The organism is Ruegeria sp. BJ5, from assembly GCF_056537865.1.
In genome coordinates this window covers 1345475-1403145 of sequence record NZ_JBQFSH010000001.1, presented here as the reverse complement: position 1 = coordinate 1403145, position 57671 = coordinate 1345475, and the positions used below count along the sequence as shown (strand labels likewise).

Here is a 57671-nt window from a genome sequence, read left to right as displayed (position 1 = left end):
CTTGCCTTGGCAGCATCAATCTGGCCGGAAAGAGCGTCATGGCGGCTGTTTAGCTCTTCGATTTTCCGTGTTGCCGCAGTTGATGGAATTTGCTTTCGGAAGTGGTTCGATACCGCTTTAAGGTCTTCAATTGCCGTCTCTATCAACGAGCAACCGAGGATGTCTCGAACAGCGCTACCCACCGATCTTCTGTTATTCTCTCCGATAAATACTTCGGCATGTTCTCCGTCGAATAAGAAATGTGAAGCCATTTCTCGCGGAATAACCGTGTTGATGAAAGTCTCTGGCGAGTCCAGTGTAATTTGACTGCCGTCGTCAATCCTCGCGACTACAAAGTCACGCCCCGATGATGCACTTATGTTGGCAAATCGCTTGGCGATATATCGACTTTCATTGTGCTCGAAGAGCACTTCGACAGAAGCAACTTTACGACCTGCCTTCTTTGCGTCGTAGTTTAAAATTTCCTCGCGCTTTTCAAACCTTGAAGTCGTCTCTCCGTAGAAACACCAAAGCAATGCGTTGAGTAGCGTAGTTTTTCCCACGCCGTTCTCTGCATAAATTAGTGTGACGTTTCTATTTGGGTCTTCAGAGAACCGGATGAACGTGTCACCGTAAAAGCATCTAAAATCAGTCAGTCGAATCTCTTCAAGAATCATTCGCACCATCTCCCGGTTTTGTATGGCGCTCGATGATCTCGCGAAGCTTGCGTTGCCGCTCTGTCTTCACGTTGCGCTTCTCAAAAAAGTAGTTGCGCTCTAGCTCGATGATCTCCCGGATGACGGGATCATGCTTGTCGTCCTGTATTTCTTGCTCGCTCACCATATCAATCCTTCCTGCCCACGATCTGTAGAATTGCAGAGCAGTCGAAAAATTGCAACCTTCGCGAGTCTCTTTAAGCGGTTGAAAGTTATGAATAATACCACTGTTCCGCCGCTGTGCCGCAGAATGTCTAGTTTGTTAAGTGTCAGGCAACTTGCTGCCTTGCCAAGGCAATGCGTTTTTCTTGCGCCTTCAAGAGCTCACCCAACAAAAGGAAGGAACTACGACGATTGAAGTGGCACTGCTTAAGAAACTCGTCCCGCAGGGCGGCAATCTAGGCTAGTCTAGTGGGACTCTTACTCGAAATTACCTAGTAAAACGTGGGGCAAATCATAGTCCCACTAGCATGTATACACTTGATATTCGCCGAGAATTTGATGCCGCCCCCGGGCACCACTTCAATTCTTTGAAACCTCTTGTATATTCACAACTCTAGATGGATTGATGTCGAGCCGAAAGCGGTCGATTCGCGACTTGCGCAGCGAACAACGCTCGCCGAACCCCAGATCAACATGCAGTATTTGGAGCCAAAATAGGTGGCTCTTCAACGTTTGGAATTTTTGCGCAGGTCGTTTTGCGCTTTGCCGTACAGATCCCAATTACTGTGGCACACTGTTCGAAATGAATAGTGCCCAATCTCTTGATCCAACGATTTTCAGAGATTTAGTGGCTGGGGTGGTAGGATTCGAACCTACGATACACGGTACCAAAAACCGCTGCCTTACCACTTGGCTACACCCCAACGGTGAGCGGCTATCTACGATTGTTGGTGACGGTGTTCAAGTGCTTTCCCGCAAAAAATCGAGGCCCGCGAAAATTTTTTTGCGGCGATCTATTTGGTCTCCAACAGCACCGCTCCGGTTCGGTTTCCGGCCTCGACCGCACGGTGTGCGGCGGCGCATTCTTCCATCGAATAGACCTTTTGGATCGGGCAGTTCAGCGCGCCGTCGGCCAGCGCGTGGTGGAGGTTCGCGATCGCTTCGTTGCGCAGATCGGCCGGCAGCAGATACACCAGAACCATTTCCAACGTCACCGATTTGAACATGAGCGGGTAAAACGGAAGCGTCGGCGTCATTTTCTGGGCCGAGCCATACGCATTGATTCTGCCGCTTTCGGCGATAACTGCAACATTGGTTTCGACGTTTTGGCCAAACTCCACATCGACGATGCGACCGACCGGACGCCCTTGATTGGCGTCCAGGATCTGTGCCGGCAAATCGGTCGCCGTGTAATCCAGTACCGCATCGGCTCCGGCCTTTGTCACACGTTCGAAGTTGCGTGGACTGGCTGTGGCCAGCACCTTTGCTCCGCCCCATTTGGCCAACTGGACGGCAAGGAATCCGACCGTCCCTGCACCACCGTGAACCAGCAGGGTTTTACCCGATACCGGGCCACCGGAAAACACGGTGTGGCTGGCGGTCAGGCCGGGAATCCCAAGGACGGTACCGGTTTGCAGCGCGACCGTGTCGGGCAGGTGAACAGCCTGTTCCGAGGGCAGGGTGATTTGGGTTGCGGCCGTCCCGAACGCACGGCCCCACTGGCCGTTCCAGATCCAGACCCTTTGACCCACCCGCGAGTCCGGAACGCCTGGCCCGACAGCCGAGATGACACCTGAACCGTCGCTGTGCGGCACGATTACCGGGAAAGGCGGCTTGGTGATCCCGGGCCGTGCCCCCGCACGTGCCTTCACGTCCGAAGGGTTCACTCCGGAATAGGCCAGCGCAACTGTCACTTCGCCCGGGCCCGGGGGTGTATCCGGCAGTTCTTGAATGGATAGAACATCAGCGGCGGGTCCAAATGTCTGATAGGTGACGGCTTTCATGGCGGCTCCGGTTTGTCGCGTCGTGACGTTCACCCTATCGTCGCGGGCCAGGAATGCTAGCCTGCCAAAAAACCATGGGAGATCAGAGTATGAAGGCGTTGCGCACACCGGACGAACGGTTCCAAAATCTGCCCGACTATGATTTCGCACCCAACTACCTTGAGGTGGATGATACTGAAGGCGGCGCGTTGCGGGTCCACTATCTTGATGAGGGGCCGCGCAAGGCAGTTCCTGTACTGATGATGCACGGCGAACCCAGTTGGTCTTTTCTGTATCGTCATATGATCCCGCCAGTCGCCGCCGCGGGTCATCGGGTCATCGCTCCGGACCTTGTGGGTTTCGGCAGATCCGACAAACCCGTCGAGCGCGGCGACTATACCTATGCGCGCCACGTCTTCTGGATGGGTGACGTTCTGCGTCAACTCGATCTGCGGGACATCACTCTGGTCTGTCAGGACTGGGGCGGATTGATCGGGTTGCGCCTGTGGGCCGAGATGCCGGACAGGTTCGCCCGGGTCGTTGTCGCCAACACGGCCTTACCAACCGGGGACCAGCCCTTGGGCGAGGCGTTTGCCGCCTGGCGACAGTTCAGCCAGGAGGTGCCGGATTTCCGCGCCGGCCGCATCGTCTACGGCGGAACGGTTTCAAAGCTGACCGAGGACGAGGTCGACGCCTATGACGCGCCGTTCCCTGACGATCGTTTCAAGGCGGGGGCGCGACAATTTCCGATGCTGGTGCCTGACCGCCCCGACGACCCCGAGTCTGAACCGAACCGACAGGCTTGGAACGTTATCCGCGGTCTGCAAACCCCTGTCCTGACGGCTTTTGGTGCTGAGGACAGGATTATGGCCGGGGTGGATGGGGTTTTTCAGAAACTTTGTCCCGGTGCGGCGGGACAGAACCATGTTGTGGTGCCGAAAGCCGGTCACTTCCTTCAGGAGGACGTGCCCCTGGAACTTGCGGAAACGGTTCTGGCCTTCATCCGCGAGACGGCCTGAGCAGCGGTCTCATTCTCGGATTTCGTCGGGCTCCACGCCCCAAAGATTGCTTTTGAGGGTCCAGCCGCGATAGCCACCGGCCGAAATGCGGCACCAATCCACCGTGCAGGTGCCCAAGCGGGCCACGACGCCTGTTTCGAAATGAGCGTTGACCGGGGATTTGGGGTCGGGGCTGGCATAGACCGGCAGCATGTCCGATTCAATCAGAACCGTGCGGACACCTGACAACAGTGCGTAGTGGACCCATCCGCCAGCCCCGTCGCGATCCTGAACCTTGCGCCAGTTGCCGTATTCGGCCGTCACCTGAAGTGGCATGCCGCGGCGCTTGAAAACCCAGTCAACACGATGAGTCAGCGAAGGGCCGCGGCGTACGTTCGCCTCGGCCGCCTTCATCGACACGTAGCGCGGCAAAGGCAGGTTCGTCACCTGCCCGCGTTTTTCCTGCGCGTGCGCGATTGCGCCTGTCAGGAACAGAAGCGTGATTAGAAATGCCAGAACTGGGCGTTTCGCCCTCAAGAAAGCACTCACTGCCTGCCCGCTGATTTGCCTGTCTGCCGTGTTTCAAAAAAGGTTGGGGCGATGCCCATGGGGTTCTTGTGCCCCGGCTGATCCTGCGCCACGATGCCATGACGCGCATCGGAATGCAAAGCGGTAGGAGGGCTGAAGTGCCAAGAGAACGTCTGAGTGTTGTTGTAACGCGACGGTTGCCCGAAGTGGTCGAGACACGTCTGAGCGAGTTGTTCGACGTCCGTTTGCGGGACACCGACACACCGATGACGCGCGACGAGTTGGTCGAGGCGGTCAAACAGGCCGATGTGCTGGTTCCGACGATCACGGACACGATCGACGCGGGTGTTTTGGGCCAAGCCGGAGAGCGGCTGAGGCTGATTGCGAATTATGGCGCCGGTGTCGACCATATCGATGTCGCGACGGCCCGTCAGCGCGGCATCCTGGTCTCGAACACGCCGGGTGTTCTGACCGACGATACCGCCGACATGACGATGGCGCTGATCCTTGCCGTAACCCGTCGGATTCCCGAGGGTCTGTCGGTTATGCAAAAGGGGGACTGGACCGGCTGGGCGCCGACGGCATTCCTTGGCGGGCGGATAGGAGGCCGGCGTCTGGGCATTCTGGGTATGGGGCGGATCGGACAGGCCGTCGCGCGCCGCGCCCGGGCCTTCGGAATGCAGGTCCACTACCACAACCGCCGCCGGTTGCGTCCCGAAATAGAACAGGATCTTGAGGCGACCTATTGGGAAAGCCTCGATCAGATGGTGGCGCGTATGGACGTGATCTCGATCAACTGCCCATCAACGCCGTCGTCATTTCATCTGATGAACGCGCGACGTCTAAAGCTGATGAAGCCGACGGCGGTCATCGTGAACACGTCGCGGGGCGAGGTGTTGGACGAAAACGCGTTGACGCGGATGATCCGGGCGGGCGAGATCGCCGGTGCCGGGCTGGACGTCTACGAGCACGGAACCGACGTGAATCCCCGACTTCGGCAGCTGCCGAATGTCGTGCTGCTGCCGCATATGGGGTCGGCGACGCTCGAGGGTCGCATCGAGATGGGCGAAAAGGTCATCATCAATATCAAGACGTTTGAAGACGGGCACCGGCCGCCTGATCAGGTCGTTCCCGCGATGTTGTAAGAAAACGCCAAGGCATACGTGCTCCTGCTGTTTGCAAGGCAGAGCTTTGCCGTCTTTGGCGGTCGTCCCCGCACATGGTTGCGGGGCAGCACGGTGCCGTGCACTGTCAGATTCAGTATTTGGATAAGGAGGTTTTTTATGTGCTCCAATTGGTTCCCTACTGTTGTGGCCTGCGCGCTGACCCTGGCGAGCCCAGTGATTGCCCAGCAAACCGCCGATGAGGTCGCGCCCGAGGGTGCATCCGACGGCCAAGTTCAGGCCTTGACCGACGAGGTGATCGCCGCGCTGAAGGCCAAGGCCGACGGCGTGCCTGTCAAAGCTGAAACCTGGATGGTTGCGGCGGCCAACCCGCTGGCCGTCGAGGCGGGTGCCAAGGTTCTGGCTGCCGGCGGAACGGCAGCGGATGCAATGGTCGCCGTTCAGGTTGTCTTGGGCCTGGTCGAACCGCAGTCCTCAGGATTGGGCGGGGGTGCCTTTCTGGTCTGGTACGACGCGGCCAGCGGACGCCTGACCACCTTGGATGGGCGAGAAACCGCGCCGAGAGAGGCAAGCCCGACCCTGTTTCTGGACGAAAGCGGCGAGCCGCTCAAATTTTTTGACGCGGTTGTTGGCGGGCTTTCGGTCGGGACACCCGGTACGCCTGCATTGTTGGAGGAAGCCCATCGGCGCTGGGGGCGCAGCCCCTGGCCCGGTCTGTTCGAGGATGGTATCCGCCTGGCTGACGAGGGGTTTGTCGTTTCGCCGCGGCTGGCGGGCTTGATTCAGGCCGACGCTGAACGTCTGGCACGCTTCCCTGACACGGCCAACTACTTCCTGCCGGACGGCGAGCCGCTGGCGCAGGGTCAGCGCGTCTCCAACCCAGACTATGCCGAGACTCTGCGCGTTCTGGCATCCGAAGGGGCTGCGGGCTTTTATGGAGGAGAGATCGCGGCGGACATCGTGCGGACTGTCCGAAACGCTCCGGGTAACCCGGGGGTTCTGTCCGGAGTTGATCTGGCGTTGTATCAAGTGATCGAGCGCGAGCCGATCTGTGCCGCCTATCGTAGCTATGAGGTCTGCGGGATGGGTCCGCCGTCCTCGGGTGCGCTGACGGTTGGACAGATCCTTGGCATTCTCGACAATTACGATTTGGCGGCGATGGGTCCCGAAAGCGCCGAAGCGTGGCGGCTGATCGGCGATGCCTCGCGCCTGGCCTTCGCGGATCGCGGTCGCTACATGGCCGACAGTGATTTCATTCCGATGCCGACGCAGGGCCTGATCGATCCGGCCTATCTGGCCGAGCGTGCCGCGTTGCTGAATGACGCTGGGGCGTTGACCGAGGTTGCGCCGGGAAATCCTGAGTTTGACCACGCGCTGAACTGGGCCGACGATGCTTCGATCGAACTGCCGTCGACGTCCCATATTTCGATCGTGGACGCCTATGGAAACGTGCTTTCGATGACCACGACAATCGAGAACGGTTTTGGTTCGCGTCTGATGACCAACGGCTTTCTGCTGAACAACGAACTGACCGACTTTTCCTTCCGGACCCACAGGGACGGGGTTCCGATTGCCAACCGGATCGAACCGGGCAAACGCCCCCGTTCCTCAATGAGTCCGACGATTGTCATGCAAGACGGGTCTCCGATTCTGGCGATCGGGTCTCCGGGTGGCAGCCGGATCATCGGTTATGTCGCAAAGTCTATCATTGCCTGGGCGGACTGGGGTATGGACGTCCAGCAGGCGGTCGCCCTTCCTCATCTGGTGAACCGTTTCGGGACCTATGATGTCGAGGTCGGCACAAGCGCCGAAGGCTTTGCGGACATGTTGGGCGAGCTGGGCTTTGAAGTGAACGCGCGGGATCTGACCTCGGGCCTTCATGCCATCGAAATCCGCGACGGTCTGCACGGCGGAGCCGATCCCCGTCGAGAAGGGATCGCACTGGGCGAGTGATCACGTCGGAGCGTATGGGTATTGCTCCTGTGGCGTGGGCCTTCTAGTCATTGTCTGGGCCTGCGCCACTGCGCCAAGGGAGGGTTGCCATGGTTGAAGCGACAGCATTGTTCCGCAATGCGGCGGGGATCGACACCGCCATCAGCATTCTGAAACAGCGGTTCGGGGACCGGTTGCAGACCGGCGCCTCGGTCCGCGAGCAGCACGGGCACACCACGACCTGGATTGAAAACCAAAGCCCGGACGCGGTGGTCTTTCCCAATTCGACCGAAGAGGTCTCGGACATCGTCAAGACCTGTGCAGCGCACAAGGTTCCCGTGATCCCTTTCGGCACCGGAACGTCGCTGGAAGGCCACGTGAACGCGCCGGCCGGCGGCGTTTGCATCGATCTTGGCCAGATGAACCGGGTCTTGGCCGTGAACGAAGGTGATCTGGATTGCGTCGTGCAGCCCGGGGTCACCCGCGAGGACTTGAACACCCATCTGCGCGACAAGGGGCTGTTCTTTCCGATTGATCCCGGAGCCAATGCCTCATTGGGCGGGATGGCGGCGACCCGAGCGTCGGGTACCAATGCGGTTCGCTATGGAACGATGAAGGACAATGTCCTGAGCCTCGAGGCGGTTATGCCCGATGGCAAAATCATCCGTACCGGTCACCGGGCCAAAAAATCCTCGGCCGGCTACGACTTAACCCGCTTGCTTATCGGTGCCGAGGGCACGCTGGGCATCATCACGGAACTGACTCTGAAACTGCACGGCATCCCCGAGGCGATTACCTCGGCCCGGTGTTCTTTCCCGACGGTTGATGCGGCCTGTCAGGCCGTGATGACGACCATTCAATTCGGCGTTCCGGTTGCCCGGATCGAACTGCTGGACGCGATGTCGGTCAAGGCGGCCAACGCGTATTCCGGGCTGAAGCTGCCGGAAACGCCGTTGCTTCTGCTTGAGTTTCACGGCTCGGAGGCCGGCGCAGCGGAACAGGCCGAAACCTTTGGCGAAATCTCCGAGGATTTTGGCGGCACGGGCTTTGTCGCTACGGCCAGCACCGAAGAAAGGTCCAAGCTCTGGCAGGCGCGGCACGACATGTATTGGGCGTCCCTCCAGCTTCGGCCCGGAGCGCGAGGAATCTCGACGGATGTCTGCGTCCCGATCTCGCGCTTGGCCGAATGCGTCACCATGGCTCAGGACAAGGCAGCCGAGTTGGACCTGCTGGCCCCGGTCGTCGGTCATGTCGGTGACGGAAACTTCCACACGCTGGTGCTGATCGACATGGACGATGCCGACGAAGTGGCGCGGGCCAGTCAGTTTGTCGGATGGCTCAATGATCTGGCGATCTCGATGGACGGGACCTGCACAGGTGAGCATGGAATCGGGCAGGGCAAGAAACCGTATCTGGTACGGGAACTTGGGGATGCGACCCGGTACATGGCGGCGATCAAGGCCGCGCTGGATCCTGACAACATCATGAACCCCGGCAAGATCGTCTGACCAGGCCGGGAAAGCGCGCGCAACTATCGGCTCTTGGTGCGTGCCTGTTCGCGGATTCGCGTCCCAACGTGTACGGCAGGTCGGTTTTGCACCGTTTTGCGTCGGATGGACTTGGCGCTGATTGGTCCCGTTCGGCATAAACCTTGCCAAACAGACTCAATCCGGAGAGCGGGCGTATGAAAACCCAAGTCAAAGCACTGGTCGTTGGCGGCGGCGCCGTCGGGACCTCGATAGCCTATCACCTGGCCAAGGCGGGCTGGGAGGATGTCATGCTGATCGAGAGGGACGAGTTGACCTCGGGCTCGACCTGGCACGCTGCGGGTCTGCTTCCGCTTTTCAACATGTCCTATGCGACGACCCATATCCACAAATACTCGGTGGATTTCTACAAGACGCTGGAAGAGGAAACCGGCCTGAACGCGGGGTTCGCGGTGGTTGGAAACCTGCGCATGGCGCAGACGCAGGACCGCATGGATGAGTTCATGCTCTATGCCTCGACTGCCGAGACCTGCGACGTCAAATATGAATGGTTGACGCCCGAGCAGATCAAGGAGCGCTGGCCGCTGATCGAAACCTCGGATCTGAAGGGCGCGCTTTACCATACCGAGGACGGTTACATCAATCCGGCCGACGTGACCCAGGCGATGGCAAAGGGCGCCCGCCAGCGCGGTGTCGAGATCGTGCGCAAGATGCAGGCCGATGCCTTCCATTGGAACGGAACCCACTGGGAAGTCACCTGCACCAAGATGGTCGAAAAGGGTGGCAACCTTGTCCCCAGCGACGAGCAGGTGGTCATCACCGCCGAGCACGTGGTGACCGCTTCGGGAAACCATGCCCAGCGTACCGCCAAGCTGCTTGGGATCAAGATGCCGGCGATCCCGGTCGAGCATACCTTCATTGTCATGGACAAGGACCCGGAACTGGTGAAATGGCGTGAAGCCGGCAATCAGGAACACCCGGTCGTGCGTGACGCCGACAACGAATCCTACGCACGCGAGGAGCGCGGCGGCTGGATCCTTGGCATCTACGAGCACGGTGCCCCGGCACGTTTCGAATACGGTGTGCCCGACAGTTTCCGCGCTGACCTGTTCCCTCTGGATCTGGACCGGATCGCCGATCAGTACATGGCCATGGCCGAGCGTGTCCCGTCCTGTGCCGAGTCCGGCCTCAAGGACGATTTCAACGGTCCCATCTGCTATACGCCTGATGGCAACCCGCTGGTCGGCCCGGCGCCGGGCCTGCGCAATATGTGGCTGGCCGAAGGGTTCAGCTTTGGCATCACCGCCGCCGGCGGCACCGGCTATTATCTGGCGCAGATGATGGTCGACGGCGAAGCCGAGATCGACATGGCCTCGCTGGACCCCAAACGCTATTCGTCCAACTGGATGACCACCGAATTCGCCGCGCGCAAGAACGAGGAATGCTACGAGCACGTCTACATTCTGCATCACCCGGATGAAGAGCGCGAGGCCTGCCGTCCGCTGCGCACCGTTCCGGCCTATGATCGTCAGAAAGCCCGCGGCGCGCAGTTTGGGTGGGTCAACGGATGGGAACGCCCCAACTATTTTGGCCCGGTCGATGCCCCTGACAACTTCGACAGGGAAAGCCGCAGCTTCCGCCGTGGTGGATGGTGGCAGTATGCCGTCGAAGAAGCCAAGGCGATCCGCAACGGTGTCGGTCTGATCGACGCGTCAGCCTTCACCAAGCATGTCGTCAAGGGCCCCGGCGCCACCCAGTTTCTGGATTGGTTCACCTGCAACAAGCTGCCCAAGGTCGGTCGCATCAATCTGACCTATGCGCTTACGGCGCATGGCACCACGCGTACCGAGTACACCATCGTTCGCCTGAAAGAGAACGAGTATTACCTCGTCTCGGCCGGTGCCTGGACCGAGTATGACGCAGACTTCCTGCGCAAGGCGGCCGAGGACAAGATGGACGAGTTCGGCTACATCGAGATCCAAGACGTGACCACCCAGTGGGGCGTCTTTGCCATCGCCGGGCCGAAATCGCGCGATGTGCTGAAAGAGGTCATCAAGGACGCCGAGCCGGAAACCGCCCTTTCGAACAAGCGCTTCCCGTGGCTGTCGGCACGTCAGATCGAACTGGGCATGTGCCCGGTCAACGCGATCCGCGTGGCCTATACCGGCGAGCTGGGCTGGGAACTGCATCACCCGATCGAGATGCAGAACTACTTGTTCGACCTGCTGGAACAGGTCGGCGAGAAGCACGGCATGAAGCTGGTCGGCGCCCGCGCGCAAAACTGGCTGCGGCAGGAGAAATCCTATCGCGCCTTCGGCACCGAACTGGGCCGCGACGCCACCCCGCTCGAGGCCGACCTGCCGCGTTTCGTCGATTTGGACAAGGAGTTCCACGGCAAGGACAAGCTGATCGAAACCGGTGTGCGCGTGAAATGCTGCACGTTGCTGATTGACGGGCCTGAGGATGCCGATCCGTGGGGCCGCGAGGCGCTCTATACGCCCGAAGGTGAGCGCGTGGGGCGTCTGACCTCGGGCGGGTATTCGGTGGCTTTCGAGAAATCCATCGGCATGGGCTATGTAAAGCCCGCACTGGCCGTGGAAGGAACCAAACTGAAGGTCAAAATGCTGGACCACCTGTGGGATGCGGTCGTGACGTGCGACAGCCCCTATGACCCCAAGAACGAGACCATCCGCAAGGACGGTTGATCGGACAGAGGCCCCGGACAACTCCGGGGCCTTTTTTTGGCTACGCGCTGAGCTCGTCGAAGCACTCCAGCGCCTTGGCTGCGTACATCATCGACGGACCGCCACCCATCTGGATCGCCATGGCCAGAACGTCCGAGAATTCTTCACGCGAAGCGCCCGCTTTGACCAGTGTTTCGGTGTGCAGCGAAATGCAGGTTTCGCACCGTACTGCTATGGACATGCCCAAGGCGATGAACTCCTTGGTCTTGAAATCCAGTGTTCCGCCTTCCTTGACCGATTTCCCGAGCGTACCGAAAGCGCGGGCGGTATCTGGTATGGCTCCGTTCAGGTTGCGCAATCCGCTGCGCGTTTCAGCAAGTCTGTCTGACCAGGTCATGTCTTGTGCCTCATGTACATATTGCATCTTGCATATGTATCAGCGGCGTCAGAGCGGCTTTGATCTTGATCAGATCGAGGGCTTTTCTGCGACAAAAGCCAGATTGTTCGCAGGCATTGGAACCACTCCGACAACCCGCAGCCCTGTGCTTTCCAAGTAGTTGCTGATCTGGCTGTCGTCCTTGTAGCCGATCTCGGGGTCTTGCCGGGTCAGGTCGGCATGAAAGCGTCGGTCGCCGTCGCTGATTAGCTTGCCCTGGCGCATGAACGGTCCGTAGAGAACGAACCGCCCCCCGGGGCAAAGGGCCAATGCGGCCTCGGACAGAACATTCCGGGCTTCTTTCCAGCTGATCAGATGCAGCAGGTTGATCAGAATGATAAGGTTCTGGTTGCCAAAGTTTTGGTGCCATCCGGGCAGGGTTGCGTCCAAATCGACGGCGGGAAGGATGTTTGGCAGGTCCTCCGCATAGGCGTCGATGCTGGCCCGGCGGGCGGGATCGATCTCGCTTGGCTGCCAAGTCAGGTCAGGAAAGATACGGGCAAATGCGGCGACGTGTTGACCCGTGCCGCTGGCCAGTTCCAATGCGTTTCCAGTTGCGAAGGGCATCTCGGCTAGCACCGCGCACAAGGCGTCTGTATTGCGGCTGGCCGCAGGAGCGATCATCTTCGCGCCGTCACCCTGAGAGGCGACGCTTGCCGTCGGAGGCAGTTTCCGCCCGCCCATCAGCGTAACCGGGACACGGATAGCGCGGAGACCATCGCGGCATCCAACTCGGGCGCGCGGCCTAACGCAAGATCCGCGACCAATCGCGACGCCACCGGTGCGGTTTGAAACCCGTACCCTCCCTGACCGGCAGACCAGACAAAACTTTCATCTGACGGGTCGGGACCCAGAACAAGCGTGCCATCCGGGGCAAAGCTGCGCAGCCCGGCCCAATTGGTCTCGACACGGGTGACCCGGCTGGTCACCATTTCTTCGTACCGGGCCAGGCCCTCGGCCAGCACCATATCGTCGGCATAGGCGTCATGCGGTTCGACCGGGTCGGCCTCGGACGGTGACACCAACAGCTTGCCGGCATCCGGTTTGGCGTACCAGGTTTCACCCGCGCCCAGCATCATCGGCCAATTTTTCACATCATGGCCCCCAGGTGCTGGCAGTCGGGCCATGGAACGGCGGCGCGGCGTGATTCCGATCGGTGCGATCCCGGCCATCCTTGCGACCTCGTCCGCCCACGCACCAGCGGCATTGACGATGGTGCGCGCCTGAAAGGCCTCGGCCGCTTCCACCAGCCAATGGCCGTCCTTGCGGATCCGCGCCACTTTTTGGCGGATCAGGACCGATCCCGCATTGGCGCGAATGGTGCGGGCGAAATCCTGTAGTATACGGTCGGTGTCGATGTCGTAAGCGCCCTCACTCAGCGCTGCGTATGCGACGGTTTCCGGGTTCAGGACCGGAACACGCACCAACGCATCGGCGACCGAGATTTCGGCCATTCCCAGCTCGCTCAGGTCTTTGCGGAACTGGTCGGCCTGATCAATTTTGGCCAGCAGCATCAGCCCGCGCGGGGTCAGATAGTCGTTCGAAAAAAAGAACTCGGCGCTGGCCTTGTTCAGAGTCACGACCGAAGGCGGGCCATAACCTTCTTCGAACAATGCCGCCGATCGCCCCGAGGCGTGATAGCCCAGCGCGTCCTCGGCCTCGAGTACGGTTACCGTCCCATGCTCGGACAGACGCGCACCGGCGCTTAGGCCGGCAATACCTCCGCCGATGATCAGAAAATCAATCACTGGACCTCCTCCAACCGGTCCGTCGCCGGTGGCGGTGTCTGGCTGAGCGCCGTGATTCGGGCATAGAGCTTAGCCGGAAGGTCGAGCGTCAGCGCAGCCAGCGACGGCGCCAGCTGTTCGGCAGATCTGGCCGATATGATCGGCGACGGCGCAAACGGGCTGGCGGCAACCCAAGCGACGGCAAGCGTCGCCGGATCCACGCCAGCCTGATGTCCCAAGCGGGTCAGTTCGGCAGCTGTTTCGGCCATCCATTTAGCCCCATAGCGGCTGGCATATCGGTCATCTTCGGACAGCCGGCCGGCTGCACCGCCATGGGAGTACTTCCCGGTCAGCAACCCGCCACCCAGCGGCGAGTAGGCAAAAACCGATATACCTTGATCCGCACACATAGGCAGGATCTCGACCTCGGCCTGTCGCTTGACCAGGTTGTACATCGGTTGCAGCGCGTCGATGGTCAGGCCGAAATCTGCGGCGACGCGCACGGCTTTCATCACTTGCCAGGCGGCAAAATTAGACAGGCCGACATAGCGGATCTTGCCCGCGTCTTTGAGCTGGGCAAAGCACTCCATCGTTTCGGCAAGATCGGTATCCGGGTCGAACCGGTGCAGGTACAGCAGGTCGACCATGTCCTGACCCAGACGTTTGCGCGAAACGTCGAACTGCGCACGGATGTTGGCCGCGCCGGCGCCGCCTGTGTAGCCCGCTTTGGTGGCGATCGTCAGCTGCTCGCGCTGAGACGCGATCATCTGGCCCAGCAACGTTTCCGACGCACCGTCGGTATAGACATAAGCCGTATCGAAATGCGTGATGCCGGCCGCGCGACAGGCTTCGAACATGGCCCGGCTTTGTTCGGCATCGGCGCGGCCCCCGAACTGCATCGTGCCAAAGGTGAAACGGCCAATGTCAGTGCCGTCGGGATTGGAAAGCCTGAGTGTCATGAGAGTGCCTGAAATGTGCCCGACGAACGGGGGTCTTTGATCAATTGTCGCCCCAAGTTTTAATCAGGGTTGAATTTGCGCATCAACCCTTCCAAACATTCACAACCAAAAACGCAGGAGGGCAGGGTGACCAGCGCAGACCTACACCCAATGGCCACAGGGCACATTCCGTCATATGTGACCCAGGCGGATGGCAGCGATTTTCTCTTCAATTTCATGGTGATCTTCACGGTTGGTCTGATCCTGCTGATCGGTGTCGCGTATTTCACATTGCATTCGATCCCCGAGAAGATGGCCCATGAGAACAACCACCCGCAGTTTCAGTTGGTTGGCATCCTGGCGTTGTTGGCCCTGTTTACGCACAATGGGTTATTCTGGGTTGCCGCCATCCTGGTTGCAGGTTTTCAGTTTCCTGACTTTGCTGCGCCCCTGCGCGCGATTGCAGATGCAATTCGGTCGCTGGCACCCGGGGCGTCTCCTCCGCCCGCCGAGCCGGACCCTGAGCCCACCGCTCCGCAGGAGCACTGACGCATGATCGAAACATTTCTGTGCGCACTGGTTACCGTTCTGCCCGACTTTCTGTTCCGACGCTTCGTTCAGGGAAAACGGATTGGTCACGAAATCACGCTGTTCACTATGTGGTACGAACTTCGCTGGGGGCTCACCGCCTGCGCAATCCTTGCGCTGACGGTGATTACCACGCTGTTCTACTTCCATCCGGCAAGCAAAACGGCGGCGTCCTATTTCCGGACCGTGACGATTCTTCCGCAACTGGGTGGGCGCGTGTCCGAGGTCTATGTCACCAACAACCAAATGGTCACCGCGGGCCAGCCGATCTTCCGTATCGAGGATTTCACCCAGCGCGCGCAGGTCGAAGCCGCACATGCCCAGATTGCTCAGATACAGGCCTCGCTGAAGGTCGCGCAAACGGATCTGGCCGAGGCCGAAGCCGGTATTGCAGGCGCGCAGGCGGCGCTGGCGCAGGCGCTTGAGGATTTGGAGCGCAACACCACCCTGCGCGATCAGGGATCCAGCGCAGTCCGCCTGACCGAGATCGAGCGACTGGAGAACCTTGTCGCCGAGCGCGAGGCCAAGGTTCTGGCCGCGCAATCCCAAAAGGCGGCCGTTGTTCAGAAGATCGAAGAACTGATCCCTGCCCAGTTGTCCAGCGCCGAAGCGCAGCTGGATGCCGCTCTGGCCGAATTGGACAAGACGACAATCAGCGCCGGTGTGACGGGCCGTGTCGAACAGTTCGGGCTACGGGTTGGCGATTTTGTCAGCCCGCTGATGCGCCCGGCGGGGATTCTGGTTCCGACGGATTCCGGCCGCGACCGGTTTCAGGCGGCTTTCAACCAGATGTCTGCGCAGGTGATCAAACCGGGAATGATCGGAGAACTTGGCTGTATGACGCGGCCATTTACGGTGATTCCGGTCGTTGTGGTTCAGGTGCAGGATGTGATCCCTTCGGGGCAGATCCGGCCCACCGACGAATTGCGCGACGTTCAACAGAACACAACCCCCGGATCAATCCTCGTGTACCTCGAGCCACTTTATGAAGGGCTGGCCGACAAGGTCCCCCCGGGCAGCAACTGTCTTGCCAATGTCTACACCGACAATCACGACAGGCTTGAACACGAAGATCTGGGGTTTTGGGAAAGGGCATTCCTGCATGTCGTGGACACGATCGGTGTGGTTCATGCGGCAGGTTTGCGATTGCGTCTGATCCTGATGCCGGTGAACACGCTGGTTCTAAGCGGTCACTGATGGCGGGAACGTGAGTGCTCTCGCGCTATTGTGTCTGGAAATGGCGCCTGTCCCCGGTTAACTGGCGCACATGTTTGATGCGCAAATCCGCCCGATCATCGACCCGGCCCTGAACGCTCAGGGCCGTTTTCTCGCGCGGTTGGGCTTTACGGCGAACCAGGTGACGCTGATTGGGCTGGCACTTGGTTTGGTCGCAGCGGGCCTGATCGTGGCCGGCGCGACGTACTGGGCGTTGGTGCCTTTACTGCTGTCGCGCCTCGCGGATGGCCTGGACGGTGCCGTTGCGCGTGCCCGGGGTGGCACCGATTTCGGTGGCTATCTGGATATCACCTGCGACTTTCTGTTCTACGGCGCGATACCGTTCGCGTTTATTCTGGCTGACCCGGCTGCAAATGGCGTGGCCGGTGCTTTCCTTTTGCTGTCCTTCTATTTCAACGGCACCAGTTTCCTGGGCTTTTCGCTGCTGGCCGACCGGCACGGTTTGAAGACCGACGCCAGAGGGCAGAAGGCCCTGTATTTTTCCGGTGGTTTGCTGGAGGGGGCCGAAACGATCGGTTTCCTTGTTCTTTTGTGTCTGGTGCCAGATGCGTTTGCCGCCTTGGCGTGGATATTCGGCAGCTTGTGTTTCCTGACCGCCGCATCCCGGATCGTGTTGGCAGCGCGCAGTTTCGGCAACCGTTCCGGGAACTGAAAAAGCCCGCCGTTTCCGGCGGGCTTTGGGTTTGTTGACAGTACATGCCGTGCTTATTGCGGGATGTCGCCTTCCAGCCCTTCGACATAGAAGTTCATGCCGGCCAGAGTGCCATCATCGGCCACTTCGCCCTCGGCCAGCCAGGCGCTGCCGTCTTGCTTGTTCAGCGGCCCGGTGAACGGGTGATAGCTGCCATCTGCAATCGCGGCTTTCAGGGCCAGCGCCTCTTCCTTGACGTCGGCCGGAACGGCGTCGGAAATCTCGCCGATTTCAACCATGCCTTCCTTGATGCCGTCCCAGGTGTTCACCGACTCCCAGGTGCCGTCCATCACGGCCTGGGTGCGCGCGATGTAATAGGGCGCCCAGTTGTCGATGATCGAGCTGACGCGCGGCATCGGAGCATATTCGCTCATGTCCGAGGCCTGGCCGAAAGTGATCACGTTGCCGGCTTCTTGTGCGGCCGCCTGCGGTGCGGTCGAGTCCGTGTGCTGCAGGATAACGTCGGCGCCCTGTTCGATCAGAACCTTCGCCGCGTCGGCCTCTTTCGCCGGATCGAACCAGGTGTAGGCCCAGACGATCTTGAACTCGACATCCGGGTTCACCTTCTTGGCGTGGATGAAGGCCGAGTTGATGCCGCGGATCACTTCGGGGATCGGGTACGAGCCGATGTAGCCGATGATGTTCGACTTGGTCATCTTGCCGGCAATATGACCTTGGACAGCGCGACCTTCATAGAAACGCGCCGAGTAGACCGACACGTTGTCGGCGGTCTTGTAGCCCGTGGCGTGTTCGAATTTCACGTCCGGGAATTTCTTGGCCACGTTGATGGTCGGATCCATGTAGCCGAACGAGGTGGTGAAGATCAGGTCCGCACCTTCCAGCGCCATCTGGGTCATGACGCGCTCGGCATCCGGGCCTTCGGGCACCGATTCCACGTACACGGTTTCGACCTTGTCGCCAAAGTGCTTCTCGACGGCCTGACGGCCCTTGTCGTGTTCATAGGTCCAGCCGCCGTCGCCCACCGGGCCGACATAGACGAAACCGACCTTTGTCTTGTCCTCGGCCACGGCGCCCGTGGCAAGGCCAAGTGCCATGGCGGCGCTTGCCAGAAGTGAAGTGAATTTCATTTAGTTACTCCCCAAGTTGGTACAGTTGGCCCCTAGTGTGAGGCGTGGAAGGTCCGGCCCAGTGAGGCAGGTGCGCTGCTCTTGTCGGCCGAAAGGATCACAAGCACAAGGATCGTGATGATGTAGGGCGACATTGCCAGATACTCGACAGGTATGGCAACGCCCGCTGCCTGCAGATTAAGCTGCAAGACCGTGATTCCGCCAAACAAATAGGCACCCAGCAAGGCACGCCACGGTTTCCAGCTGGCAAACACCACCAGAGCCAGAGCAATCCAGCCGACTCCGGCGGTCATGCCTTCGGTCCACTGAGGGACCCGGATCAGGCTGATATATGCACCGCCAAGCCCCGCACAGGCCCCGCCGAACAGGATCGCCATAATGCGGATCTTGATGACCTTGTAGCCGAGGGCATGCGCGGCATCGTGGTTCTCACCCACCGCACGCAGGATCAGCCCGACGCGGGTGTATTTCAGAGTGGCCCATACTGCTGCCGTCAACGCGATCCCGACATAAAGGATCGGATCATGTTGGAACAGGATCGGGCCGATGACCGGAATATCGCTGAGCAGCGGGATATGGATGTCCCCCATGCTGGGCGGTTTGATGCCCACATAGCTTTGACCCAGAAGGGCACTGAAGCCCAAGCCAAACAGCGTCAGCGCAAGACCGCTGGCAACCTGGTTCGCCAGCGCGAACTGGGTCAGCAGAACGAACAGCAGCGACAGCAGCGCACCGCCAACGGCCGCCGCGACGAAACCCAACCATGGCGAGCCTGTCTCGACCGAGATGGCAAATCCGCTGATTGCGCCCACGATCATCATGCCTTCGACGCCGAGGTTCAGAACGCCGGCCTTTTCGACGACAAGCTCTCCGATCGCCGCCAGCAGAAGCGGGGTTGCGGCAACCATCAACGAGGCCAGCAAAAGAACGGGATTGATTTCTCCAAGGTCCATGGTCACGCCACCTCGCTACGGGCCGCACGGATGCGGTAGTTTGTCAAAAGATCGAAGGCCAGCAGGAAGAACAGAAGCATTCCCTGGAACACCTGGATGGCCGCAGCGGGCAGCCCCAGCTGGGATTGTGCGATTTCGCCACCGATATAGGTCAGCGCCATCAGGCCGCCGGCCAGCAGGATGCCCACCGGGTGCAGACGGCCCAGAAACGCCACGATGATCGCGGTAAAGCCGTAGCCCACGTTGAAGTCGATGCTGACCACGCCGGACGGGCCCGAGACCTCGAACATACCGGCAAGACCGGCCAGCGCGCCCGACAGCCCCAGGCAAAACAGGATCAGCCGCGGGGGATTCACGCCGGCAAATCGCGCAGCGCGCGGAGCTTCGCCCGTGAGGCGGATGTGAAACCCCAGCATGTGCCGGTTCAGCAGGACATAGGCAAAGATCACCGCGATAAAGGCCGCGACGACTCCCCAGTGCATGCCTGTTCCGGCGAACAGTTCAGCATTGTGGGCGCTTTCATAGGACTGCAGGTTGCGCGAGCCGGGAAATCCGAACCCTTCAGGGTTTTTCAGCAGACCCAGCGACATCGAGGCCAGAAACTGCTCGGCCACGTAAACCAACATCAGGGAAACGAGAATCTCGTTGGTTCCGAACCGAACCTTGAGCAGGGCCGGGATCATCGCCCAGATCCAGCCGCCGAACGCGCCGGCGATCACCATGATGGGAAAGACGTACCACGCATCCAGAGGGTAGAAGGCCAGGCCGGCCGCGGCGCCGAAGATAGCGCCCATGATGTACTGGCCCTCGGCGCCGATATTCCAGATACCGGCGCGGAAGCCCAGCGATAGACCGATGGCGATCAGAACCAACGGTGCGCCCTTCACCAGCAGTTGCGGTCGGTAATAAAATGAGAACTCTCCGAACAGGGGTTCCCAGAAGATGGTTCCGATCGCTTCGACCGGGTTCTTGCCCAGAATTGCAAACAGCAACCCGCCGAAAACCATGGTTGCCAGCACTGCGACCAGAGGGGTGGCATAAGACCACGCCTTGGACGGCTGTGGCCGTTTCTCCAACACTATCATTTGCTCATCCCCCCAAAGTCTTCGTCTTTTTTGGATTTTTGCGCCAGAGGCGGCAGCGTAGGTTACACATGGGCCACCTCCATCCCATGCGCGCCGCCCATCATCAGACCGATCTCTTCGACGGTCAGGCCAGTTGTGGGACGCGGAGCGCTGAGGCGCCCTTCGTTCAAGGCGGCGAAACTGTCGGAGATCTCCATCAGTTCATCCAGATCCTGGCTGATGCAGACCACCGCCGTTCCCTTGGCCGCAAGGTCCAGAATGGCCTGACGGATCGCAGCGGCTGCGGCGGCGTCGACGCCCCAGGTCGGCTGGTTCACGACCAGCACTTCGGGGTTTTGCAGGACTTCCCGGCCGATGACGAATTTCTGCAGGTTGCCGCCCGACAGCGACCGCGCGGCGTTTTCCGGCCCCGGGGTCCGCACGTCGAATGCCTGAATGATCTTTTCCGCAAACACGCGGGTGTCGGCCCATTTCAAAAAACCGTTCTTCTCCAGAGACTCGCGCACCGAGCCGGTCAGCAGAGCGTTTTCCGTCAGGCTCATGTCCGGCGCCGCGGCATGTCCCAACCGCTCTTCTGGGGCCGTCAGCACACCCAGTCTGCGCCGGGCCGTCGGGCCCAGTTTGCCGATCGGCTGGCCGTTGAAGCGGATCGCATCCGCGTCCGTCAGGATTTCACCGGACAGAACGCCCAGCAGTTCGTCCTGACCGTTGCCGGCCACGCCGCCGATGCCAAGGACTTCGCCCTTGCGGACGGTCAGGTGCACGTTCTTCAGCGCGGTCCCGAATTCGGAAGGGGACGGAACCGAAAGCCCGGTAACATCCAGCGCGACGGGTCCGAACTCGCGCCCAGACCGTTCAGGGGTCTGAAGGGCTGATCCCACCATCATTTCGGCCATGTCGCGGGCGGATGTTTCGCTGGGTGTGCATTCACCCACATTCTTGCCCAGCCGCAGAATGGTGGCGTGGTCGCACAGCGTGCGGATTTCCTCCAGCTTGTGCGAGATGTACAGGATCGAGGTTCCCTCCGACCGCAGCTTTTTCAGTGTTTCGAACAGGATATCTACCTCTTGCGGGGTAAGAACCGAGGTGGGTTCGTCCATGATCAGCAGCTTGGGGTCCTGCAGCAGGCAGCGGATGATCTCGACCCGCTGGCGTTCACCGGCGGACAGGTCACCAACCCGACGATACGGATCCAGTGGCAGGCCATAGGTCTCCGAGACCTCGCGAATGCGCGAAGCCAGATCACCCATCGGCGGCGGGCTTTCCATGCCCAAGGCGATGTTTTCGGCCACGTTCAGCGCGTCAAACAGCGAAAAATGTTGGAACACCATGGCAATGCCGTCGGCACGGGCCGCGCGCGGCTCGGCCGGCGCATAGGGTTGGCCGCGCAACAGCATCGTGCCGCTGTCCGGCTTGACCAACCCGTAGATCATCTTCACCAGCGTGGATTTTCCTGCGCCGTTTTCGCCCAGCAGGGCGTGAACTTCGCCCTCACCGATGTCAAAGGACACTTGGTCGTTGGCCACGACGCCGGGATAGGCCTTGGTCAACCCCTGCAAGCTCAGTAGTGGAGTGGTCACGCGCTCTGGTCCTTCTTCAAGTCGTTCTGTCGGGCGGGGCGCAGGATTTGCGCTGCCACACCAACTGCGATCATCTGCGGGTGCTTGCCCAACGATGGGTCACCGATCGGGCAGGTGATCCGGGCGATCTGAGCCGGTGAGTGACCCAGCGCAGCCAGGCGCGAGCGGAATCGCGCCCATTTCGTAGCCGAGCCGATCAGCCCGGCAAAGTGAAAACCGTGCGTCAATAGCCGGTTGCACAGTTCCAGATCCAGATTGTGTGAATAAGTCAGCACCAAGTGCTCGGCTTGAACCGGTGCGTGGCGCACGAGGTCGGCCGGGTTCGCTGCCGGAACCACGGTTACACCTGCTGGGATGCCAGCTGGAAACCGGTCGGCGGCGGTGTCTACCCAAGTGATGGCAAGATCGGGGAGAGGCGACAGCACATCCACCAGCGCCCGTCCGACATGACCGGCCCCCCAGATCCACAATTGGCGGGTCGGTGTGTGCACCGGTTCGATCATCCAGCCGTCAAGCAATTGCGGTTCAGGCGCGATACCCTGTGCGCGTGCGGTTGCCAGCAGCCGCTTGACCGACAATGGCATGTCACCACCGGCAGTCGGGCGTGCGATGACGGTATCGTCCAGGGCCTCGACGGATTTCAGGTCATAGACCTCGCTCAGCAGCGTTACGGCACCGCCGCAGCATTGCCCGAGGTCGGGACCCAGCGCATGGCGGGACAGGCGGGTTGGGCTTTGCTGAACCCGGGCGGCCTCAGCCGCCTGATACTCCAGCGTGCCGCCCCCGATCGTGCCGGATTGCCCGCCCTTCCAGACCATCATCGCAGCGCCGACCTCGCGCGGGGACGAGCCTCGGATTGCGGCAATGACCACGCGGGTCACCTTGCCATGCGTTTTGACCGCCTCCCTCAAAGTCTCCCGGTCAAATCCCATCAGGTGCCTCCACGCATGCGTTGAACGGCGGTCCAGACCTCTTCGGCGGTGGCTGGGGCATTGATCGCCGGATACCCGTCACCGCTGGCCGCAACCGCGTTCGACAGCGCCAACCAGGCCGAGATGCCCAGCATGAAAGGCGGCTCGCCCACCGCTTTTGAGCGATAGATCGTGTCCTCGCGGTTCCGGCAGTCCCAAAGTGCGACATTGAAGATGTCGGGGCGGTCCGAACAGGCAGGGATCTTGTAGGTCGATGGCGCATGGGTGCGCAGCCGGCCCTTGTCGTCCCAGACCAGTTCCTCGGTCGTCAGCCAGCCCGCACCTTGCACATAGCCGCCCTCGACCTGCCCGATATCCAGCGCAGGGTTCAGCGAAGCACCCGCATCATGCAGGATATCCGTCCGAAGGATGCGGTTCTCGCCGGTCAGAGTGTCCACGGCGACTTCGGTCACCGAAGCTCCGTAGGCGAAGTAGAAGAACGGGCGCCCGCGTCCGGCGATTCGGTCCCATTCGATCTTGGGGGTCTTGTAGAACCCGGTTGCCGACAGGCTGATGCGCCCCTGATAGGCCAGCGCCGCGGCTTCGGCAAAGCTATAGCTTTCCTCGCCCAAGCTGACCCGGCCATCGGCAAATACGACCGCCGATGGGTCGATCTGATGCCGCTCGGCCAGATAGGCGGCCATCCGGTCGCGGATCGTGTCGCAGGCGGCCTTGGCCGCCATCCCGTTCAGATCGCTGCCGGACGAGGCCGCTGTGGCCGAGGTGTTGGGCACTTTGGCGGTATCGGTCGCGGTGATCTTCACCATCTCCAGCGGAATGCCGAACCGCGCGGCTGCCACCTGCGCCACTTTCTGGAACAGACCCTGACCCATCTCGGTGCCGCCATGGTTCAGGTGGACCGAGCCGTCCTGATAGACATGCACCAGCGCCCCGGCCTGATTCAGATGGGTCAGCGTGAAGGAAATCCCGAACTTGACCGGTGAAAAGGCGATGCCCTTCTTGATCACGCGGTTTTCGGCATTCCACTTCTCGACCGCCGCCTTGCGGGTTGCGTAATCGCAGGACTCCAGCAAGGCTTCGGTCATGGGATGCAGCTCGAAATCGGTGACTTCCATGCCGTAGGGGGTGGTGTTGCCACCCGCGGGGACGGGGCGCAGCACCGAGCGGCCGGTTTCGACCGCGCCGCGGCTGGTCAGATCCTCGTGCGGATCCGGGTGGCCCAGCGGCTTGTCCCGCACCGGTTCTTCAACGCCTGCGTGCGCCGGTTCATAGTAGTTCCGCCGCCGCAGCTCGACCGGGTCCAGACCCAGCACATGCGCGGCGTGATCCATCACCCGCTCGATGCCGACCATGCCCTGCGGCCCACCAAAGCCGCGATAGGCGGTTGCGGACTGTGTGTTGGTCTTCAGCCGATGGCTCTCGATCCGCGCGTTGGGCAGAAGGTAGGCGTTGTCGGAATGCAGCATCGCCCGGTCGGCGACCGGCAGCGACAGGTCCTGCGCCCAACCGCAGATGGCGTAGTGCAGGAAGGAAACACCCTGAATGTGGCCGTTTTCGTCAAAGCCGGCCTTGTAGCTGATGCGGAAGGCGTGGCGCTTGCCGGTGATGGTCATGTCATCATCCCGGTCATAGCGCATCTTGCAGGCTCGACCGGTTGCCCGTGCCGCAACTGCGCAGGCCACGGCCAGCGCGTTGCCTTGGCTTTCCTTGCCACCGAACCCGCCGCCCATCCGCCGGGTTTCGACCCGCACCGCATGCATGGGAACGCCCAAAGCGTCAGCCACCTTGTGTTGAATCTCGGTCGGGTGCTGGGTCGAGGAATGCACCAGCATGTCGCTGCCTTCATTCGGCACCGCCAACGCGGCCTGACCTTCCAGATAGAAATGCTCCTGCCCGCCGATCTCGAACGTGCCTTCGATCACATGCGACGCCTGCGCGATGGCGGCTTCCGCATCGCCCTTGGCATAGATGCGGGGGCCGTCCTCGAACCGGCTGTCTGCGGCCAGAGCCTCTTCGATCGTCAGGATCGGCGTTTCCTCGGCATAGTCGATCTTGCCCAGCCGTGCCGCCTTGCGCGCCGCCAGATGGCTGGTGGCGACAACCAGAAACACGGGCTGGCCCACGTAATTCACGGTGCCGTCGGACAGCAATGGTTCGTCATGGATCGAGGGCGAGACGTCATTGGCAAAGGGCAGGTCCTCAGCGGTTATCACCATCACGACCCCCGGGGCCGCGCGGACATCTGACAGGTCCATCGCCGTTATCCGGCCCTTGGCGATCGGGCTCAGGCCAAACGCCAGATGCAGCGTGCCCTTGGGGGTCGGAATGTCGTCAACATAGCGGGCGGTTCCCGACACATGCAGGGGTGCGGCGTCATGGGGCAGCGGCTTGGTCACGCTCATGCCGACACCTCCAGCACATTGATCAGCTCGCCTTGATCTTCTAGGAAATAGCGTTCGAGCATGGCCTTTGCGGTCTCCAGCCGGTAGCGGGCCGAGGCACGCATGTCGCTCATCGGGGTATAGTCCTCGGCAAAGGCCGGCAAAGCGCTTTGAACGGTTTCCGCCGTCCATGGGCGACCGGTCAGCACGGCCTCAACCCGAGTCGCGCGTTTCGGCACACCGGCCATTCCGCCAAAGGCGATCCGGGCTTGCGAGACGACGCCGTCCGAAACGATTATGTTGAAACAGCCGCATACGGCCGAGATATCCTGATCGAACCGTTTGCTCAGCTTGTAGCATTTCAGCCGGTCGGGTTGACGCAGAAAGCTGACCGCTTCCACGAACTCGCCGGGCGCGCGATCTTGCTTTCCATAGTCAATGAAGAAATCTTCGATAGGGATCGACCGGCGCTCGTCGCCCTTGCGCAGGTGCAGCGTGGCCCCCAGCGCGATCAGCGCAGGCGGGTTGTCCCCGATGGGCGAGCCGTTGGCGATGTTGCCGCCCACCGTGGCCGCATGGCGCACTTGAACGCTGGCATAGCGCCGGATCATCTCGGCATAGGACGGATGCAGATCGGCCATCGCCGCGCCCAGGCGGTTCATGTCCACCATCGCGCCGATGTGGACCTCGTCTTCGGTGATCGAAATTTCCTTCAGATCGTCGCAGCCGCCCAGAAAGATCACCGGGTCCAGGTTCCGCAGCTGCTTGGTGACCCAAAGGCCGACATCGGTGGCACCCGCGATCAAAGTTGCACCGGGATGGGCGGCAAAGACTTTGGCCAGTTCGTCGGAGGACTCTGGCAGAAGGGGCGAGGCCGGCTTGGCCGCGACCGGCTTGTCCTTGACCCAGACCGGCACCGGCTGGTCTTCGACGACCTTTGCCGCGCGGATGATCGGCGCATAGCCGGTGCAGCGGCACAGGTTGCCGGCCAGTTGCGTGTCATGATCTGTCGCGCCGTTGGCGTGGCTGGCCACCATCGACATCACGAAACCGGGCGTGCAGAATCCACATTGCGAGCCATGAAGGTCCACCATCGCCTGCTGCACGGGATGCGGCTCGCCGTCGGGCCCGCTCGCCCCCTCGACCGTGCGCACTGCCTTGCCGTGCAGTTGAGGCAGAAAAAGAATGCAGGAATTCAGCGCCTTGGCGCCGGCCTCATCCGTCACCATGACGGTGCAGGCCCCGCAATCGCCCTCGTTGCAGCCTTCCTTCGTGCCGGTCAGACCGCGATCCTCGCGCAGCCAATCCAGCAATGTGGCCGTCGGATCGACATCCGCCAGCTCCACTGTCTCTCCGTTCAGAAGAAACGTGATATTCATTCTTGAAACCCGTCGCCTTACCCGGTTGCGCCCATGGGTGCTCCTGTCTCGATGCGACGTAGAGAAAGAAGCGGGCTTGTAGCTTGCCTGAAGATGTTAGAAACAGCCTGTGCGCGCTGGCAAGAAAAACTGCCTGCCGAATGTACCATTCCCGATCCCATGCTTTGATATGCACCACGTCATTATTATCTAGGCATCTGAATTGAAAGAGATTTTGGTGTAACCCAGGTGGCGTCGGCTGAAGCACCTTCTGGAATCTCCGAATAATGCGCGGCTATTTTTTCAGCAATCACCTCTAACTGTTCCGGCTTTTTCCCGGGTCGCGAGTGCGATAGCCTGCCTCGTATGAGCAGTACTCCTCGATTCATCCACCTCCGAGTTCACACCGAATACTCCCTTCTTGAGGGGGCGGTGCGCCTGAAGAAACTGCCAACGCTGTGCGAGCAGATGGACATGCCTGCCGTTGCGGTGACAGACACCAACAACATGTTCGCGGCGCTGGAATTTTCGGTTACCGCAAGCGGTGCGGGTGTGCAGCCGATCATGGGCTGCCAAGTTGATCTGGCATATGTCCAAGCGCAGCCGGGGGAAAAACCCAAGCCCCCCGCGCCGATTGTACTGCTGGCACAGTCTGAGACGGGGTACGAGCATCTGATGAAGCTCAGCTCGTGCCTGTATGTGGACAAGGGCGGGCAGTTGCCGCAGGTCACGCTTGAGGAGTTGGCTGCGCATTCCGATGGGCTGATCTGCTTGACCGGCGGACCGGACGGCCCCGTTGGCCGCCTGTTGCAGCAGGGCCAGCGTCCGGCGGCCGAGTTGCTGGTAGATCGGTTGGCCGCGATGTTCCCCGATCGGCTTTATATCGAACTGCAACGTCATCCCGGCGAGGATAGCCAGCCCGAGGCCGAGCGCCTGACCGAGCGCGGCCATGTGGAAATGGCCTATGCCAAGAACCTGCCTCTGGTGGCCACGAATGACGTCTATTTCCCGACCTCGGATATGTATGAGGCGCATGATGCGCTGATCTGCATTGCCGAGGGTGCCTATGTCGACCAGCAGGAAGGTCGTCGCCGCCTGACCGCGCAGCATTACTTCAAATCTCCGCAGGAAATGGCCACGCTCTTTGCCGATCTGCCCGAGGCGATCGCAAACACGGTCGAGATTGCCAAACGTTGCGCCTTCATGGCCTACAAACGGGATCCGATCCTGCCGAAATTCGCCGATGACGAGGTCGAGGAGCTACGCCGCCAGGCCAACGAGGGTCTGCAGGCCCGACTGGCGGTGATCCCGCACGCTGTCCCACCCGAGGAATACCAGAAGCGTCTGGATTTCGAATTGGACATCATCGAGGGCATGGGGTTCCCCGGTTACTTCCTGATCGTTGCGGATTTCATCAAATGGGCCAAGGATCATGACATCCCCGTCGGTCCGGGTCGGGGCTCGGGCGCGGGCTCGCTGGTGGCCTATGCGCTGACGATTACCGACCTTGACCCGCTGCGCTACAGCCTGCTGTTCGAACGCTTCCTGAATCCCGAACGGGTGTCGATGCCCGACTTTGACATCGACTTCTGCATGGACCGCCGCGAAGAGGTGATCCGGTATGTTCAGCAGAAATACGGCCGCGACAAGGTTGGCCAGATCATCACCTTCGGCGCGCTCTTGTCCAAGGCCGCGGTGCGCGACATCGGACGGGTGCTGCAGATGCCCTACGGCCAGGTGGACCGCCTGTCCAAGATGATCCCGGTCGAAGGCGTCAAACCGGTGTCGATCGAGAAGGCCCTGAAAGACGAACCGCGCCTGCGCGAAGAGGCCCGCAACGAAGAGGTGGTCGACCGCCTTCTGACTTACGGCCAGCAGGTCGAGGGACTGCTGCGCAACGCTTCGACCCACGCCGCCGGTGTGGTGATCGGCGACCGGCCGCTGGACGAGCTGGTACCGCTCTATCAGGACCCCCGCTCGGACATGCCTGCCACCCAGTTCAACATGAAGTGGGTGGAACAGGCCGGTCTGGTGAAATTCGACTTTCTGGGCCTCAAGACTCTGACGGTCATCCAGAACGCCATGGACCTGATCTTCAAATCCGGACGGCCATTGCACGTGGCGGCCGACGGTCGGCAGCTTTATGAGCCGGCCGAGGGGGCCGAGAACCAGATCAACGCCATCCCGCTGGATGACCCGGCCACCTACAAGCTTTATTCCGCGGCCAAGACCGTGGCGGTGTTCCAGGTTGAAAGCTCGGGCATGATGGATGCGCTCAAGCGCATGAAACCCACCTGCATCGAGGACATCGTGGCGCTTGTCGCGCTCTACCGCCCCGGCCCGATGGAAAACATCCCGACCTATTGCGAGGTCAAGAATGGCCAGCGCAAGATCACCTCGGTCCACCCGCTGATCGACCACATTCTGGAAGAAACGCAAGGCATCATCGTCTACCAGGAGCAGGTGATGCAGATCGCGCAGGTCATGGCGGGCTACAGCCTCGGCGGCGCCGACCTGCTGCGCCGCGCGATGGGTAAAAAAATCAAAGAGGCGATGGACGCCGAGCGCCCGAAATTCGAGGCCGGGGCAGCCGCGAACGGGGTAGATGCCAAGAAGGCGTCCGAGGTGTTCGACCTGCTGGAGAAATTCGCCAACTACGGCTTCAACAAATCTCACGCGGCAGCGTACGCGGTGGTCAGCTATCAGACCGGCTGGCTGAAGGCGAACCACCCGGTCGAATTCATGGCCGGTGTCATGAACTGCGATATCCATCTGACCGACAAGCTGGCGATCTATTTCGAAGAGGTCCGCAAGGGTTTGGAACTGCCCTACGTGCCGCCTTGCATAAACCGGTCGCAGGCAACGTTTGATGTGGTGGATGGCAAGTTGGTCTATGCGCTGGGCGCGCTCAAGAACGTGGGCGTCGAGGCGATGAACCTCGTGGTGCAGGGCAGGGGCGACAAGCCGTTCGTCAACCTCTTTGACTTTGCCCGCCGGGTCGATCTGAAGAAGGTCGGAAAACGGCCGCTGGAGATGCTGGCGCGCGCGGGGGCCTTTGACGAGCTGGACAAGAACCGCCGCCGGGTCTTCGAAAGCCTCGAACAGCTGGTGCAGTATTCGGCGGCGATCCACGAACAGAAGAATTCGAACCAGGTGTCACTGTTCGGCGAGGCCGGCGACGATCTGCCCGAACCGCGCCTGTCGAAATCGCCCGACTGGCTGCCCGCCGAACGGCTGAGCGAAGAGTTCAAGGCGATCGGCTTCTACCTGTCCGGCCACCCGCTGGACGACTATATGCCCGCGCTGAAACGCAAGCAGGTGATGACGCTGGACGAGGTTACCGAAAAGGCACGCTCGGGTCCGTTGATCGCCAAGATGGCCGGTGTGGTCGCCGGGCGACAGGAACGGAAATCGGCCAAAGGCAACCGGTTCGCCTTTGCACAGCTGTCCGACCCGACGGGGGCGTACGAGGTGACGCTGTTCTCGGAAACCCTAGAGAAATCACGCGAATATCTGGAAACCGGCGCGCAGGTCGTGCTGACGGCCGAAGCCACGATGGAGGCTGACCAGCTGAAGCTGCTGGCGCGCTCGGTCGGGCCGGCGGATTCAGTCGTGGCCGAGGCCGGCGCGACCGGGCTTCGTATCTTTTTGGACCAATCACAGGCGCTGTCGACGGTCGCCAGCGTTCTTGCGGATGCTGCGGGGGCGGCCAAAAACGCCTCGAAAGGGCCGATCCATTTGTGTCTGCTGGATCCGGGCTTGCCGGGAGAGGTCGAGATGGACCTGGGGCAGGAATTCCCGATCAATCCCCAGATCAAGGGTGCCATCAAATCACTGGATGGGGTCTTGTCCGTCGAAGAGGTCTAGGGTGGCGGTCCCGCCCAACCCTAGTAGTCACGCTCGAAGAAAATCCCGATGCCGGTATCGCCGCGCCCATCTACGGTGCCGCGCACCGTCACGCTGTCGCTGACGTCCAGGTTCAGGTTCACCTCGGTGTCGCCTTCGGTGTTCACGGTGAAATCGGTGTACAGGTTGTCGCTCAGATAAGCGCCGGCGCCCAGACGCCCGCCGCCGCCCTCGGTCGCGCCGACGTCGACGGTATCTACGCCCGTGGCGTCCCGAACGCCCTTGGTGGCATCGCCACCGGCACCGCTCAGTTGGGCCAGCGACGCGGCCATCTGGGCGATGACAAACGGGGACAGTTCGGAAAAGCGGTTGCCGAACAGCAGCATGGCCAGCGCCTCTTCGGCGGGGCGTTCGGGGTCCGAGAACACATCGACTGTCGGAGAATCCAGCGGGCCCGCGATTTCCAACGTCGCGGTTCCATCCGAAGTGCTGGCCGAGGATTCGAACTCGATATACGGCGTCAGGTCGCCCTGCAGGCTGACCACGCCCTTGGTCAGCGCCAGCCTCCGGCCAAGGATGTCCAGATTACCGCGGATCAGTTCGATCTGGCCCGATGGGATGACGGATTTGGTGGTGCCCTTGATGAAGATCGCACCGCCCAATTCAGCATTCACACCGCGGCCCCGCACGAAAACCGCCTTGGGGGCCAACAGGCTGATGTCGAGAGAGATGCGAGAGTCCGATTGCGACGTTTCCTCTTTTTCAACCAACTGCGCCCGTTCCCGAGTGACGTAGCTGGCATTGCTTTCGTTCACGTGTTCGATCTTCGGGATCGGCGCGGCCCCCACCGCGCCAGATGCCGCGGCCAGGTTGATGTTGGTCTCGCCAAACGTGATCTGCCCGACCAGCGAACTGTTCCCTGCCAAGGCGCCCGTCATTGCGATCTGGCCGTTCAACGTGGTCTCGTACAGAAGATTGTCGGTCAGGACGAGGTTGTTGATTGCAGTTGTGATCTGCGCGTTGAACGGCGGTGTCAGGTCGACCGGGCCACTGACCGTAAATCCGCCTCCGGCGCGCATGCCGCCGCGCATCGAAACCGTTGCGCGGCTGTTGGCAAGGTCTACAGTTCCGCCGATATCGGTGATGGTCTGCCCAACGCTGGGGATCGCCATCGACGTCCCTGAGGTGGTGATCTGACCACTCAGCGACTCCAGCGCCGGCTTGCCCTTCAACGCCAGGTCAAACCGGGCCGATCCGTCGATCTTGTTGGGCGTGATGAAGATGTTTGCAATACCCAGATTGACGCCGCCCTGTGCAGAAATGTCGGCATTGCCCGAGGCTTCGTCGTAGGTTCCTTTGACTGTACTGCTGATTTCGGCCGGTCCGGCGGCATTGGCATCAATGGTCCACACGCCGTTCAGGCGCGTTGCATTGCCTTTCGCCGTCAAGCTGCCCGGAAACTCGGGCGCAAAACGTTCGAGCCGATCGAACTTGGCGTCAAAGTCCAGGTCGGCCGAGCCATCCGTATTCACGCTGCCTACAAGATTGGCGTAGGACGTCTCCGGGCCGGTCACTCTGACCGTGCCCTCGACTCCGCTGGATGTGGGGGCCACATTGCCGTTCACCTTCAGCGGTCCCGTCAGGGTCTGTGAAACCCGGGCGAGGTCGTCCAACGCGGCGGAGAAGCTCAGCCCGCCGCTTTCGCGTCTCAAGATGCCGGATGCGTTGGCGGACAAGGCTGTCCCTGCAAGCCGGAAGTTGCGGATGTTCAACCCTTCCTCGCCGTTCGATGCGTCGACTGTCAGCGTCGTCTGTCCGGGGATCAGCACATCCACCGCTTGGATTCCGGTCAGGATGTCCTCTGCATTGATTTTGCCCTGCACGTCGAAGACTTTGCTGCCACGGGCCCCTCGACCGGTCACATCCGCCGTGACCGCGCCCGCCAACGTACGGCCTGCCAGTCCGGAAAAGACGGACAGGTCGGGGGCATCTACCTGCGCCTGACCGTCAAAAGCCAGGTTTCCGGTCGGATCGTCGATGGTTGCCGCGACTTGGGCATTCAGCGCGGCTGCGTCAACGGTTGCTTTTCGGATTTCGATCCGGTCACCGGTGCGAGCCCCGTCGAAGTTCAGGATGACGCGGCCGGTCAGAAGCGGATCCACCTGATCCAGCCCAGTTTGCAGGTCTGTAGTCGTCACCTGCGCAGTGCCATCAAACTCAAGGGTCTGCACGGTGCCCTTGCCATCCACCTGGGCCTGAACAGCCCCCGCAAGGTCGCGCTTGGCGAGGCCGGAGAATACCGAAAGGTCAGAGGCATTCACCCGGGCCTGGCCGTCGATGGTCAGATTGCCGTTCGGAGTGGTGACCGCGCCATCCGCCTGTGCGTTCAGCGTTTCGCCGTCGATGGTGAAAGCGCGGATTAGGATGCCGTTTGCATCCCGCTTGGCGTCCAGCGTGATGTCCGTCTCGCCCGCGATGATGGGGTCGATGTCGTCCCGACCAGTGGACAGGTTTTGTCCGGAAACGGCCAGCTTGCCGTCAAAACTGCCCTCCAACGGCGAGCCCGCCCCCTCGACCCGGACCGATGCCCGGCCGCCCAGATTCAATTTGGCGACCTCAGAGAAACGAGACAGATCGGACGCCTGCACTGTTGCCGATCCGTCAATCTTCAGACCGCTTTCAAGCCCGCTGACGACCGCATCGGCGGTCGCCGAATAGTCGGTTCCCCCAAGTTCGAAACCCGAGAGTCGGAGCGATTTGTCCCGTCCGTATTCGAACTGGCCATCCAGGGTAATGCGATCGCCCACCGCTGTGTTCAGGGCAGGGCCAGCCAAGTCCAAACCATCCAGAGAGGCTTGAAGGTCTCCTGTCAGGTCCAGACCGCCGATCTGAGTCAGGGTGCCCTGTGCGGTCAACCGCGTGTGCGCAATCTGGACTTGGGGTGTGACAACATTCTCGGTCGTCAGGCTCAGGTCCCAATGATTGCCGTTTTCGTGGTCGAACAGGGCAGAGAGCTGTGCGGCCTTGACGGATGTGTCTCCTCCACCGAATGGCAGGACCACGTCGTCGCCGGCCGGCGGCGAGATCCGTGCCTGGACGGCTGCCAGTTGCAGCGCCCCGCCTGTTCCAAGGCTGAGCTGCGCTTCCAGTTTCAAAGCTTCGGACGTGATGTCCGCCTCGGTAATCTCCAGCGCACCTTGGGCTCCGGTACGGCCATCGACATACAGACGTGTATCCGTACCGAAGAAGGTATCCATGTTGGCGGCCAAAAATGGGGTCAGGTCGCCGCCCAAGTCGGCGGTAAAGGCAATGCCTTCGTCGGCCGCCCCTTCCGTCTTTTCTATCCCGCGCAGGCGCACCTGGCCCGAGACACGGTCGACATTGTCACTGCTCAGCCCGATATCCGCCGTGAAATCGGTGATCGGACCGGACCCTTTGGCCGTCAGGCCGATGGGTGGGCTGTCCGGTATATTCAATGCGGTCGAAATCAGCCCGCCTGACGCCTCGGAGACGGTCAGGTCCAGGTCGATTTGCCGGCTTTCGTTCTGGAAACCGGCCACAAGATTTATCTGATCGCCGGCCCGGTCCAACCGATTGATGTCCAGCTTGGTGTCCAGCGCGCCATCGGCCAGATTCAAGTTTCCGTCCACCGAAAGGTCTGCCGCAACGCCGATCAGCGGTTCGCCCAGAGACAATTCGTCGACGCGCAGTTCACCGATCTCGATCGCCACGGGCAGTTCGGGCAGTTGAAAGGGTTCGGTCTCGGCGGTGGCGGCTGGTTCGTCCGTGGTGGTCTTGCCGGGTGCGCGTGCGATGTCGATTTCTTCGGCGGTCAGGGCGTTTACGGAAAACCGGCCGCGGATCAGGGCCAGCCGGTTCCAATCCAGCTCGGCGTTCTTGATGGTCAGCCAGACTCCTTCGTCGTCGGCCACCGTGATCTCCTGAATGCGTGCGCGAGAGCTCAGTGCGCCCTCCAGCCCGATGACCCGGATATTGCGGTTGTCCCCGGATAACGTGTTTTGCAGGAAATCGGTCAGCAGACCGCCGCTCTCTTCCTCTTGCGCGGCCACGGGGCCGGAAAGGGCAAAGGCGGTTGCCCCGACTGCCAGAGGATATGAAAGGTAACGCCTCAAAATGCTTGCCCGATCCCAATATAGAACTGCAGCCCGTTGCCCGTGTCACCTTGTACAGGCACCGCCAGGTCCAGCCTCAGCGGGCCGAAGCCGCCCAGATCGTACCGAACGCCAAGGCCCGCGCCCGCGTGGTACTCGGCGCCGCTGCCGATGAACGAGGACGTGTCCACGATACCGTAGTCGTAAAACCCAACAAGAGACAGCTTTTCAGTGACCTTGCCGCGCACCTCGCCCGACAGGCCAAGAAAGGATTTGCCGCCGGCAATGCCCGTGCCGACGGGGACACCAAGGCTTTCATAGGGCTGACCGCGAACGGTGCCCGCGCCGCCGGAGAAGAACAGGAAATCCGGTGTGACACCATCCGCCGGGGGGCCGAGGATCGATCCAAGTTGCACCCGCCCGGCCAGCACGATCCGACCGCCAGTGCCCAGGCTGGTATAGGCGCGACCGTCGAAAAACAGGCGCAGCCCGGTATCCGTGCCCGAGATGCCGACAAAGGGCATGAACTGGCTGTCCAGGTAATACCCGCGGGTGGCGCTGACCTTGCTGTCGCGTTTGTCCCACTCGGAACGGAACGGAATGATGAAGTATCGGAACTTGCGGCCGTCACCATAGGCGTCGTCAGCGTTCGAGATGGAGAAGCCCACAGCCGCCTCGGCATACAACTCATCCGAGAACGTCCGCCGCGCACCATAGGTCAGCGAGGCGACCGACACGCTGTAATTGTCGGTGTTTCGGCGCTCGAGCAGCGCGCTCCAGAAGGTATTGTCGTCCGGGCCCAGCCGGTCGGGCTGATCCAGACGCAGACCCAACCGCCCGTCGATATCCTCTGACCCGCCGATATTTCGGATGGCGGCCTCAAAGCGTAGCCGCTGGGCGCGCCGGAACACGTTGCGGTGGGTCCAGGTGGCGGTCAGGTCGAGACCATCGCGCGAGGCCAGTTCGACCCCAAACGTCAGGCGGCGTTTGGGCAAGTCCTCGAAGGTGGCGTCGAAATCCAGCGTGCCGTCCGGGTTCGGCGTGTCCCGTTCCTGGATCGAGACGGTGCTGAACGTACCAGTCCGCCGCAGCCGTGTGCCGACCTTTTGCAACTTTTCGGGCGAGTAGACCTCGCCCGACGGGAAACCGGCGATTTTCTCGATCGAACTGTGGCGGACATCGGTGCCGCCTTCGATATACATCTTGCCGAACTTCAGGCGCGGCCCCTGATCCAGGTCGATCCGGGCGTCCAGCTGGGCCTGTGCGTGCCGGGCGATGATCTGTTGATCGCGCAGTTTCGCTTTGGCGTGGCCCGCGTCCTTCCAGGCCTGAATCCCGGCCGAAGTCGCCTGTTGAATGGCGCCGGTCGTGGCCAGCTTGCCGGGGGCAAACTCTTCGGGCAATTCCGTATCGGGGGCCAAAGGCTGAACGACTGCGGTTCCGAAATTGTACGCTTTGCCGGGGCGAATGGTGATCGTTGCCCGATTGATCTGCGCAGGAACGCTCAGCGAGCTGAGATCTGCCGCTTCTTTCCCGTCCAGCTTGATGCTGACCGACGGGCCGAAATATCCGGCATCATAGAGGATTTGTACGATCGTTCGGTAATCCGACAACGCGGCTGACAGAACTTCAAGCGGCGTGTCCAGCCCCCGGTTGTCGGCAGTCATGACCGAGGACGTTTCCTCAATCTGCTTTTTCAAGTCGTCCGACAATCCTGGCGCTGCAAGCGATGTTTCCAGTGCCATCGCACAGGTCGGGGCGAGGGCAAAAAACACACCCGCACACCAGTTCTTCAGACCGCCCCTACGTCTGCTCGCCTGCATCAAATGGCTCCACCTGTCCCGGGCCGCATTGATTTGCGCTGCTTGTCGCGGCGCCGCGATCCCTTGGAAACAGTTAGATCATCTCAAACCGCTCAGGCAAATAAATAAACGCGGATTTCCCAGTTCCCATGCGAAGTTGTGGAAAAGCTGCCGCTACAGGCCCGCGTTTCGGAACCAGCGGATAATGGCCTCGCGGTCTTCGGGTTCCATATAGGTGACGTTGGCCGGCGGCATCGCGTGGCTGACTCCAGCCTGCAGATAGATTTGCTCGGCATTGCGCGCGATGTCACCTTCGGTTTCCAGAAGAACACCCTTGGGGGCCCAGAGGATTCCGTCCCAGACGGGCTCGCGCGCGTGACACATGGAACAGCGCCCCAAGACTACGTCATGGGCTTCTTCAAAGCCGCTGGCCTGCACAAAGCGCTCCTCGAACTGTGTCAGGGGCTGCGCCTCGGCCTCTTCCAGCGGTTTGTACATCGGCGCAGTGGACAGCCACATGATGGCGATGAACAGCAGGGCCGTCACAAGCCAGGTCCAGGTCGGGTTGCCGGCCCGGGCGTGGCGTGTGTTGAAATAGTGCCGGATGGTGACGCCCATCAGGAACACCAGCGCCGCGATGATCCAGTTGTATTCGGTCGCAAAGGCCAGCGGGTAATGGTTCGACAGCATCAGGAAAACGACCGGCAGTGTCAGATAGTTGTTGTGGGTCGAGCGCAGCTTGGCGATCTTGCCGTATTTCGGGTCGGGGGTGTGGCCGTTTTTCAGGTCATCCACCACGATCCGTTGGTTGGGCATGATGATGAAAAACACATTGGCCGTCATGATCGTGGCGGTGAAGGCGCCCAGATGCAGCATCATCGCGCGGCCGGTGAAGATCTGATTGTAGCCCCAGCCCATCGCCACCAGCAGAACGAACAGCAGCAGCATAAGCAGGGTCGGGCGCTCGCCCAGCCCCGATTTGCACAGGAGGTCATAGATCAGCCAGCCCACGGTCAGCGACGCCGCCGAGATCAGGATGCCCTGCCACAGTGCCAGATCGGCCTTCTGTGCGTCGATCAGATACAGCTCGCCGCCCACCCAGTAGACGATCATCAGCAGGGCCGCGCCGCTGAGCCAGGTTGCATAGCTTTCCCATTTGAACCAGGTCAGGTGGTCGGGCATCCGCTCGGGCGCCACGAGGTATTTCTGGATATGGTAGAAGCCGCCGCCATGCACCTGCCATTCCTCGCCATCAGCAGGACCGGGGATGTCGCGGTTCAGGCCGAGGTCCAGCGCGATGAAATAGAACGACGATCCGATCCAGGCGATTGCCGTGATGACATGCAGCCACCGCACCGCAAATGCCATCCAGTCCCAGAACACGGCGAATTCATACATGCAAAGCTCTCCGATTGCTTGCCGACACACTAGGCAAACGGGGTTTTCTTCGGTATTCCCGTATATTGTCAAACTGTATCAAAAAAAACGAAAAGATGTCCTATCTCGACAATATCCGTACCTTTGTCCGGGTCTATGATCTTGGCAGCATGTCCGCGGCCGGGCGCGATCTGCGAATCTCGCCAGCGGTGACTTCGGCGCGGATTTCCCAGCTCGAAGATCATTTGGGTGTGCGATTGTTCCAGCGTACGACCCGAAACCTCAGCCCGACCGAGCAGGGCCGGGCGTTCTACCCCGGTGCGGTTGCGGTTCTGGATGCCGTGAACGAGGCCGAAGCGCAGGTCGTGCACCTGACCGAAGCGCCCCGGGGATCGCTTTTTGTAGCGGCTCCACTGGGGGTCGGGCGACGGCTGTTGGCGCCTCAAGTGCCTGAATTTCTTGCCGACTACCCCGAGATTGACGTGCGGCTGCGTCTGACGGACAGGTCTGTTGATCTCACGACCGAAGGGTTGGATCTGGCGTTCTTCATCGGTCAACCCGAAGACAGCACATTGCGAATCCGCAAAATCGCGGATTGCCAGCGCGTCTTGTGTGCTGCGCCAGACTATGTTGCGCGCCGGGGCATGCCCCGGACCGGGGCGGACCTGATCTCGGACCGGCACGAATGTCTGAACCTGCGATTCCCCGGGGCGACCGAGTTCCAATGGCTACTGCAGACAGCCGAAGGACCGAAACGGTTTGCGGTGTCCGGGCGGTTCGAGTGCGACGATGGCGATGTTCTGACTGATTGGGCGCTGGCTGGGCAGGGGATCGCGATGAAACCTGTTTTTGAAGTGGCCGAGCATCTCAAGGCCGGGCGATTGGTGCCCGTTGCCGTCGACACGCCACCGGTTTCGGTCCAGATGGCGTGTCTCTACACGCATCGGCGTCATCAGGACCCCAAGGCGCGCCTGTTCATGGATTTCATGATCTCGCGGATCGGCGACGTGGTGCGGACGTCGCAGGTCTAAGGGGTCAGCTGCCCCGGTAGGTCGAATACCCGAATGGCGACAGTAAAAGCGGCACGTGGTAATGCGCCTCGGGGTCGGACATGCCAAACCGGATCGGTATTTGATCAAGGAAAAGAGGGTCTTCAACGGCTTGTCCGGAGGCACGTAGGTAGTCCCCCGCAAAGAAGATCAACTCGTAGATACCGGTCTTGAAAGTCTTTTCCGGCAGGATGGGACTGTCGGTGCGCCCGTCCGCGTTGGTTTCCATCTCAACCAGTTTCCGGTGCGAATTGCCGGACACCCGGTACAACGCGATTTTCAGCCCGTCGGCCGGACATCCGCGCGCCGTGTCCAGAACGTGGGTCGTCAGATAACCTGCCACGAGTTGCTCCTGCTGTTGTCTGCACGTTTCGTGTTTGGATGCCATTTTAGGCAATCCGGTTTGCATTGCCCATCTTGCGGCAAAGGCCATGGCACAGGGAACGCTGAAACAACCGGAAACAGCGTTCGGATTGATTTGATAATCCATCACGGTTTTATGGGATAAACCGAATGGAAGCCTGAAATTGAAGACGGAAAGCAGAATGCAGCCCCCCCGATACCCCCGCGACATGATTGGATACGGAGCCAACCCGCCAGAAGCCCAGTGGCCGGGCGGGGCCAAGCTGGCGGTGCAGATCGTGCTGAACTATGAAGAGGGCGGCGAAAACTGCGTGTTGCATGGCGACGCCGCGTCCGAGGCGTTTCTGTCCGAAATCGTCGGCGCCGCGCCTTGGCCGGGCCAGCGACATTGGAACATGGAATCCATCTATGAATACGGCGCTCGCGCCGGTTTCTGGCGGCTGCATCGCCTGATGGCCGACCTGCCGGTGACCGTCTATGGCGTGGCCACCGCGCTGGCGCGCTCGCCTGATCAGGTGGCGGCGATGAAATCCGCCGGGTGGGAGATCGCCAGCCACGGGCTGAAATGGATCGAACACAAGGATATGCCCGAAGACGAGGAGCGCGCTCAGATCGCCGAGGCGATCCGCCTGCACACTGAGGTGGTCGGAGACCGTCCGCGCGGCTGGTACACGGGGCGGTGCTCGGACAACACCGTGCGGCTGGTGGCCGAGGAAGGCGGGTTTGCCTATGTGGCCGACACCTACGCCGACGATCTGCCTTATTGGATGCATACCGGTGGGCGCGACCAGCTGATCGTGCCCTATACGTTGGACTGCAACGACATGCGATTTGCCACGCCGCAGGGGTTCAACTCGGGCGACCAGTTCTTTGCGTATCTCCGCGACAGCTTCGATGCGCTCTATGCCGAGGGGCAGGCGGGCGCGCCCAAGATGTTGTCGATCGGTCTGCATTGCCGCCTGATCGGCCGGCCGGGCCGGGTGATGGCGCTGAAGCGGTTTCTGGACTATGCGCGCGGCTTTTCCGATGTGTGGTTCGCGACCCGGTTGCAGATTGCCGAACACTGGGCCGCGCATCATCCGCCGCAGGACCGCCCGCGCCCCTCGCAGATGGACCGCGACGCCTTCGTGGCGGCCTATGGCGGTATTTTCGAACATTCACCCTGGATCGCCGAGCGCGCCTGGGCGCTGGAACTGGGCCCCGCTCATGATACGGCGGGCGGGCTACACAACGCGCTGGCACGGGTGTTCCGTTCGGCCTCGCCCGAGGAACGGCTGGGCGTTCTGACCGCGCATCCGGATCTGGCGGGCAAGCTGGCGCAGGCCAAACGCCTGACGGCCGAAAGCACCTCGGAACAGGCCTCGGCCGGGTTGGACGCCCTGACCGACGCCGAGCGCGACGCCTTTACCGATCTGAACACGCGTTACACCGAGAAATTTGGCTTCCCCTTCATCATCGCCGTGCGCGACCACGACAAGGCCTCGATCCTGCAGGCGTTCCAGCGACGCATCGAGAATGACCGCGAGACCGAACTCGCCGAGGCTTGCCGTCAGGTCGAGCGCATCGCCGAGTTCCGGCTGCGCGACGTGCTGCCCTCATGACGCGGATCATTCCTATCGCGCCGCTGACGGCCCAAGCCTTTGCACCGTTCGGCGATGTGCTTGAGGTTTCGGGCACGCCGGACAAGATCATCAACCAGGGTCAGTGCGGGCGATACCATGACCGGGCGGTTCTGGATTTCGCGGATGGGCGCGCGGGGATCAGCCTGTTCGATGCCAATCCGCGGGCATTGCCCTATCAACTGGACATGGTCGAACGTCACCCCCAAGGCAGCCAGGCTTTCGTTCCCATGACCAACCAGCCGTTCCTGGTGATCGTCGCGCCGGATGAGGATGGCGTTCCCGGCCGGCCGCTGGCCTTCGTGACGCAGCCGGGGCAGGCTGTGAACTACCATAGGGGCACGTGGCACGGTGTGCTGACGCCACTGCACGCGCCAGGCCTTTTCGCGGTAGTCGACCGTATCGGTTCAGGCGCAAACCTCGAGGAGCACTGGTTCGATACCCCTTACGAGGTGGTTGAACGCTAAGCCAATTTTGAAGCCGCCGGAGAAGCGGCAAGACCCCCATGAGAAAACAGGGAGACAGTTGAGATCATGGCCGAAACTTCGATAGGAACACCCGGTCAGCTTCGGGATCCGAATTACACGCCTGCGCTGCACAAGGCGATACCACTTGGGATTCAGCACGTTCTGGCAATGTTTGTGTCAAACGTGACCCCCGCCATCATCGTGGCCGGTGCGGCCGGGTTTGGCTTCGGGTCGAACTCGCCCGATTTTCCCGAGCTGCTGTATCTGATCCAGATGTCGATGCTGTTTGCAGGGTTGGCGACCTTGTTGCAGACCATCACGCTGGGCCCGGTTGGTGCGGCATTGCCCATCGTTCAGGGAACAAGCTTTGCGTTCCTGCCCATCATGATCCCATTGGTGGCTGGCAAGGGCGTTGAAGCCCTTGCCGCGCTGTTCGGAGGCGTTCTGATCGGCGGTATCTTTCACGCCTGCCTTGGGATGTTCATTGGCAAGATCCGCTTCGCTCTGCCGCCATTGGTCACGGGGCTTGTTGTGACGATGATCGGATTGGCACTGGTCAAGGTCGGCATCCAGTATGCGGCGGGTGGTGTTCCTGCGATCGGTACGCCGGAATACGGATCGCTGCTCAACTGGTCTGCGGCACTGGTCGTCGTGATCGTCACGCTGGGCCTCAAGTTCTTTGCCCGCGGAATGCTGTCGGTGTCTGCGGTTCTGGTCGGATTGGCTGTCGGCTATGTCTACGCCCTGATGGTCGGGATGGTGACGTTCGAAGCCATTGGAACAAGCTGGTCGCGGGCCGCTGGTTTCGCGCTGCCGGTGCCCTTCAAATATGGGTTCGAATTCTCGCTTGCGGCGGTGATCGGGTTCTGCCTCATGGCTTTCGTGTCAGCGGTCGAAACCGTCGGTGACGTTTCGGGCATTACCAAAGGCGGCGCGGGTCGCGAGGCCACGGACAAAGAAATCGCGGGAGCGACCTACGCAGATGGTGTGGGTACGGCGGTCGCCGGTATCTTTGGCGGCTTGCCGAATACCTCGTTCAGTCAGAACGTTGGTCTGATCGCGATGACCGGTGTCATGAGCCGCCATGTCGTCACGATTGGTGCGCTGTTCCTGATCCTGTGCGGACTTGTTCCCAAGGTCGGCGCAATAATACGCACTGTTCCGATCGAAGTTCTGGGGGGCGGTGTGATCGTCATGTTCGGCATGGTGGTGGCTGCCGGTATTTCGATGTTGTCTGACGTGGACTGGAATCGCCGCAACATGGTGATCTTCGCTATCTCGCTGTCGATCGGGCTTGGCTTGCAACTGGAACCCGGCGCGGTTCAGCACTTGCCGGACACAATCCGCATCCTGATGACAAGCGGACTGCTGCCCGCAGCGCTCATCGCCATCGTGCTGAACCTCATTCTGCCGCATGAACTGGCCGAGGAGTCGACCGAAGAGGTCTCGGGCGGAATGGCCGGTCACGGCGCTGGCAGTCTGCCGCACGACTGAAACCTGTAGCTCAGCCCTGCAGCGCCAAGCGCGCTGCGGGCTATTCCGTCTGAGCCATCATCCCGGCGACATCGAGCATACGGGCCGAAAAACCCCACTCATTGTCATACCATCCGAAAACCCGGACCTGATTTTGCCCGACGACACGTGTTTCCGGTCCGGCAATCACCAGCGATTCCGGTCGCGCACGCAGATCAGACGAGACCAGCGGCAAGTCGGTCCAGCCGAGCACCTTTGATGCCTCGACGGCGCGGCGCAATTCGGCCGAGAACAGCTCGGGTTCCATTCCTTTTTGCAGGGTCACGACCAGATCGATGGCCGAGACGCTGGCAGTGGGCACCCGCACCGCCGCACCGGAAATTCTCCCGGCCAGATGCGGCAGAATCACGTCGATCAGATGGGTCGCGCTTGACGTTGTGGGCACCATCGACAAGGCCCCGGCCCGTGACCGCGCCAGGTCGCCGCGCGGGGCGTCCACCATCGGCTGGCTGTTTGTGTAGCAGTGAATCGTGGTCATGTGCCCCGACGCGACCCCAGCGATCCCGTCCAGAAGTTTGACCAGTGGTGCCAGCGCGTTGGTGGTGCAGGACGCGTTCGACACAATCCGGGCACTGCCCAGCATGTCTTCGTTGGCGCCCAGAACGATCGTTGTTTCGGCGGCCGGGGACGGGCCGGAAATCAGCACCTTGCCAGCCCCTGCCTGCAGGCCCCGGATTGCGACATCCGAACTGCGCGCGATACCCGTGCAATCCAGCATCACGTCCACGCCGGACAGATCGACATCGGCAAGGTCGTCGCTGTGGCTCAGTGGAATCGAATGTCCATCTACCTGCAAGGCCCCGGCGCTGGTTTCGACCGAACCGGCATAGGGGCCGAACGTGCTGTCGTACTTGAACAGATAGGCACAGGTCTCCAGCGGTGCGATGTCGTTGATCAGCACCACTTGAACATCCGAACCCGCTGGCAGGGCCATGACCTGCCGCAGGATCGTGCGGCCGATGCGGCCGAATCCGTTGATTGCGAGTTTCATGCGCAAGCTATGGCAGGCCGTTTGACCGACCTCAATGCCCGTATGGCGTCGCCGCTATCCGCAGCTGACCTGCGAGAAGAACTGGCCCGAAATATTCTGGTACATGCTTGACCGGATCACCTTGCACCCGGTTGCCTGCTGGATGGCCGCAATGGCCTGAACCGTGCGCAGGCGCGGTGGCGGGCCGAACGGGTTGAGGTTGTTGTTGTCGCGGGTCGCACGATACACGACAGGGGCATCCGCAACCTGCGTCACAGCCCATGTGCGGCTCATGACGGATACGGTTTTGGTCGCTTCCTTTGCCACGACCGGGGCGGTGTCGACGGCGACTATGAGGCCGATCATGGCCAGTGCCGTCAGAGGGGCGCGCAGTTTCATCGACCAATCTCCACGAATGAACAAAACGAAATCACCTCTGATTTCAGCAAATTCCGCCGTCCCTGTGAACCCCTGCCGACGCAAAAGCCCGTTTTCAGAACCTTTTGCTGGTCATCGTGTGGACAGTTTCAACGGCATGTGCCGATTGACGTCCTTGTAGAGCAGATACCGGAATCGCCCCGGCCCGCCCGCGTAGCAGGCTTGAGGACAGAACGCGCGCAACCACATGTAGTCACCGGCCTCGACCTCGACCCAATCCTGGTTCAGTCGATAGACGGCCTTTCCCTCAAGCACATAAAGCCCGTGTTCCATGACATGCGTTTCGGCAAAGGGGATGACCCCGCCTGGTTCAAACGTGACAATGTTCACATGCATGTCATGGCGCAGGTCATTCGGGTCCGCGAAGCGCGTTGTGGCCCACCGACCTTCGGTGCCGGGCATTGGGGTTGGGGCGACGTCGCGTTCGTTGGTGATGATCGGATCGGGGGCCGGCAATCCGGGTACGGCCTCATAGGCCTTGCGCACCCAATGGAACCGGGCCACTGCGTCAGAGCGGTTGTGCAAGGTCCAATCGGACCCGGGCGGAATGTAGGCATAGCCCCCTGTGTCCAGCTCGTGGACCTGCCCCGCAAGGGTCAGGGTAACCGACCCTTCGACGACGAAGACCACGCCTTGAGCCTCCGGGTCCGTCTCGGGCGTATCGCTGCCGCCGCCGGGCTGAACCTCCATGATGTATTGCGAAAACGTCTCGGCAAACCCGCTGAGGGGGCGCGAAAGGACCCACAGTCGGGTTTGTTCCCAAAACGGCAGAAAGCTGGTCACGATGTCGCGCATCGTGCCTTTCGGGATGACGGCATAGGCGTCAGTGAACATGGCGCGGTCGGTCAGCAGCTGAGTCTGGTCCGGAAGCCCGCCGGTGGGCGCGTAGTAGTTTTGATGAGCCATTCCTGTGCCTCAAGCTTGGTTTGCGATTACTATGGTCGCATCAGCGGCGGGCCGATAGCGCCGGCAGTCCGATAGGTTTGTTCGGCATTATTTGAAGGTCCGGCCGCGGGGGCTTGGCCCTGATTGCTGGGATGTATATTCTTGGTGCAGATCAATTTTCACGAAAGCGAGTTTCGCATGACTGTCCGGTTGCCTGCTGCCCTGTTTGCGCTGTTTTTGTCGGGTGTCGTGGGGGCGGTCGATGCCAAGCCTCTGTCCCGGATCATCGCCGAAATGGGGCTGAGCCCGGACGACTATCAGGTTCTGGACGCGACGACGTCTTCGATGCTGGCAGGCGGGACCCCAAGCGTCGGGCAGGAGCGGAACTGGGTCAACGAGAAAACGGGCACCAAAGGCACGGTCAGGATACGGGACGTGAAGGACAACTGCGTTCACTTCCAGCACTTTGTCCAGCCGTCCGGGGCGGCGCCCAACCCGGAAATCCGCACCCGTCAGTGCAAGGATGCCAGCGGCAATTGGATTCTGACGCCGTAATCGCGGCTCAGTAACCGCGGCTGCGGTCAACCTCGTGCAGCAGGGGCTGACCTGCGCTCAGCCGCAGAAAGTTCTGGGCAACATCCGCCAACGCATCACCCAGATGCCATCCCGACACATGCGGTGTGATCGTGACCGATGGGTGCCGCCATAAAGGGCTGTCTGCGGGCAATGGCTCTTGTGCGGTCACATCGAGAACCGCATGGCCCGGACGACCCCGGTCAAGTGCCTCGATCAGGGCTTCCTCGTCGATCAGGTCGCCACGTCCCGCATTCAACAACTGGCTGCCGTCCTTCATCGCGCTGAGCATTTCTGCGTCGAACAAGCCGATGGTTTCGGGGGTCGAGGGCAGAATCGCGCAGACATGGTCGCAACCGCGCAGCATTCCCGGCAAAGCATCCTGCCCGTGCAGACAGGTCACATCTTCGATTTGCTTGGGCGACCGGCTCCAGCCGATGACCTGGAACCCGACATCGCGCAGCATGCGGGCGGTACGGCTGCCGATATGGCCCAGCCCCAGAACTCCTACTACGGTGTCAGATGTCAGCACCGGCGCTTTCGGCCGCCACTCGGCCCGCCGCTGAGCGTCCGCGTGAAAGCCCATGTTCCGGTGAGCGTACAGGATATAGGCCAGAAACCACTCCGCGATGCCTTGCGCCGGGGCGTCCGGTTTTAGGCGGGCCACGCGAACATGCGCGGGTAGGGCGGGGTTCGACACGATTGTCTCGACCCCGGCGCCCAACTTTTGCACCAGCTGCAGATTGGGCAGGCGGCTCGCGTGATCGTCCCGCAGGCCGACAACCGCCACCATGGTGACCTCCGCCGGGTCGCCAATGGTGCTTGGCGTGCGCACATCGGCCGTTGGTGCATGTCGCCGTACCTCTTCGGCAATCTCGGCATCGCTCATCCAGTCGGACAGGCCGGTATCGATCAACAACGCCATCTGCGCCCCTCTTCCGTTTCAAATTGATTGCAAGTGACGTGCCGTCACGCGGCTGGACACAGTTGCCGCAGCTAAGCCATCCTCGGCGCAAAGGTAAAGCCCGGTTCCGGGATCTACGGAGGATTCGTCATGAACATGTCATTCGTCTTGCGCGAGGAGAACCGGGCGCTGCTGGAGCGGGTCCGCGAGATGATCCGCAACGAAATCATGCCCCTGGAAGAGGAATACCAGGCCGAGATCAACAAGGGCGACCGCTGGCAGTACACCGAACGCCAGGCCGAGATCCTGGAAGGGTTGAAGGCCAAGGCAAAGGCGGCCGGTCTGTGGAATTTCTGGCTGACCGACAGCGACAAGGGGTTTGGCCTGACCACGGTCGAATACGCCTATTTCGCCGAAGAGATGGGCAAGACCCCGCTGGGCGCCGAGGTGTTCAACTGTTCCGCCCCTGACACCGGCAACATGGAGGTGTTCGAGCGCTACGGCACCGAGGAGATGAAAGAGCAGTGGCTCAAGCCGCTGCTCGAGGGCGAGATCCGTTCGGCCTATCTGATGACCGAACCGGATGTGGCCTCGTCGGATGCCACGAATATCTCGATGTCCTGTGTGCGGGACGGGGACGACTATGTTCTGAATGGCGAGAAATGGTGGTCGTCCGGCGCGGGCGATCCGCGCTGCAAGGTCTATCTCGTGATGGTCAAGACCGGCGGCGACGACCTGCCCAAGCACAAGCGCCAGTCGATGATCGTGGTGCCCGCCGACACGCCGGGGATCGAGATCCTGCGCCCGATGGAAGTGTACGGCCATGACGACGCGCCGCACGGGCACATGCATATCCGGTTCACTGATGTCCGGGTACCGGCCGAGAACATCCTGCTGGGCGAGGGCCGCGGGTTCGAAATCGCGCAGGGGCGCCTCGGGCCCGGTCGCATCCATCACTGCATGCGCGCGATCGGCCAGGCCGAGATGGCGCTGGAGCAGATGTGCAAACGCGCCCTGCAGCGCGAAGCCTTCGGCAAGAAGCTGGCGCAGCTGGGTGCCAATTTCGACATCATCGCCGAGTGCCGGATGGAGATCGAGATGGCCCGCCTGCTGTGTCTGAAGGCTGCGTGGTACATGGATCAGGACGATGCGCGCGCAGCGGCCCCGTGGATCAGCCAGATCAAGGTCGTCGCGCCGCGCGTTGCGCTGAAGGTGATCGACGAGGCGGTGCAGATGTTCGGCGGGCAGGGTGTCAGCCAGGATACGCCGCTGGCCATCGCCTGGACGCATGTGCGCACGCTACGGCTGGCCGATGGCCCGGATGCCGTGCATCGCCGTCAGGTGGCGCGGGCCGAACTGAAAAAGCACACCCAGGAAAAGATCTGACATGCAGGACGCGGCGATGCAGCCAGTGGTGGGTGAGACCGCCTATTTCCGGGTCGCGCCCGACGGGGCCTTTGTCGGCAATGACCCTGCGCGCGGGCCGTGGTCGGCCGACCACTGTCATGCCGGCCCGGTTGCGGGCCTGATCGTGCGCGCGGCCGAGATCGAGGTCGGTCCCGACAAGATGCTGACCCGCCTGACCGTCGATCTGCTGCGCCCGCTGCCTCTGTCCGGTTTGCGCGTGGCCGCCGAAACCGTGCGCCACACCAAGACGCTGGCCACCACGCGTGTCACCGTGCACGATCTGGACGACACGCTGTGCGCCACCGCCACCACGATGCATCTGGCGCGCCGGGATCTGGGGCCGGTGCCGAATGTGGCGATCCAAGCCCCCGACCTTTCGCAGATCGAAGACGGCCCGTTTCCCATCGGTGAAATGCGGCATGACCTGCCCGGCTTTGCCCATCATTCCGAGGTGGCCTATCCCAAAGGCGGTAATCAGGGGGCGGGCCCAAAAACCATCTGGATGCGCACCCCGCCTCTGCTCGAGGGTGAAACCCCCTCGCCGATCCAGTCGCTGTGCCCGCTAGCCGATTGTGGCAATGGCATTTCCTGGAATGCGCCGACCTCGGAAATGGGGTTCATGAACACCGACCTGACGGTGCAGATCCACCGCGAGCCGATGTCCGACTGGCTCGCCTCGGATTCCGTGTCACACTGGCAGCCCAGCGGCATCGGGATGTCGCAGTCGGTTCTGTACGATACTCAAGGTCCGATCGGCACGGCGCTGCAGACGCTGGTCCTGTTTCCGCCGAAATGAGCGGCAAAATCCGTGCTTACCGCCGAACCGCGTTGCCAGCGCCGGTCGGGCACCCTATCTTCGCGTTCATGCGCTGGATACCCACCTTGATCGCCTGTTGCCTGCCGTTTACCGCGGTGGCGCACCCGCATGTCTTCATCGACACCGGGTTGGAATTCATCGTGGACGAGTCGGGCAACCTGTCGCATGTCCGCGTCACCTGGGCCTATGACGAGTTCTACTCGCTGCTTGTGCTCGAGGACATGAGGTTGGATCAGGACGGCGACGGCGTGCTGTCCGAGGCGGAAGAGCAGCGCCTCGCTGGCTTCGACGCGCAGTGGGTCGAAGGATACAACGGTGATCTCGTCATCCTGGCCGCCGATCAGCCGGTTGCCTTGTCCGGCCCGCTGGAACCGCGCGCCACGACCGAAGATGGCCGTATCGTGACCACCCATCTGCGCAAGGTCGAGGGCGACCCTGTGCCCGCCCAAGGCCTATCGGCCAAACCCTATGACGAGACATTCTATACCGCCTACGAGGTGACGCGCCCGGTTACCGTCACCGGTCCTGAAACCTGCCGGATCGACCGGTTCGAGCCGGATATCGACGGCGAACTAGCCCAGATGCAGGCCTTTCTGCTGACCTTGGACGCCGACTATGACCTCGAGGAGAACGACATCCCTCTGGTCGGTGAACGCTTTGCCACCGAGATCCGCGTTTCATGTCCCGCTACCTGATCCTTCCGGTCGGTCTGGCGATTGCGCTGCTGCTGTGGTTCTGGGGCAGCGGCGGGTTTGACAGCCTCGCGTCCTGGGCCGCGGGCGAGCAGCGGGAATTCCAGAACCAGATTGCCCGTGCCCTGCGGGCCGCGCGGGCCGAACAGCCCGAGGCCGTGGCCACGCTGCTGGCCGTCTGTTTCGCCTATGGGTTCTTCCATGCGGTGGGGCCGGGTCATGGCAAGGTGCTGATCGGCGGGTACGGGCTGGGCCGCAATGTCGCCTTTCTGCGCCTGTCGGCGATCAGCGTACTGTCCTCGCTAGGGCAGGCCGTGACGGCGATCGTTCTGGTTTATGCAGGCGTTCTGGTGTTCCAGATGTCGCGGCAAAGCCTGGTCGGCACCACCGAACAGATCATGGCCCCGGTCAGCTATGGCGCGATCGCGGCCATCGGGCTGTGGCTGGTTCTGCGATCGCTGCGCAGTTTCGCCCGGCGCGGTCGTGCGGACAGTGCTCCGCATGACCATCACCATCATCATGATCACGGGCATCACCACCACGACGGCGAAGTCTGTTCCGATTGCGGGCATCGTCACGGCCCCACCGCCGAAGAGGTGGCCCAGGTCGGCAGCCTGCGCGAGGCGCTGATCCTGATCGCCGGTATCGCCGCGCGACCCTGTACCGGGGCCTTGTTCGTGCTGATCCTGACCTGGCAGATGGGCATCGCGATGGTCGGCATCGCCGGGGCCTTTGCCATGGCGCTGGGCACCGCGACCGTCACCACCCTGGTTGGCTGGACGTCGTTCGGGTTGCGGGGCGGGTTGCTGGCCTCGGCCTCGGCCACGCGGTTCGCGGCCGTGTTGGCACCCACGATCGAACTGGTGGCCGGGCTGCTGATCGCAGTGATCGCGGGCGGATTGCTGCTGCGCGCGCTCTGACGTCAGTCGAAAACAGGATCGGGATAGCCCACCCGCGCCAGGTACAATCCTTGCGGCGGGCAGACCGGCCCGCAGGCCGCGCGGTCGGCGGCCTCGAGCGCATCGCGCACGTCCTGCGGTGTCCAAGCGCCCGCGCCGACCCGTTCCAGCGTGCCGACGAAACTGCGGACCTGGTTGTGCAGGAAGGACCGGGCGCGGACGTGGAAATGCACCTCGGGGCCGGAAAAGCCCTGAACCTGTTCGACGCGCAGCTCGTCCAACGTCTTGACCGGGCTGGCCGCCTGGCAGATCGAGGACCGGAAGGTGGTGAAATCGTGCCGCCCGATCAGCATGTCGGCCCCTTCCTGCATCGCGGCGACATCCAGCGGATGCCCGATCTGCCAGACCTGGCCCTTGTCATGGGTCGCGGGCGCACGGCGGATCAGGATGCGAAACAGGTATTGCCGCTCGATGGCCGAGAACCGCGCATGCCAGTCATCCGCCACCCGCGCGGCCTTGAGAATCGCCACCGGCAACGGCTTGAGGTGATAGTTCAGCGCCTCGGACAGGCGGAACGGGTCCCAGTCTTTTTCAAGGTCGCAATGGGCCACTTGCCCCAGCGCGTGAACACCCGCATCCGTGCGCCCCGCGGCTGCGATCGTGTGTGCCCCGGGCTGCAGTTTCGACAAGGCCGCCTCGATGGCGCCCTGGACCGAGGGCAGCTCTTTCTGCCGCTGCCATCCGGCAAACGGCTCACCTTGGTATTCGACTTTCAACGCGTATCTGGGCATGCGCTGCTGGTACCCTGCCGGACGCGCCCGGGCAAGGGCAGGCGGCAAAAGCGCTGGCAACCGGGGCAGCGGCTACCTATCTTGGGACAAACAAGAAATGCGGGGCGGCGGTTTGGTCATCTCATCACTGGCAGACAGTCTTGTGCGCGGCGTCGAATCCGTCGGCGACCGCGTGTCCGAGACGTTTTTCGAACCGGTCGTGCGGCTGGGCGTCACCGGTCTGGCGCGGTCGGGCAAGACGGTGTTCATCACGTCGCTGGTGGCCAACCTGCTGGACCGGGGGCGGATGCCCGGCCTGGTCGCCCAGCAGGAGGGGCGAATCAACGCCGCCTACCTGCAGCCGCAGCCCGACGACACCGTGCCCCGGTTCGACTATGAATCGCACCTGTCGGCCCTGACTGGGCCGCAGCCCCACTGGCCCGACAGCACCCGCGCCGTGTCCGAGCTGCGCCTGTCGTTCAAAGCCCGCCCCGCCGGGTTGCTGGCCGGCCTGCAGGGGCCGCGCACCGTGCATCTGGACATCGTCGACTATCCCGGCGAGTGGCTGCTGGATTTGGCCCTACTCGAAAAAACCTATGACAACTGGTCGCGCGAAACGCTGGACCGCATCGCGCAGCGACCGGCAGCGGCCGATTTCCTAGCCCAGATCAAGTCCGTTGACCCGGCCGACGTCCATAATGAACCCACCGCGCAGGCCCTGGCGCGGGGCTTTGCCGACTATCTGACTGCCGCGCGGGATGCGGGTTTCTATGACTGTACGCCGGGCCGGTTCCTGCTGCCGGGCGATCTGGCCGGGTCGCCGGTGCTGACCTTTGCGCCGTTGCCGGTCGAGGGCGCCTCGCGCCGCCGCAGCCTGCACCGCGAGATGGAGCGCCGGTTCGAGGCTTACAAGGCGCAGGTCGTGAAGCCCTTTTTCCGGGATCATTTCGCCCGGATCGACCGGCAGGTGGTGCTGGTGGATGCGCTGGGCGCGATCCACAAGGGGCCGCAGGCGGTCGAGGACATGCGCCGCGCCATGGGCGATATCCTGTCGGCCTTCCGGCCCGGCCGCAATGCATGGCTCAGCCAGCTGCTGCTGGGCAAGCGGGTCGAACGCATCCTGTTCGCGGCCACCAAGGCCGATCACCTGCACCACCTGCAACACCCGCGCCTGACCGCGATCATGGAGGCTCTGACCCGCGAGGCGCGCGACCGCGCCAGGTTCGCCGGGGCCGAGACCGCCGCCATGTCCATCGCCGCGCTGCGCGTGACGACCGAAGAAATCCGCACCCACAACGGCGTCGAACTGCCCTGCGTGCGCGGCACGTTGGAGGCCGGCAAGCAGGCGGCCTTCTATCCCGGAGAGCTGCCCGAAGACCCCGCCCATCTGCTGGGCCCTGCACGCAAGGGGGCCGACACCTGGCTGGGCGAGGATTACGGGTTCATGACCTTTGCCCCGGCGAATCTGTCGCTGCGCCCCGGTGACGGCCCGCCGCATATCCGGCTGGACCGCGCCGCGCAGTTTCTGATCGGAGACCGGCTGTGACTGTCACCCTAAGGCCAGCGCGCAGCCTCGACGCCGGGGCGGTCGGAGAGATCCTGCACGGCTTTGCACGCGAAAACGACTGGATGCCCGAGCTGCATTCGGGGGCCGAGACCATCGCCTTTTGCGGGCAGATGATCGACAATGGATGGGTCACGGTTGCCGAACAGGGCGGCAAGGTCGCAGGCTTTCTGGCCGTGGACGGGACCGAGGTTCATTGCCTGTACCTAAGCCCCGCCGCGCGAAATCAGGGGATCGGCGCACAATTGCTGGACAGCGCCAAGGCGGCTCGCCGAGAACTGGCGCTGTATGCTTTTCAGGCCAACACGGGCGCGTGCCGGTTCTACCAACGGCACGGCTTTGTCGAAGTGGCGCGCAGCGACGGGGCCGACAATGATGAACAGCTGCCGGACATTCGGTTCGTCTGGCGACGGAAGGAGTGATGCATGGCCAAGGGTCCGGTTCTGATCGAGCTTGACGAGGATGCCCCGGCCGCCGACGTATCGAAGGCCGCGCCGGTACCGGATATCGCGCCGCCCCAGGGGCAGGCGATGCAGGCCGCGGCACGACTGGCCGCGCGCAAGCCATCGGTTCTGGGCCGGTGGTTCTGGGGGCTGGCGTTGGCGGTCGTGGGGGCGGCGGTCTCTGTCGCCGCATGGAACTTTGCCACCTCGTTGATCGCCAGCGTTCCGGTGCTGGGCTGGATCGTGACCGGCCTGATCTGCGCGCTGGTGCTGGTGGCCTTGCTGATCGCGCTGCGCGAGCTGGCCGCGCTGGGCCGGCTGTCGCGGGTGGACGGGATGCGCCGCGCCGCCGATGCTGCGCTGGCCGATGCCGATCTGGCGCAGGCCCGGGCCGTGACGCAGCGACTGATCGCGTTCTATCGCGGGCGCGAGGATACGCGCTGGGGCCGCGACCGTCTGGCCGAACGGGTCGAAGAACAGTTCGACGCTTCGGGCCTGCTGAGGTTGGTCGAGGACGAATTGCTGGCCCCGCTGGACGCCGCCGCCAGCCGCGAGGTCGAGGCCGCCGCGCGTCAGGTCGCGACCGTGACAGCGCTGGTGCCGCTGGCGCTGGCCGATGTGGCGACGGCGCTGCTGGCCTCGCTGCGGATGATCCGCCGGATTGCCGAGATCTATGGCGGGCGGGCCGGATTTCTGGGGGGCTGGCGGTTGACCCGTGCGGTGTTCGTTCACCTGGTGGCCACCGGTGCGGTGGCCGTAGGTGACGACCTGCTCGAACCGGTTCTGGGCGGGTCGGTCCTCAGCAAGCTGTCGCGCCGCTTTGGCGAAGGACTGGTCAACGGCGCCCTCAGCGCCCGCGTCGGCGTGGCTGCGATGGAGGTCTGCCGCCCGCTGCCCTTCTCGGACCGGCACAGGCCGTCGACCCGCGGCATGGTTTCGCGCGCGCTGGGCGGGCTGTTTTCCAAGGGTTGATCTGCCGCAAAGCCATCGGGCCGCCACGCAGGGCACAATCTCTTGGAAGGGAGACCAGCCATGGCGGATCACGGCCACACCCAACAGGAAATCGCAGACCGGATCGACGCCCCACCCGGGCGCGGGGTCCTGCGTGACGTGGTATATGGCGGGATCGACGGATCGGTGACCACGCTGGCCATCGTGGCGGGCGTGGCCGGGGCCGGGCTTTCGCCCTTTGTCATCGTGGCCTTGGGCTTGGCCAACGTGCTGGCCGACGGGTTCTCGATGGCGGCGGGCAATTACTCGGGGACCAAGGCCGAGTTGGACAATATCCGCCGGATCCGCGCCATCGAAGAGCGCCACATCCGCCTCTACCCCGACGGCGAGCGCGGCGAGGTGCTGGAGATCCTGTCCCGCAAGGGTTTGTCAGGCCGGGTGCTGGAACAGGCAACCGACGCGATCACCGCCGATCGTGACACTTGGATCAACCTGATGATCGAGGGCGAATACGGGCTGGGCAGCGTCGATCCGCATCCGCTCAAGGCCGCTGCGGCCACGTTCGCGGCCTTTGTCGTGGCCGGCATGGTTCCGCTCGTGCCGTTCCTGTTGGGTGTTCAGGGCGCGTTTCCAGCCTCGGTCCTGATGACACTGGGCGTTTTCTTTGCCATCGGCGCGATGAAAAGCCGGTGGTCGCTGGCGCCTTGGTGGCGCTCGGGGCTTGAGACGCTGGCGATTGGTGGAGCGGCGGCGGCAATTGCCTATCTCGTCGGGTCTCTGTTCCATCCTTAGATCACTGGCGTCAGATCGCAACAGGCTGAAACCATTCGGGATTTCCCGACTGTCTTGCCGCGCCTGGACAGGATAGCCTGTAATGCAGATTTGCCCGGAGGTGCGGTTTGGAATCTCTGCTTGTTCTTGTTGGCCTGGTCGTTTTGGCGATGCCGGTATCTATTGTCGTCTTGCTGGTCGGCCATGCCCGTCTGCGGCGGCGGGTCGAGCAGTTGGAGAGTCGGTTGGGTGCCGAGCAGCAACCGGACGCGGAGCGGCCACCAAAGACGCAGTCCGCGCCAATCGAAGCGCCGACGCCTGAACCGCGGCCGGCCCCTTGGGGTTCACCGAAACAGGAAAGCCCACCGACGCCGGACCAACGGCCTGACCCTGAAGAGTCGGCAGCTGTTACTGAGAGTGCATCGCCTCCGGCGGCAGTGGTGTTCCGCGCCGAGCGGTTCGACGATCTGGGCGCGTGGCTGCGCGAGAACTGGTTCTATGCCGTATCCGCTCTGTCGCTGGCGCTGGCGGGGATCTTCCTCGTGCAATACGGGGTCGAGAACGGTTTGCTGCCGCCTACCGCGCGCGTGTTGGCGGCCCTGGGCTTCGGCGCGCTGCTGATCGTGGCGGGTGAAATTGTGCGGCGTCGGTATGGCGATGACGAGTCGTCGGCCACCGCCTACCTGCCTTCGGTATTTTCCGGCGCGGGGCTGGTCACGCTGTTCGGCGGTGTGCTGGCGGCGCGTCAGCTCTATGACTTGATCGGCCCCGAGGCGGCCTTGGCAGGCATGATCGCCATCGCTCTAGTCGGGCTGGTACTTGGCTGGTTCCACGGCCCGCTGCTGGCGGCGATCGGGTTGATCGGCGCCTTTGCCGCGCCATTCGTCGTGGGTGGCGGCTCGGCTGACCCGTCTTGGCTGTACGTATATTTCTTCGTGATCACCGGGCTGGGGCTAGGGATCGACATGGTGCGGCGCTGGGCCTGGGTGTCGGTGATGTCGCTGGTGGGCGCCTATTTGGCGGGCCTTTTGCTGGTGATGGGTTCGCCGATCACGGAACCGGCTTTCCTCGTCTACATGGCCGCCGTGGCCGTGATCGCCATTGCCATTCCCGCCCGGCGGATCTGGCCCGACCATGACGGCGCGATGTTCAGCGAAATCCTTGTCAGAAAAGCCAGTGGTCCGTGGCCCGAATTTCCGACGCGCCTGGCCTTTGGGGCGGTGCTGGCAAGCTCGGCCATTCTGGCACTGCAATGGGCGGATACGAGCGGTGAGTTCTGGCTGGGTGTGATCCTGCTGGCCGGGCTGACTTTCGCCCTGCTGATCTGGGCAAAGGACGCGCCGGCCCTGCAGGACATGACCGCGCTTCCCGCCCTGGCTCTGGGTGGTTTCGTGTTCACGCATGGATTTGATGGCGGCGCGGTGGCGCGTGGGTTCTGGCAGACCTATTCCGAAACGCCCGAGGCTGCTTTTCCGTTGGCCGTGACCTTGCTGGTTGCGTTGGGCGCGATGATCTCTCTTCTGGCGGCATGGCGGTCGTTTCGGGGTGGGCGGTACCCGCTGGTCTGGGCCGGTGCCGCCGCGCTGTACGCCCCGGCGCTGGCCATCGCGCTTGAGCTTGGCTGGCGTCCTGCCAGCGTGATGGGCGCCTACCCCTGGGCCTTGCATGCGGTCGCGCTTGCGGCGCTGATGGTGGTACTGGCCGAGCGCTTTGCGCGTGTGGATGGCGAGGCCCGGATGCGTCCGGCTTTGGCCACGCTGTCGGCCTTGTCCTGCTTGACCTTCGGCTGCGTGATCGTGCTCAGCTCGGCGGCGCTGACCATCGCTTTCGTGGTCACGATCATCGCGGCGGCAGCGCTGGACCGGCGGTTCAACCTGCTACCGATGAGCTGGTTCATCTGGGTTGGCGTTGCCACCGTCACGTTCCGACTGATCCTGAACCCGGGCCTGGACTGGGCGCTGCACGCGCCGGTTGTGGAAATGGCGCTGGTCTATGGGGCTGCGGTTGCAGGTTATCTTGCCGCATGGTGGATGCTGCGCCCGTTGGACCGCCCGGTCGCCAATGTCATGCTGGACAGCGCAGCGTGGGCGACGGGCGGCGTTCTGGTGTCTCTGCTGCTGTTGCGCTGGCTGGAAGGGCTGGGCGAGGGCGGTGCCGACGACAGCCATTGGGGGCTGGGCCTGCTGTCGGCCATTTGGCTGCTGCTGGCCTTTGTGCAGGTGCAGCGCTTTGCGCTGGGCGGGCGACTGAACTGGGTTCGGGTCGCACTGGGCGTGTTCTTTGCCGCGCATGGCCTGTTGTGGCTCGCGCTGGCTGCGACAGTGGCCAACCCTGTTTTGCGTTTTGGGGCAGATCCTGTTCTGGGGCCTCCGATCGTGAACACGCTGGCCATTGCCTATCTGCTGCCGGCCCTCGTCATCGGCCTGTCCGCGTGGCGGATCCCCACGATGCCGGCGCAGTTGCGGCTGGCCTGTCAGGGGGTGACCATTGCGCTGGGCGCCTTGTGGCTGGGCCTGACCATCCGGCATTTCTGGCAGGGCGCGGCAGGGATGTATGAAGGCAACGGCGTATCCCAGCCTGAGCTCTATACTTACACGCTCGCCCTGCTGGTGATCGGCGCGGCGCTGTTCTATCAGTCGCTGGCGCGTCGGTCGGACCTGATGCGCAAGGCCGGGCTGGCGGTGATCGGGTTGGCGGTGGCCAAGGTGTTCCTGATCGACATCTCGGGGCTGGGCGGTCTGATCCGGGTGTTTTCGTTGCTGGCCTTGGGGCTGGCGCTGGCGGGTCTGGCCTGGCTGAACCGCTGGGCCAAGCTGCGCCATTCGCCGCAGGGGCCGGAAGCTCTGGACCAATAGGCGCAACCGGCCTATAAGCCCGGCCATGCAAGACGTTCTGGCCATTATCATTCGAATTATTTCCCCGGCGCTCTGAGTTTCCGAGACGCCGGGCAAAGGTGCTTGAGTTCATCGCACCGACCGCTTCGATCCAAACACGCCAAGATCATCCAAGGGACGCCTCTCCATGTGCGCCGACACGACCCAGACACCCGACTA

General features: G+C 62.2%; 48 protein-coding genes and 1 tRNA gene (2 of these 49 running past the window's edge). 24 read left to right on the top strand and 25 right to left on the bottom strand.

From position 1 onward, the window contains the following. From ACR0NY_RS06995 to ACR0NY_RS06980, 4 genes are all read right to left on the bottom strand, one after another. A protein-coding gene (locus ACR0NY_RS06995; protein WP_170368866.1) for an AAA family ATPase crosses the window boundary here: on the bottom strand, positions 1-656 show its start. It extends 1369 nt beyond the left edge of the window; the window shows 656 of its 2025 coding nt (coding positions 1-656); the start codon lies at positions 654-656; the stop codon falls past the left edge of the window. Beyond that, a complete protein-coding gene (locus tag ACR0NY_RS06990) occupies positions 646-819 on the bottom strand; it encodes a hypothetical protein (protein WP_170368865.1) in 174 nt (57 codons plus the stop codon). The genes ACR0NY_RS06995 and ACR0NY_RS06990 overlap by 11 nt, the downstream gene beginning before the upstream one ends. A gap of 667 nt (positions 820-1486) precedes the next feature. Then, positions 1487-1561 (bottom strand) — tRNA-Gln (locus tag ACR0NY_RS06985). Positions 1562-1651: 90 nt separating this feature from the next. Then, the gene (locus ACR0NY_RS06980; RefSeq protein WP_170368864.1) at positions 1652-2641 is read right to left on the bottom strand and encodes an NADPH:quinone reductase; all 990 of its coding nucleotides are present in this window, start codon (positions 2639-2641) and stop codon (positions 1652-1654) included. Positions 2642-2730: 89 nt separating this feature from the next. Between ACR0NY_RS06980 and ACR0NY_RS06975 the strand changes: the two genes are divergently transcribed. After that, positions 2731-3639 (top strand): haloalkane dehalogenase, encoded by a 909-nt coding sequence (locus tag ACR0NY_RS06975; RefSeq protein ID WP_170368863.1) that lies wholly within the window; start codon positions 2731-2733, stop codon positions 3637-3639. 9 nt (positions 3640-3648) lie between these two features. Here the strand turns inward: ACR0NY_RS06975 and ACR0NY_RS06970 are convergent, their stop codons facing one another. After that, on the bottom strand, positions 3649-4122 hold the full coding sequence (locus tag ACR0NY_RS06970; protein ID WP_260066315.1) for an SH3 domain-containing protein: 474 nt from the start codon (positions 4120-4122) through the stop codon (positions 3649-3651). 182 nt (positions 4123-4304) lie between these two features. Here ACR0NY_RS06970 and ACR0NY_RS06965 point away from each other — a divergent pair, with 182 nt between their 5' ends. The 4 genes from ACR0NY_RS06965 to ACR0NY_RS06950 all read left to right on the top strand — a co-directional run bounded on the left by ACR0NY_RS06965 (position 4305) and on the right by ACR0NY_RS06950 (position 11394). Beyond that, positions 4305-5291 carry a 2-hydroxyacid dehydrogenase gene (locus ACR0NY_RS06965; RefSeq protein WP_170337463.1) on the top strand — a complete coding sequence of 329 codons (987 nt, stop codon included), beginning with the start codon at positions 4305-4307 and terminating at the stop codon, positions 5289-5291. Positions 5292-5429: 138 nt separating this feature from the next. Then, complete coding sequence (gene ggt / locus ACR0NY_RS06960; RefSeq protein ID WP_170368862.1) at positions 5430-7223, top strand: gamma-glutamyltransferase; 1794 nt, start codon at positions 5430-5432, stop codon at positions 7221-7223. Positions 7224-7312: 89 nt separating this feature from the next. Beyond that, positions 7313-8710, top strand: a complete 1398-nt coding sequence (locus tag ACR0NY_RS06955) for an FAD-binding oxidoreductase (protein ID WP_170337465.1) — start codon at positions 7313-7315, stop codon at positions 8708-8710. A gap of 176 nt (positions 8711-8886) precedes the next feature. Further along, positions 8887-11394, top strand: a complete 2508-nt coding sequence (locus tag ACR0NY_RS06950) for a GcvT family protein (protein WP_170337466.1) — start codon at positions 8887-8889, stop codon at positions 11392-11394. Positions 11395-11434: 40 nt separating this feature from the next. On the opposite strand, the gene ACR0NY_RS06945 is transcribed toward ACR0NY_RS06950, so the two are convergent. From ACR0NY_RS06945 to ACR0NY_RS06930, 4 genes are all read right to left on the bottom strand, one after another. Then, positions 11435-11770, bottom strand: a complete 336-nt coding sequence (locus ACR0NY_RS06945) for a carboxymuconolactone decarboxylase family protein (protein ID WP_170337467.1) — start codon at positions 11768-11770, stop codon at positions 11435-11437. Positions 11771-11839: 69 nt separating this feature from the next. Then, entirely contained in the window at positions 11840-12493 is a 654-nt protein-coding gene (locus ACR0NY_RS06940; RefSeq protein WP_170337468.1) for a DUF938 domain-containing protein, read from the bottom strand. Beyond that, positions 12493-13557, bottom strand: coding sequence for an NAD(P)/FAD-dependent oxidoreductase (locus ACR0NY_RS06935; RefSeq protein WP_170368861.1), 1065 nt, complete (start codon positions 13555-13557; stop codon positions 12493-12495). Before ACR0NY_RS06935 ends, ACR0NY_RS06940 begins: the two co-directional genes overlap by 1 nt. Then, the gene (locus tag ACR0NY_RS06930) at positions 13554-14495 is read right to left on the bottom strand and encodes an aldo/keto reductase (RefSeq protein ID WP_170368860.1); all 942 of its coding nucleotides are present in this window, start codon (positions 14493-14495) and stop codon (positions 13554-13556) included. Before ACR0NY_RS06930 ends, ACR0NY_RS06935 begins: the two co-directional genes overlap by 4 nt. A gap of 126 nt (positions 14496-14621) precedes the next feature. Here ACR0NY_RS06930 and ACR0NY_RS06925 point away from each other — a divergent pair, with 126 nt between their 5' ends. From ACR0NY_RS06925 to ACR0NY_RS06915, 3 genes are all read left to right on the top strand, one after another. Then, on the top strand, positions 14622-15023 hold the full coding sequence (locus ACR0NY_RS06925; RefSeq protein ID WP_437342551.1) for a hypothetical protein: 402 nt from the start codon (positions 14622-14624) through the stop codon (positions 15021-15023). Between the two features lie 3 nt (positions 15024-15026). After that, positions 15027-16259, top strand: coding sequence for an HlyD family secretion protein (locus tag ACR0NY_RS06920; RefSeq protein WP_170368859.1), 1233 nt, complete (start codon positions 15027-15029; stop codon positions 16257-16259). 70 nt (positions 16260-16329) lie between these two features. Beyond that, on the top strand, positions 16330-16950 hold the full coding sequence (locus tag ACR0NY_RS06915) for a CDP-alcohol phosphatidyltransferase family protein (protein ID WP_170368858.1): 621 nt from the start codon (positions 16330-16332) through the stop codon (positions 16948-16950). A 53-nt stretch (positions 16951-17003) separates the two neighbouring features. On the opposite strand, the gene ACR0NY_RS06910 is transcribed toward ACR0NY_RS06915, so the two are convergent. The 7 genes from ACR0NY_RS06910 to xdhA all read right to left on the bottom strand — a co-directional run bounded on the left by ACR0NY_RS06910 (position 17004) and on the right by xdhA (position 26387). Then, a complete protein-coding gene (locus ACR0NY_RS06910; protein ID WP_170337473.1) occupies positions 17004-18077 on the bottom strand; it encodes a BMP family ABC transporter substrate-binding protein in 1074 nt (357 codons plus the stop codon). A 32-nt stretch (positions 18078-18109) separates the two neighbouring features. Next, positions 18110-19030: an ABC transporter permease gene (locus ACR0NY_RS06905; RefSeq protein ID WP_170337474.1), complete on the bottom strand. Its 921-nt coding sequence runs from the start codon at positions 19028-19030 to the stop codon at positions 18110-18112. A 2-nt stretch (positions 19031-19032) separates the two neighbouring features. Further along, the gene (locus ACR0NY_RS06900) at positions 19033-20115 is read right to left on the bottom strand and encodes an ABC transporter permease (RefSeq protein WP_170337792.1); all 1083 of its coding nucleotides are present in this window, start codon (positions 20113-20115) and stop codon (positions 19033-19035) included. Positions 20116-20177: 62 nt separating this feature from the next. Further along, a complete protein-coding gene (locus ACR0NY_RS06895) occupies positions 20178-21695 on the bottom strand; it encodes an ABC transporter ATP-binding protein (protein WP_170337476.1) in 1518 nt (505 codons plus the stop codon). Next, on the bottom strand, positions 21692-22627 hold the full coding sequence (gene xdhC / locus ACR0NY_RS06890) for a xanthine dehydrogenase accessory protein XdhC (RefSeq protein WP_170368857.1): 936 nt from the start codon (positions 22625-22627) through the stop codon (positions 21692-21694). The genes ACR0NY_RS06895 and xdhC overlap by 4 nt, the downstream gene beginning before the upstream one ends. Further along, a complete protein-coding gene (gene xdhB, locus ACR0NY_RS06885; protein ID WP_170368856.1) occupies positions 22627-25029 on the bottom strand; it encodes a xanthine dehydrogenase molybdopterin binding subunit in 2403 nt (800 codons plus the stop codon). The genes xdhC and xdhB overlap by 1 nt, the downstream gene beginning before the upstream one ends. Continuing rightward, positions 25026-26387, bottom strand: coding sequence for a xanthine dehydrogenase small subunit (xdhA, locus tag ACR0NY_RS06880; protein ID WP_170368855.1), 1362 nt, complete (start codon positions 26385-26387; stop codon positions 25026-25028). Before xdhA ends, xdhB begins: the two co-directional genes overlap by 4 nt. A gap of 345 nt (positions 26388-26732) precedes the next feature. Here xdhA and dnaE point away from each other — a divergent pair, with 345 nt between their 5' ends. Further along, a complete protein-coding gene (dnaE, locus tag ACR0NY_RS06875; RefSeq protein WP_170368854.1) occupies positions 26733-30233 on the top strand; it encodes a DNA polymerase III subunit alpha in 3501 nt (1166 codons plus the stop codon). Between the two features lie 20 nt (positions 30234-30253). On the opposite strand, the gene ACR0NY_RS06870 is transcribed toward dnaE, so the two are convergent. The 3 genes from ACR0NY_RS06870 to ACR0NY_RS06860 form a co-directional block, all read right to left on the bottom strand. Beyond that, positions 30254-34345 carry a translocation/assembly module TamB domain-containing protein gene (locus ACR0NY_RS06870; protein WP_170368853.1) on the bottom strand — a complete coding sequence of 1364 codons (4092 nt, stop codon included), beginning with the start codon at positions 34343-34345 and terminating at the stop codon, positions 30254-30256. Next, on the bottom strand, positions 34342-36024 hold the full coding sequence (locus ACR0NY_RS06865; RefSeq protein ID WP_254432910.1) for an autotransporter assembly complex protein TamA: 1683 nt from the start codon (positions 36022-36024) through the stop codon (positions 34342-34344). Before ACR0NY_RS06865 ends, ACR0NY_RS06870 begins: the two co-directional genes overlap by 4 nt. Before the next feature lie 276 nt (positions 36025-36300). Further along, entirely contained in the window at positions 36301-37524 is a 1224-nt protein-coding gene (locus ACR0NY_RS06860; protein WP_170337483.1) for a urate hydroxylase PuuD, read from the bottom strand. A 95-nt stretch (positions 37525-37619) separates the two neighbouring features. Here ACR0NY_RS06860 and ACR0NY_RS06855 point away from each other — a divergent pair, with 95 nt between their 5' ends. After that, positions 37620-38534: a LysR family transcriptional regulator gene (locus ACR0NY_RS06855; RefSeq protein ID WP_093963045.1), complete on the top strand. Its 915-nt coding sequence runs from the start codon at positions 37620-37622 to the stop codon at positions 38532-38534. Positions 38535-38538: 4 nt separating this feature from the next. Here ACR0NY_RS06855 and uraH read toward each other — a convergent pair whose 3' ends face one another. Beyond that, positions 38539-38895, bottom strand: a complete 357-nt coding sequence (gene uraH, locus ACR0NY_RS06850) for a hydroxyisourate hydrolase (RefSeq protein ID WP_170337485.1) — start codon at positions 38893-38895, stop codon at positions 38539-38541. A 202-nt stretch (positions 38896-39097) separates the two neighbouring features. On the opposite strand from uraH, the gene puuE reads away from it, so the two are divergent. The 3 genes from puuE (at position 39098) to ACR0NY_RS06835 (ending at position 42495) form a co-directional block, all read left to right on the top strand. Next, complete coding sequence (gene puuE / locus ACR0NY_RS06845) at positions 39098-40516, top strand: allantoinase PuuE (protein ID WP_170368851.1); 1419 nt, start codon at positions 39098-39100, stop codon at positions 40514-40516. Continuing rightward, positions 40513-41001 carry an ureidoglycolate lyase gene (locus tag ACR0NY_RS06840; protein ID WP_170337816.1) on the top strand — a complete coding sequence of 163 codons (489 nt, stop codon included), beginning with the start codon at positions 40513-40515 and terminating at the stop codon, positions 40999-41001. Before puuE ends, ACR0NY_RS06840 begins: the two co-directional genes overlap by 4 nt. Before the next feature lie 66 nt (positions 41002-41067). Beyond that, entirely contained in the window at positions 41068-42495 is a 1428-nt protein-coding gene (locus ACR0NY_RS06835) for a uracil-xanthine permease family protein (RefSeq protein ID WP_170368850.1), read from the top strand. Between the two features lie 40 nt (positions 42496-42535). On the opposite strand, the gene ACR0NY_RS06830 is transcribed toward ACR0NY_RS06835, so the two are convergent. From ACR0NY_RS06830 to ACR0NY_RS06820, 3 genes are all read right to left on the bottom strand, one after another. Beyond that, positions 42536-43525 (bottom strand): type I glyceraldehyde-3-phosphate dehydrogenase, encoded by a 990-nt coding sequence (locus tag ACR0NY_RS06830; RefSeq protein WP_170368849.1) that lies wholly within the window; start codon positions 43523-43525, stop codon positions 42536-42538. Between the two features lie 54 nt (positions 43526-43579). After that, positions 43580-43903: a hypothetical protein gene (locus ACR0NY_RS06825; RefSeq protein ID WP_170368848.1), complete on the bottom strand. Its 324-nt coding sequence runs from the start codon at positions 43901-43903 to the stop codon at positions 43580-43582. Positions 43904-44014: 111 nt separating this feature from the next. Further along, positions 44015-44848, bottom strand: a complete 834-nt coding sequence (locus ACR0NY_RS06820; RefSeq protein ID WP_170337491.1) for a bifunctional allantoicase/(S)-ureidoglycine aminohydrolase — start codon at positions 44846-44848, stop codon at positions 44015-44017. 177 nt (positions 44849-45025) lie between these two features. Here ACR0NY_RS06820 and ACR0NY_RS06815 point away from each other — a divergent pair, with 177 nt between their 5' ends. After that, entirely contained in the window at positions 45026-45382 is a 357-nt protein-coding gene (locus ACR0NY_RS06815; RefSeq protein WP_170337492.1) for a hypothetical protein, read from the top strand. Between the two features lie 7 nt (positions 45383-45389). On the opposite strand, the gene ACR0NY_RS06810 is transcribed toward ACR0NY_RS06815, so the two are convergent. Continuing rightward, entirely contained in the window at positions 45390-46325 is a 936-nt protein-coding gene (locus ACR0NY_RS06810; protein ID WP_170368847.1) for a 2-hydroxyacid dehydrogenase, read from the bottom strand. A gap of 129 nt (positions 46326-46454) precedes the next feature. On the opposite strand from ACR0NY_RS06810, the gene ACR0NY_RS06805 reads away from it, so the two are divergent. The 4 genes from ACR0NY_RS06805 (at position 46455) to ACR0NY_RS06790 (ending at position 50140) form a co-directional block, all read left to right on the top strand. Beyond that, a complete protein-coding gene (locus ACR0NY_RS06805; protein ID WP_170368846.1) occupies positions 46455-47690 on the top strand; it encodes an acyl-CoA dehydrogenase family protein in 1236 nt (411 codons plus the stop codon). Between the two features lies 1 nt (position 47691). Beyond that, entirely contained in the window at positions 47692-48507 is an 816-nt protein-coding gene (locus ACR0NY_RS06800; RefSeq protein ID WP_254432909.1) for a thioesterase family protein, read from the top strand. Positions 48508-48593: 86 nt separating this feature from the next. Continuing rightward, complete coding sequence (locus tag ACR0NY_RS06795) at positions 48594-49223, top strand: DUF1007 family protein (RefSeq protein ID WP_480771281.1); 630 nt, start codon at positions 48594-48596, stop codon at positions 49221-49223. Then, positions 49208-50140 (top strand): nickel/cobalt transporter, encoded by a 933-nt coding sequence (locus ACR0NY_RS06790; RefSeq protein WP_170368845.1) that lies wholly within the window; start codon positions 49208-49210, stop codon positions 50138-50140. Before ACR0NY_RS06795 ends, ACR0NY_RS06790 begins: the two co-directional genes overlap by 16 nt. Before the next feature lie 2 nt (positions 50141-50142). Here ACR0NY_RS06790 and truA read toward each other — a convergent pair whose 3' ends face one another. Next, positions 50143-50910: a tRNA pseudouridine(38-40) synthase TruA gene (gene truA / locus ACR0NY_RS06785; protein WP_170337497.1), complete on the bottom strand. Its 768-nt coding sequence runs from the start codon at positions 50908-50910 to the stop codon at positions 50143-50145. A 112-nt stretch (positions 50911-51022) separates the two neighbouring features. Between truA and ACR0NY_RS06780 the strand changes: the two genes are divergently transcribed. The 6 genes from ACR0NY_RS06780 to ileS form a co-directional block, all read left to right on the top strand. Continuing rightward, the gene (locus tag ACR0NY_RS06780; RefSeq protein WP_170368844.1) at positions 51023-52435 is read left to right on the top strand and encodes a YcjX family GTP-binding protein; all 1413 of its coding nucleotides are present in this window, start codon (positions 51023-51025) and stop codon (positions 52433-52435) included. Continuing rightward, positions 52432-52875: a GNAT family N-acetyltransferase gene (locus tag ACR0NY_RS06775; protein ID WP_170368843.1), complete on the top strand. Its 444-nt coding sequence runs from the start codon at positions 52432-52434 to the stop codon at positions 52873-52875. Before ACR0NY_RS06780 ends, ACR0NY_RS06775 begins: the two co-directional genes overlap by 4 nt. 3 nt (positions 52876-52878) lie before the next feature. Further along, the gene (locus ACR0NY_RS06770; RefSeq protein WP_093962800.1) at positions 52879-53868 is read left to right on the top strand and encodes a YcjF family protein; all 990 of its coding nucleotides are present in this window, start codon (positions 52879-52881) and stop codon (positions 53866-53868) included. Between the two features lie 60 nt (positions 53869-53928). Then, complete coding sequence (locus tag ACR0NY_RS06765) at positions 53929-54639, top strand: VIT1/CCC1 transporter family protein (protein ID WP_170337501.1); 711 nt, start codon at positions 53929-53931, stop codon at positions 54637-54639. Positions 54640-54746: 107 nt separating this feature from the next. Then, entirely contained in the window at positions 54747-57473 is a 2727-nt protein-coding gene (locus tag ACR0NY_RS06760; protein ID WP_170368842.1) for a DUF2339 domain-containing protein, read from the top strand. Between the two features lie 166 nt (positions 57474-57639). Further along, positions 57640-57671, top strand: partial view of an isoleucine--tRNA ligase gene (gene ileS / locus ACR0NY_RS06755; protein WP_170368841.1) — the start only. It continues 2887 nt past the right edge of the window; 32 of the gene's 2919 nt are visible here — the first part of the coding sequence; its start codon is at positions 57640-57642; the stop codon falls past the right edge of the window.

Excerpts from the sequence above, each read along its gene's own strand:
- xdhA (WP_170368855.1), bottom strand. The coding sequence starts at position 26,387 with ATGAATATCACGTTTCTTCTGAACGGAGAGACAGTGGAGCTGGCGGAT.
- ACR0NY_RS06830 (WP_170368849.1), bottom strand. The coding sequence starts at position 43,525 with ATGAAACTCGCAATCAACGGATTCGGCCGCATCGGCCGCACGATCCTG.
- ACR0NY_RS06915 (WP_170368858.1), top strand. The coding sequence starts at position 16,330 with ATGTTTGATGCGCAAATCCGCCCGATCATCGACCCGGCCCTGAACGCT.
- ACR0NY_RS06860 (WP_170337483.1), bottom strand. The coding sequence starts at position 37,524 with ATGTATGAATTCGCCGTGTTCTGGGACTGGATGGCATTTGCGGTGCGG.
- ACR0NY_RS06980 (WP_170368864.1), bottom strand. The coding sequence starts at position 2,641 with ATGAAAGCCGTCACCTATCAGACATTTGGACCCGCCGCTGATGTTCTA.
- ACR0NY_RS06930 (WP_170368860.1), bottom strand. The coding sequence starts at position 14,495 with ATGACACTCAGGCTTTCCAATCCCGACGGCACTGACATTGGCCGTTTC.
- ACR0NY_RS06825 (WP_170368848.1), bottom strand. The coding sequence starts at position 43,903 with ATGAAACTGCGCGCCCCTCTGACGGCACTGGCCATGATCGGCCTCATA.
- puuE (WP_170368851.1), top strand. The coding sequence starts at position 39,098 with ATGCAGCCCCCCCGATACCCCCGCGACATGATTGGATACGGAGCCAAC.
- ACR0NY_RS06905 (WP_170337474.1), bottom strand. The coding sequence starts at position 19,030 with ATGGACCTTGGAGAAATCAATCCCGTTCTTTTGCTGGCCTCGTTGATG.
- ACR0NY_RS06955 (WP_170337465.1), top strand. The coding sequence starts at position 7,313 with ATGGTTGAAGCGACAGCATTGTTCCGCAATGCGGCGGGGATCGACACC.
- ACR0NY_RS06765 (WP_170337501.1), top strand. The coding sequence starts at position 53,929 with ATGGCGGATCACGGCCACACCCAACAGGAAATCGCAGACCGGATCGAC.
- ACR0NY_RS06790 (WP_170368845.1), top strand. The coding sequence starts at position 49,208 with ATGTCCCGCTACCTGATCCTTCCGGTCGGTCTGGCGATTGCGCTGCTG.
- ACR0NY_RS06770 (WP_093962800.1), top strand. The coding sequence starts at position 52,879 with ATGGCCAAGGGTCCGGTTCTGATCGAGCTTGACGAGGATGCCCCGGCC.
- ggt (WP_170368862.1), top strand. The coding sequence starts at position 5,430 with ATGTGCTCCAATTGGTTCCCTACTGTTGTGGCCTGCGCGCTGACCCTG.
- ACR0NY_RS06840 (WP_170337816.1), top strand. The coding sequence starts at position 40,513 with ATGACGCGGATCATTCCTATCGCGCCGCTGACGGCCCAAGCCTTTGCA.
- ACR0NY_RS06975 (WP_170368863.1), top strand. The coding sequence starts at position 2,731 with ATGAAGGCGTTGCGCACACCGGACGAACGGTTCCAAAATCTGCCCGAC.
- ACR0NY_RS06800 (WP_254432909.1), top strand. The coding sequence starts at position 47,692 with ATGCAGGACGCGGCGATGCAGCCAGTGGTGGGTGAGACCGCCTATTTC.
- ACR0NY_RS06810 (WP_170368847.1), bottom strand. The coding sequence starts at position 46,325 with ATGGCGTTGTTGATCGATACCGGCCTGTCCGACTGGATGAGCGATGCC.
- ACR0NY_RS06835 (WP_170368850.1), top strand. The coding sequence starts at position 41,068 with ATGGCCGAAACTTCGATAGGAACACCCGGTCAGCTTCGGGATCCGAAT.
- ACR0NY_RS06940 (WP_170337468.1), bottom strand. The coding sequence starts at position 12,493 with ATGGGCGGGCGGAAACTGCCTCCGACGGCAAGCGTCGCCTCTCAGGGT.
- xdhC (WP_170368857.1), bottom strand. The coding sequence starts at position 22,627 with ATGGGATTTGACCGGGAGACTTTGAGGGAGGCGGTCAAAACGCATGGC.
- ACR0NY_RS06920 (WP_170368859.1), top strand. The coding sequence starts at position 15,027 with ATGATCGAAACATTTCTGTGCGCACTGGTTACCGTTCTGCCCGACTTT.
- ACR0NY_RS06950 (WP_170337466.1), top strand. The coding sequence starts at position 8,887 with ATGAAAACCCAAGTCAAAGCACTGGTCGTTGGCGGCGGCGCCGTCGGG.
- ACR0NY_RS06855 (WP_093963045.1), top strand. The coding sequence starts at position 37,620 with ATGTCCTATCTCGACAATATCCGTACCTTTGTCCGGGTCTATGATCTT.
- ACR0NY_RS06805 (WP_170368846.1), top strand. The coding sequence starts at position 46,455 with ATGAACATGTCATTCGTCTTGCGCGAGGAGAACCGGGCGCTGCTGGAG.
- ACR0NY_RS06815 (WP_170337492.1), top strand. The coding sequence starts at position 45,026 with ATGACTGTCCGGTTGCCTGCTGCCCTGTTTGCGCTGTTTTTGTCGGGT.
- ACR0NY_RS06910 (WP_170337473.1), bottom strand. The coding sequence starts at position 18,077 with ATGAAATTCACTTCACTTCTGGCAAGCGCCGCCATGGCACTTGGCCTT.
- ACR0NY_RS06945 (WP_170337467.1), bottom strand. The coding sequence starts at position 11,770 with ATGACCTGGTCAGACAGACTTGCTGAAACGCGCAGCGGATTGCGCAAC.
- xdhB (WP_170368856.1), bottom strand. The coding sequence starts at position 25,029 with ATGAGCGTGACCAAGCCGCTGCCCCATGACGCCGCACCCCTGCATGTG.
- ACR0NY_RS06900 (WP_170337792.1), bottom strand. The coding sequence starts at position 20,115 with ATGATAGTGTTGGAGAAACGGCCACAGCCGTCCAAGGCGTGGTCTTAT.
- dnaE (WP_170368854.1), top strand. The coding sequence starts at position 26,733 with ATGAGCAGTACTCCTCGATTCATCCACCTCCGAGTTCACACCGAATAC.
- truA (WP_170337497.1), bottom strand. The coding sequence starts at position 50,910 with ATGCCCAGATACGCGTTGAAAGTCGAATACCAAGGTGAGCCGTTTGCC.
- ACR0NY_RS06820 (WP_170337491.1), bottom strand. The coding sequence starts at position 44,848 with ATGGCTCATCAAAACTACTACGCGCCCACCGGCGGGCTTCCGGACCAG.